The sequence below is a fragment of the Sphingobacterium sp. G1-14 genome (assembly GCF_002196555.1).
In the GTDB taxonomy this organism is placed as follows: domain Bacteria; phylum Bacteroidota; class Bacteroidia; order Sphingobacteriales; family Sphingobacteriaceae; genus Sphingobacterium; species Sphingobacterium siyangense.
Genome location: NZ_CP021381.1, coordinates 3,633,305 through 3,688,245, shown reverse-complemented (window position 1 = coordinate 3,688,245; position 54,941 = coordinate 3,633,305). Strand labels below are relative to the sequence as shown.

Here is a 54,941-nt window from a genome sequence, read left to right as displayed (position 1 = left end):
GTCGAAATAAAGGAACTATTTTGGCCACTTCATAAGTGGCTCCTTTGTAGGGGCTTATTGTTTTTTTGTCAATTTTTACCATCAACTCTCATCCTTTGCAGCATTTTCTTCGGCAAGCTTTCCTTTAAGTTATAGGACACCAGCTATCCCGATCACCCTTTGACTTTCTGATCCTGGCATAAAATTTTTTACGATCTTTAAAGAACCAATACGTCGCTATTATGATAAATATATTATTAAAAACGGTCACAGATGCAATAGACATTAATCAAGCAGATAGGGACCTGATTTCAAAACTTTTTAGGGAAAAGAAATACAGGAAGGGTGAATATTTTTTGCGTGAAGGGGACGTTTGCCGTTATGTTGGTTTTATTATCAGCGGTGTTATGCAGTATTATATCAACAATGATGGGGAGGAGAAAACATATGGATTTGGTAAAGAAATGGATTTTGTCTGCAATAACGAAAGTTTTATTCCCCAAAAGCCATCTAGGCAGATTATTCAAGCTCTTGAAGATTGTACACTATTGGTAATTTCTTATAATGATCTTCAAGTGTTTTATTCTGAGATCAAGAATGGCGAACGTTTCGGCAGGTTAGTGATAGAGCAGGTTTTTGTTCAAACCCTTCAAGGGCTTAATTCTTTTTATACTGATTCTCCCGAAATTCGTTATGAGAAATTTATAAAAGAATACCCTGAGCTAGTACAAAGAATTCCTCAATATTATATTGCTTCGTACGTCGGGGTGAAACCACAATCGTTAAGCCGTATCCGGAGCCGAAATACGAGGAGGGACTGAGTTATTAACTTAGGTGCATGAATAGTGAAATCGGTCCAGATAACTTTGTTGTCAATAAAATTATATATTATGGCAACAAGAATATGTTACATCATTTCATTTTTGACCGGAATAGGTTTACTATTTATAGGTCTAAGATTTTTGTTTTCACCGCTTAACGCTGAATTCGATTACGGTATCTCTACTAATACACATGCTGATTATTCCTTTCACTACATCAAAGGAATTCGCGATCTATTTTCTGGTATTCTTCTGGTGCTTTTAGTATTGGCAAATGAAAGGAAAGCACTGGCCATAGCGTTGCTAGCAGCGACCGTCGTGCCCTTAGGCGATTTCATGATTGTAATGGGCAAAAATGGCAGCGACTGGCAGCATGGCATAGCTCATATGATAGCTGTATTGATCTGCATTATAGTGGGGCCGGTGCTTTTAATGCAAAAAAAGAGAACCGACAATCCTTATAATCAAGTATCTTTTGATCTTATTCAGTCTGCGGCCAATGGTGGTTCTACTATAAGTGAATGTGATCTACTCCCCGGAGCAAAAACGCCATGGCATTATCATACACTATTTTCTGAAAGGTTTGAAGTCCTTGAAGGTGAATTGGAAGTGGGTAGAAGCGGTAAACGTTACCAACTCAAGTCGGGGGATAAGATCTTCATATCGGCTAATGAAACACATCTTTTTAATAATAGATCTAAAGGCGTGTGCCGGTTACGGACAACCATCGATCCAGGAAATATTGAATTTGAGAAGGCCGCACTGATTCTATTGGGGCTGGCAAAGGATGGTCTTACGGACGGGAACGGAATTCCAAAGAATTTTTCAGACCTGGCTCTGTTCATTTACCTGAATAACTCCAAGATGACAGGAGTAATGAAAATTGTAGAACCTCTTCTGAGTATTGTTGCGAAAATTGCAATAAAAAGCGGACGATTGAAAATTCTTGAGGAAGCCTATTGTAAGACAACTGGTCTACAAGGCTATGGTGATCTGAAATGATGAAGCTGGCCACCAGCGTTATCTAGGTCGTAAATTTTAGGTCATATATCATAGTTAGCGTATGTAGATAAGTCGATTCTAAATGAAGAATCGACTTTTTTTGATATTTCGCACGCCATTTTTTTGAATTTCTCCCGGGGAAATTCAACGTTTTATTTCAAAATTACTTTCCTTAGACGCTCCTGATGCTCATCACCCCAATTTCCTAGTGCAGAAATTACAGGGATTAAAGTCTTCCCAAATTCTGTAAGACTGTATTCCACTTTAGGTGGTACAACAGGGTAAATAACTTTTGCAACCAATTCGTGCTCTTCAAGTTCTTTTAGCTGAACATTTAGAACTCTTCGTGAAGCATCCGGTATTTTGCGCTGGAGTTCGCTTGGGCGTTTGTACCCTTCATTGATAAACCACAATAATCTTATTTTCCATTTACCATAGAGAACTTCACCAATCAGGTCTAAACCACAGTTGAGACTTAAAGGTATTTTCTTTTCGTACATATTCCAAAATTAAGTCAATGTTCGAAAATATACAATATGGGATAAATTTATCCCTATGCAATTCGTTTTTCCGTACTTGTGTAAACTGTTTATAGGTCGGAAATTTGTATAAAAATATTTCAATAATGAAACATATAGTTGATTTCAACAAGGAGTTATCGGGTAAATTTGCTTTGGTGACAGGTGGTACAAAAGGCGCGGGAAAGGCAATAGCTGAGCGCTTGTTAAATGCAGGCGCAACGGTTATTATTGCGGCAAGAAATACCCCTAAACAAGCCAACGACAAGTTACATTTTATTTCTGCTGATCTAAGCCAATCTGCCGGAACCAAAAAAATAGTTTCAGAAGTTCTTCAAAAATTTGGAAGGTTGGATATACTCGTCAATAATCTGGGCGGTTCAGATGCAGAAGGCGGAGGTTTTTCAGTATTGAGCGATGAAGATTGGGAAAAGGCTATTCATACCAATCTGCTTGCGCCGGTCCGTTTAGACCGAGGCTTTTTGCCTCATATGTTAGCAAGGGGAAATGGTGTCATTATTCATATCGCTTCCATACAAGCTAGGTTACCACTACATGATTCAACATTACCTTATGCGGCAGCAAAGGCAGGCTTGTTAAATTACAGTAAAAATCTATCAAATGAAGTATCACCGAAAGGAGTACGAGTTTTAACTGTTTCGCCGGGCTGGATTCAGACAGATGGTGCAACGGGAATGATGCAGGAAATTTCGGAGCGAAACGGTATTAGTGTTGAGGAAGCAATCCAACAGGTCATGAATAGCCTGGGAGGAATACCTTTTGGCAGGCCGGCAAAACCCGAAGAGGTTGCGGAATTGGTCGGTTTTTTAGTATCACCACGAGCAGGATATCTCACCGGAACCGAATTTGTAATCGATGGCGGGACAATACCAACCGTTTGAATTTAGTCATATGCCAGCATACATAATATTTACAAGAATCACAACTATTGATCAAAAAGAGCTAGAGAAATATTGGAGCCTGATCAGGGAGACTATGAAGGGGCACCCAATTGAAGTTCTTTCTCCTTATGGAGACTTTGAAGTTCTCGAAGGTGATCAGATAAAATAAGAAATCATGGAATTACCAAAAGTGTTAATAGATTTAGTGGCAGCACAAGCGAGCTACAATAGCGTTGCATATGCCAAGTGTTTCGCCGAAACAGCAGTAGTTTATGATGAGGGCAAAATGCACAATGGACGAAAAGAGATCGAAAAATGGATTTCAGATGCAAATAAAAACTATAAGTCAATTATGAAGCCTATCAGCTTTGAGAAGAATGAGGATCAAAGTATTTTGAAAGCGGAAGTCTCAGGTAATTTTCCTGGAAGCCCTATTGTCTTGAGTTACCGGCTCAATATTGTTGGTAATCAAATCCAATTTCTAAAAATTACAGGATAAGGAGAAATTTTATGGACCAAAGGGTATCGGTGGTATTTATCGAAGAGTGGGTTGATCTGGAGAAAGACTGCGGAATAGTGCTGCTGTAACTATGTTTCTATCGTCGAGAATAAAAGGTGCTGTATTGACGGAGGATTTTCCCCATCTGCCTCGAAGATATCAACCTTAGTTTGTAGCAACCTATCATCTTTAATTATCAGATGCGCGGGGAAAACATTTTGTACTTTCTTTTTTAGCTTTTCAAATACCTGAAAATCAGTGTCGCTTACAGAGGTAAATGATTTTTCCCGATTGGAAAGGCTCATTATCCTGATCGCAAAATAGGGTAAGATAACACTGACAAATAAAGAGTATAAAATGTCTTCATTCTGCTCAAGGCGGAAGGAAAAGTGATACGAAGGGCTTCCCCCTAAGAAGGAGTAGTCCCAGATTTCAGCAGACAGGTCGGTAAGGGATTCTTTTAATTGTTCCCATTGCCCGTGGTCTGACCAGGCTGATTCAATACATCGTTTCCGGTTACTGTAAGGTTCTGAAGAGGAATAAGCCATGATATCGTCGAGGGTAAGACCCTCCGGATAATACTCTTTTAACTGCTCCGTTATTTGTTCCTTTCGCATCTGAATTTATTTACAAATAGGATCCCAGTTTTTCACTCCCGTCCCAGGATTAGTTCCTACCATATTGGCTACTCTCGCAAGATTCGCTCCAAGCTGTGCATTGATATAAACCTGCATTTCAGTCTTTACAAATGCCGGAATTTTGGGCAGGCTACCTTAACCTTCTCTCAGTGATCACCCCCAGAATAGATCCACATCGGCTCTGTTTGACCTGCTCGTTCAAAGCCGTTCTTTTTATAAAAGTCGATCGCATTTCCATCAGCCGTAAGCATCTGCATGTGAAAACCCTTATAAATCTCTTGCATTTTATCCATAATCAAACGCCCAACACCTTTGCCTTGATAGGAGGGTAGCACCAGTAGATGTGGATAATAAACCACGAGATACCCATCGGAAATAGCATTTCCTAGACCTACCAATGTCGTACCATCCCATGCCGTCACTAAGGAATGCGAATTTAAGAGTGCTTTGATCAGTAGTTCTGGTTTATCGGCCGCACTCCATTTGTTAGCTTGATAAAGTTGTAGTATGTCGTTTGCGTTTAAATCTCTATTGACACTTAGCTGTATGTTCATCTATTATTCTGTAGTTTTAGTTGGTATTTTTAAGCAGATATTCTTCGTTCGTAAATATGCGAACAGGTGAAAATCGACGATTACAAACTGTAAAAAACAAATTAGATTTTATTCCTTGTCAAATTTTCCAATATATTTCATACCGAGCATATCGGCAATTTTTTCACCATGTATTTCAATTGAGCCTTTTACAACAAGTTCAAGTACGGAATGGGCGGTGATCATTCTCAGCTCTTCAGCTTTGAAAATCATCTTTTCGGCAATGTTGTAATCTTCTATTTGGAGAATCAGTATCTCGTCAAGTTTTTCGCTTTTTGAAGTATGGTAATAATTCAGTTTTATAATATCCTTTTTATTTAGTGCCGCTTGTTGGAGAATATTCTTTTTATCAATTTTATTGTCTCCTATCCATAAATAATGAACCTCATAATCAGATAAAGACTGGTCAGAAAACTGAGCCAATTTCCCAATGTACTTTATCGTTTCAGAACGTGAAGCATCTTTTTCATCTAGGTCATTGTCTTCAAAAGCTACAACAGCGTTAAAACCAATGAAACTATGTCCTCTTAATAATGTTTCTAACTCATTTTTATCTACACCAATATCATTTGCAATGGTTTTGATATTTAGAGAGTTCTTATAATATTTCATTATCATGAGATCTTCATCATAGTTATCCAAATGAACTTCCTTGCAAAAATCACAGCGTAACTCCGTATTTGGTTCTTTATCGTCCTCTTCGTTTCCGGTTGGCGGTTCGTTGTCATAAACAGACCATGCTTCCAGATAGTCATTTTGATCCAGATATTTTTTTAATTCTTTCTCCGTTTTAAACTTTCCGAACCATACATGTATTTTTTTCATCCTGTGATGTAATTTAAGAATCAGAATTAGCAATGGTAAAGATAAAGCAATGCTCCGGCTTTATGGCATTGCGATTAGTATGACGCAGCGTGGTAGCCTTATGATAACGCGCTAGCTGAACGTGTTAATGGTATTCTTAAAAATGAATTCTATCCCAAGCGAGTATACCAAAATCATAAGGACGCAGCCAAAAGCATCGATAAAATTATTAAAGTTTATAATTTGCAGCGACCACACAGCAGTTTGGATTTCCAAACTCCCCACAAATGCACTGTATCGTCCGTTTATGGTTTTACACGTTCCTAACGTGGGAAAATAAAAACCTATTTCCAGTGATTTAAAGAGTTACTGGAAATAGGATAAACTAACTTTGTTTCAATATATAATAGGGTTCCTTTTCTAAACTGTAGGATCCATCTTTAAGAATATTATATTTAAAGAAATTCATTGTTTTAATAAGTTCGTCAAAGATGACAACAAATGATTCCTTTTGCTTAACACCTGAGGTTTGAAGGACTATAAACGCATGGGGACTGTTTACCCGAGGTTTTATCTTTCCCGCAGCTCTAGTCACATTCCATTTTGAAAAGCTATTAATCCCCTTTAAATTTCCGTCCATATCAAATGAGACCTCATCATTAGAATCGCCTAATCTATAAGTACCGTTTATCAAATGTGCAAAGTAAATTTCCGATACGTCTTTATTCATCATGAAATCTGTAGGTCTTATAAATTTGATAGAATCTACAGTGTTTCCACTTTTATCATTAACAGTTAAAAGCATTTCATTTGCCCTTTTTGTTAATAAGAAATCCTTTCCATCTGATGAATAATCATACATATGATTACTTGTCATTGTTTCGCCGATATTCAGATATAATTTATCCGAGCCTTTCACAGGTGTTAAAGAAACGGGAATCAGGTCGTCACCTATTGCCGGTTGATAGTATAATCTATCTTTCTGTATTAAAAATGCCTGTATAGGAAAGCCTTGGCTTGGATCGGGTGTTTTCTTTTCCGAGAGGCTGTCTGATAATCTATCAGAAAACCAATACTCTTTGGCTGTATTTACATTTATTTTTTTCTGTGCAAAACCAACAGAAAAATCAATAAAGAGAAAGAGTAAAACTAATATTTTAGTAAACTTCATAATAAAAAATTTTATTGACATGCTGAATTATCTATAGGAATGAAGATCACTTTGTCAACATTTCCTGATAACCAAAGAGATCCTACTTCGTTTTTTCCTTCATCGCCTTTAAATACATCAATGTGATTTACTCCACCACGTTGCATATAAACTATACCATTTAACTTTGAAGATGCCGAATCAAGGAATGCATTTGTCGAATTATATGTTTTTATTTGGCTCTCCATACCTTTTGATTTATAGTCATCAACTAGATAATTTTTTAAGTTAGCCGCCCGAATAGGATAACCTTCTGATGATAAAGGGTCGTCAAATTCTGTACCATAACTACCGAAGTCAACATCATATACTTCTTTTAATGCCGCTCCCACGCGAATAGCACATTGGTTTGCGTAATCATCTTGGCTTGGATGTTGGGTTTGACCATTTACATTATGTGGATAAGCATCCCAAATAGCATCAAAACATAATTCAGGTAGTTCATCTGCATCGGGATCATTATCAGGATTGTTATCGATTCCGCCATCGCCTAAGTCATCATAATCCTCAAAATCTTCGTCATTTCCATCATCCCAAGGATCTTCCCAATCGTCATCTCCTCCATCATCCCAATTGTCATCGTCACCGCTACCCTCAGGAGGATAAACGTCAATTTCTGGACCTTCTGTTTCCCATGCGATATCACTATCGCCTCCTTTTAATTTAAAAAGCTCGTTTTCTGGTAATTGATCAATTTCGCTTGCGATATCGAAAAAGTTTAAGATTGGTTTTCTTTTCATAATTTTTAATTATTTGTAATTTGTAAATCTTCCTAATTTATCGGTTATAATAGGCACGGTGGTCTGTTTTTATACTATGCTTCTTATACTTATGCTACCAAGAAAATAACCTTATTTCTTCGCGCCAGGCTTTATATTTCAGATCTAAGATGTCATACGGCAGTATTTATCTCTTCAAAGCTTTCTCCTTTTCCATTTCTTTAAGCATCCAGTTTCGGAGTTTTTCCTCTCTTTCAGGACTGATGCGTTTTAGAACGATTACTCCTTGAAGATTCTGAGTTCGGTTTTCTGTAAACCTATCGAATTCGACTGTAATATCATATGCTAGATGATTCCATTTTGGTGAAGTGAGACTGTCAAATGGAACTCTGAATATGGAGTCTTCCTGCTGAACATAAACCAGTTTAGCCCAATTGACTGATGTCTTACTTGGAACACCAGACATCATTGCAACATCACGGAGATCCAAATGTATTTTTTCAACCAAAGTCTGAAGTATCGATAACTCCTTTTCTTTTTTTTGACCAAAAGCAGATGTTAAAAGGCAAATTCCTACAATTGTTAAAATGTTATTCTTCATTTGTTATCTATTAATTGGGGTTAGAGGATACGCCGTGGATCGGACAGTTTTTTCCATCACCTAAGTTTGCGTATGGTTTGATCGTTTGAGGTTGACCATCGGCACCAGTTACTGTGATCGTCTGGTTTTTTACCCAAGTTTCATTTATTTCAACAGGCGGATTACCAAAAGTTGCATAATTATTTGCAAATGCGAAAGCTTCAACTTCATCCTCGATGCCGTATTTTAGTTTTATTTCATTATCAAACATGTTAAAACCGATCCTGCCATCTAAAAATTGCTCAACATGCTTTAATTCATGAGCTAATACTTCATTAAAAGCGGCATAGTTTAAATCACCCTTCTTATGAAGGAGGATTTCGGTGCCGGCAAGATATATATCCTTTTTATAAACCAATTCGGACTGATCCATTGTAATTTTAACATCTTTATTTCCGCTGAGTGATGTATACGCTGCGCTGCCATCGGCATCACCAAAGTTGATCACCAGATTAAAATTAGAACTCTCGATCCTGTTAAAAATCTGATTCAGTCCATTTAACGTGTCTTTGAATGCCTGGTTTGTATTTGGGTTATTTAAATCAGCAGTTATTGCACTTCTAAAAGTACCCAAATGATTAGAATAGTCAACAATCCCTCCAGAGCCAAGTCCCACAATTCCTTTTGTATAGGTACATTTCGGTTGTTCCTCCTCATCATTATCGGTTCCGCCATCGCCGTGATCATCACCATCCCAGTCTTCATCCCATTCATCATCCCATGGCTCTTCAGGACCGTCATCACCACCATCGTCCCAATTGTCATCGTCACCACCACCATCCGGGGGATATACATCAATTTCAGGGCCTTCGGTTTCCCATGCGATATCACTGTCACCACCTTTTAATTTAAATAGCTCATTCTCGGGTAACAGGTCGACATCGCTTGCAATGTCGAAAAAATTTAAAATAGGCTTTCTTTTCATATTTTCATTCATTTATAATTTGTAAATCTTCCTTTCTTGTCTGTGGTGATGGGAACGCTGATCTGTTTGACGCTGTGCTTTTTAAATTTATGCGACCACGAAAATATCTTGATTTCATTTCTCCAGCCTTTATACATTGTGTCCAGTATATCTGTTGCCACGGCGGGATGATAGAATTTAGCATTTTCAAATTCGATAGGCTGCAATGGAAAGTAGCTCTGTTTCTCAAAAACATACCCGTCATTGGTATGGATTTTATTCCCGATTTCTTCAGTCCACCAGATGTCGACAAAGGGAAAAGTGTATTCATAGCCTTCTGTTTTATAACCGCCCTCTTTCCAGATCTTATAATATGTTTTTCCTGTTTTTGACCATGTCCATTCGGTCACATTATATATACCATCCTGCCGGATAGCGGGGATCAATTTGATGAGATCTTCTTTTTTTACCATGAGATCGATGTCATCGTCCCAAGGCATAATTTTTCCGCTATGCCTGATCGATCCGAGTAAGGTACCAGCGTGCAGAAATATCTTTACATCCAGTGATGCGGCGGTTTCCGAAAGGTAGGTTAAGATTCCCCGAACTTGACTTATTTCGTCCTTCTCCCAGGCACTGTACGACCTAATGTATTCGATCATACTGTTTTTTCTTGCCAGGTAAGAAGGGGCCTTTCGGTCGGAGAACATAGTCCAGTCGGTATCAACGGCAATCATCTTGATTTTACGGTCAATTCCCAGTTCTAGAAATTGTTCTGCTAAGGGCCACCTTATTTCCGAACATTTCTCTATGAGTTCCTTTATGGACTTTCTCGAGATAATATAGGACGAAGTACCCCAATAAAATCCAAATCTGCTGAATGCGATTGGCATTTTAAGACGTGTGTCTGAGTTAATGAGGTCAAAGGGAAATAAGACGTGGAAATTTAGATCTTGTTCCAGCAATACCGATTTTATTTCCGTTAGATCCTTCAAAATTGCGGTACCATGCTCCTGGATCAGGCAATAGTCTTTTGTGGAGTTTTCCAAAAAGTCTTTCCAGATCGCATGATGGACCTGAAATAAATTGACTTCGTAATCAGGAATCTTTGCTCCATACCTGCTCTGATAATCTTCTCCCAGAGCTAGTTGATCCGATCCCTCTTTTGCCGACTTTTTGTAGTCGTTCTTATAATATTTTAGTGTAGGAGTTACCGTATATTTTTCCATTTGTTTCAATTGAACTGCTAGCGAGCAATCTGTCAAGTCCTTCTGCGATGTAAAGGTCTTGTGGATGTGTTATCTTTATATTTTCGTAATTGCCCTGGCAGAGCTGTATTTTGTAGCCCGCCTTTTCGACGATAGTTCCATCATCCAGCATGTCGGGCGTATAGTTTTGGCAGTATGCGGTTTTTATAATCTTGGAACGGAATACCTGCGGGTTTTGGACAATCTTGACGTACTGCCTATCAAGTGCGTTATTCTGGTTCTCTTTTGCTATCCGAATAGTGTTGACCGCATTAAAGACAGGCACGGCGGTACCGTACTGAGAAGCGGTGGTGTAAGCATGATCGATGGTTTCTAAGGTAACAAAAGGGCGTACGCCATCATGTATTCCTATCAGGTCGTTGTCACTGGAGTCAATAGATGCTAATCCATTTTTTACCGAATGAAATCTTTGTTCGCCACCGTCAATTAATGTTATTTCACGGATAATCGGATAGTCAAGTTTAAGCTTGTTCCAGTGCGCAATGTGGTCAGGGTTGACCACGATTCTTATCTTTTGCGGTTCAAAACGTTGTAAGAATTTACAGATGGTCTTAATAATCACCGGAACACCGTTTATGGCTTGAAACTGCTTGCTCATAACGCCTCCATATCTTTCCCCAAGACCTCCTGCAAGTATCACTATATAATTTTGGTGCATTGATTATTTATCTTTTAAGAGCTATAAAATTTCTTTAATCTTCTTTTTGTGTCGATGAAATTTAGTAATTTTCATTTTTATTTACAAAAAGTAGTATAAAATTAATATGTTGTTAACATTAAGTGTACGTAAATTTAATAGCCTAAGATTTTATGAAGGTGTTTTTTAAGCGTTTCCCATTTGAAATCCAGATGGATAAGATGGATTGTGGCCCGACCTGCTTGAGATTGATTGCAAAATATTATGGACGGTTCTATCCAATAAATTTTTTAAGAGAATTATGTGGTACCACCAAAGAGGGGATCTCTATTATTAACCTGATCCATGCAGCTGAAAAAATAGGGCTCAAAAGCAGGGGTGTTAAGTGTACGCTCGCACAGTTGCAACACGATGTTCCGCTTCCTGTTGTTGTTCATTGGAAAGATTCCCATTTTTTGATCGTATATAAAGTAGATAGAAAGTATTTTTACGTTTCTGACCCCAGTGCCGGACTAGTGAAACACCCCATAAAAACGTTTGTTAAAAACTGGTATAAATCGACAACAAAGAAAGGGGTGGTGATCGGATTTGAGCCTGACGGTAATTTTTTTGATCTTCACCAGGAAGAGAATTTCAGACGGAAGAAGAGCTTTAATACTATATTCCAATATTTTAAGCCATACCGGCTGAGTATTATTAACCTTTTTATTGTGATGCTTTTTGTCACAGGGCTTCAGGCCATCATCCCTTTTATTGCGCGGTCAATAATTGACATAGGTATAAGCACCCAGGATATGAATTTTGTCAATATTATGCTCTTTGCAAATATTGCCATACTTTTAGCCACAACACTTTCCAATGCAGTAAGGGACTGGATTGTTCTCCATCTCACAAGCCGCATCAATATTTCTTTGATTTCTGATTATCTGGTCAAGCTTATGAAACTTCCCATTGGCTTTTTTGAAAACAAAATGATAGGTGATATTCTTCAGCGGGCACAAGATCATCAGCGTATCAAGGACTTCATTATGGGTAATTCACTTAACCTGATCTTCTCAGGCTTAACCTTCATTGTTTTTGCAGTTATACTTGTGACTTTCAATACCTTTATATTTTGGGTGTTTGTGTCTGGTAGTGTGATCTATTTCCTTTGGATATTTGGGTTTCTGGCCATTCGGCGGCGGCTGGATACCAACTATTTTGGTCTTATGGCAAAAGATCAGAGTTACTGGGTAGAGACGATAACGGGAATGCAGGATATTAAGGTAAATAATTATGAAACGCAAAAACGGTGGAAGTGGGAAAACTTACAGGCAAGGCTCTATAAGGTAAATCTAAAACTTCTGTCTATAACCAATTATCAGAACCTTGGTGGACAGTTTATTGAAAACCTTAAGAATGTTGCCATTACAATTGTTTGCGCAAAAGCGGTGATTCAGGGAGAGATGAGTTTTGGGATCATGATGTCCACCCAGATTATAATCGGCATGCTCAATGCTCCCATACAACAATTTATACAGTTTATCATTTCGGCCCAATTTGCGAAAATTTCATTTGCCCGTATCAACGAAATACATGGTTTGGAAGACGAGGAGCAGGTTGGCTCTTTTAATGAGACGATTTTGCCTCAAGGGAAAGACATTGTTTTAAAAAGTCTTTATTTTCAATACGCACCAAAAAATCCGTATATCGTAAACGGGGTTAACCTTGTCATACCGCACGGGAAAGTAACGGCTATTGTAGGAGATAGTGGAAGTGGTAAAACAACACTGATGAAGCTGATACTAAGACTTTACAGTCAGAATCACGGAGAGATCTATCTGGGAAATTTAAACGTCAATAATATCCCGCTGCATTATTGGCGCTCCAAATGTGGTGTCGTATTACAGGACGGTAAGATATTCAATGATACGGTTATCAACAATATTGTTCTTGGAGATGATAATATAGATATTGAAAGATTGGAAAAGGCTCTGGAGGCTGCCAATATCAGGGAAGAGATAGAAGATATGCCCAAAGGTTATAAAACAATGATGGGTGAGCAGGGGAGGGGGCTGAGCGGTGGACAGAAACAGCGGATATTAATCGCGCGCGCCCTTTATAAAAATCCTGACTACCTGTTTTTGGATGAAGCCACCAATTCACTTGATTCACGTAACGAGAAAAGAATTGTGGAAGCTTTGGACAAGATCTTTAGGGAGAAAACGGTGGTCGTCATCGCACATCGGCTAAGCACCATTCAGAAAGCCCATCAGATCGTCGTCATGAGGGATGGAAAAGTCGCAGAAATTGGCAGTCACGATCTGCTCATGGAAAGAAAAGGACACTATTATCAACTCATCAATTCACAGATAAGCTTAAATTAATGGAAGATTTACATAAGGTCAAAAAAACAGAGGAACTCGACCATATTGTGAACAGGATGCCAAAGAAGTTCGGTGTCCAGATAACCATCATCGTAATGGTAAGTATATTTTTACTGCTTATTTTCGGTTATCTGATTACTTATCCTGATGTGCAGTCGGGGACTGTGTCAATCAACACCGAAAATCCTGCTGTAAAAGTTGTGAGTCCGGCATCGGGTAAACTAATTTTACAGAAAGAAAATCAACAGGAGGTATTAAAGGGTGATATCATCGGCTACCTAGAAAATCCTGCGAATATGGGTGATATCCTGCTCGTAAATAAACTAGTTGAAGGCATTGATATCAACGATAGATTTTCGCTGATTAATCTATCGCTTCCCGGCAAAGTTTACTTGGGGGCAATAAATAATAAATACTATGCTTTACTCGATGCACTTCAACAATATAAAAATTATTATAATAATAAGACACTGGACCACCAGTTGCGGACGTATAATGAACTGCTCAATGAGCAAAAAAATATTTTGAGCACATCAAGAAAAAAGGCGGAGCTTTCGCACAACAGTACTTCATACATTGAGAATTTTGCCAAAAGAGATTCTATACTCCTGGAAAAGAAAGTTATCAGTGTTGCAGAATTTGAACGAAACAAAATAAACCATATTAATGCGGCCTACACAGAAGTCAATACCAAGGCAGAGGCGTCTCAGGTTATGCTTGAACTTTTCAGGACGCAGAATGCAATTACGGAGACGCAGATTAAAAAAGATGAAGTTGAAAAGTCTCTGACGTTACAGCTGACATCTTCCTATCATGAGCTATCGATGGCCCTGAAATCGTTTGAAGAGAATTACATATTTAGGTCTCCCCGAGACGGGATTCTGCAATATTTAAATTTCTGGAACGATGATTATTTTATTAGGTCTGGAGAGGCCGTATTTTCTATCGTTCCGGCTGACAGTAAAATTGTTGCCCATGTGCGTCTTCCCAATTCAGGTGCTGGCAAGGTCTTAAAAGGACAAGAAGTTATTATTAAGCTCGATAATTTCCCCTATAATGAATATGGCTCTTTAAGGGGCGTTGTTCAGGAGATATCATTAATGACCAATATCCAGCAGACTAGTCAGGGAGATCTGGAACAGTATCTTATATATGTAGAGTTGCCCGATGGACTAAAAACAAATTACGCTCAGCGATTACAATTTAAATATGAGCTGAAAGGGGTTGCAGAGATTATTACCAGGGATAGACGGCTGATAGAGCGCATATTTGATAACCTGAAGTATATGCTCTCGAAAAAAAATAATGGATATTCAACCTGAATAAAGATCATTATTTCAATAGTTATTTATGACGGATTTTCTTAAAATAGTTGCTACAGTTACCTGTATATTGACAAGTAGCATATGTTTCGAGATAAAGACATTTTACCATAGTGAAAAAAGACCATATGCATCGAATGCTGACATGAGCTATACGCTTGTTGGCGATAAAAACAACAAATATTATGGAATCAAACATACGGCTTCTTTTAATGGTAATATATTAAAGGTAAATTATATTGATACAATTCGAGATATTTTAATAAGGTATATGGATGAGTCAAAACTGAGTGATTTTGACAAAGAGGCAGAAATTTTTGTCTCGATATATTTTGATCCACATACCTTAAGGGTTAACGAGGTATACTTTGGATTTACCGGCATTTCTCCTTTTAAAGTTATGACATTAAAACAGTTTCAAAAAATAGATGAACAAATTAAAGACAGTATCATAGGAGAGAAAAATGTAAAATGGTTTAGTGAGCAGGAAATAGATGAAACACTTTCTAAACTTGATTATCTTGATGGTCATGGCGTCGGATTCTATTTAAAGCAACTAATGTTGTATAAAAACGGTAAGATTCCGAAGGAAAAATTGATATACTTCCGTTGATTTCATTTTGGCTCAATATAATTTTTCGCAGTATTTAGCCTCTAATTTAAATAAATTAGTTCTGCTTTTCACCGATAATAGACCTGAGTTTTTCTTCAGAATAATTTTCTATAATACCGTGTTTGGTCTTCAGATAATCAAAGATGGCAGGATTGTCCAGCCAATGTGATTCCCGAAGTCCATCAATAATTGTTTTTAAATAATCATTGCTAGGTTTAGTCGAGGACTGTGAATCTTGTTCATTTGTTATCGTAAAAATAGGAAACCCGTTGTGCTCACCTAAGTATAATAGATTGCCATACCAAGATGGCTGTTTAAAAATATGAAAGCCATTTTTAACTGCCTTTTCAAAGTCAATTTCCAAGCTGGTACTTGTATTTGTCTTTTGTCTAGCAATATCTATCAGTTGGCCTTTTGTTATCAAATTTATTCGTCCATAAGTAGACGCAGTAGGATTAAATGTAGTTCTAATAAAGGCAATACCTCCGTTCCAATTTTTCGAGACCTTCGCGAAATATAGCTCTGAGGAAATATACATTTCTTCACTGTCGATCGGCGACGTCTTATCCTCACATCCAATATAGGATGTGTTTGCACCGGCGGGCTGGCCACCTTGTATATAACAAAGAAACCTCTCTTGCAGCAGATTGGAACCATAACATGCATACCAAACTTTTTCGTCCAAATTTTTCATTTCTTTAATGTTTTCTGACTTCTTTCAGATGCCAGCGCAATTCCTCGGGAACTAATTCAAAGGCGAAGCTGGAGATTCCAAAATCTTTTGAGAATAGTTCCCTATCATTTTGCCAAACAGTTATTTGATCCCAATAAGCCAGGAAGAAATCCCCTTCCTGAATAAAGTCCATCCAGCCATCGGCTTTAATTGATGCTTGCTTGTCGGTCAATATAATACCCGAGTAATTCTCCAGGCTACCATCCAGAAACATTCCATCATGCCCTTCTATACAGGATTCTGACCAGTCAAAGTCAAATTTAAAACTCATACCTAACAAATTATTTAATTCGTTAGCAAGCTGGATTTGCACTAGTTTCCTTAATTTTGGCCCCATAGAACTTGAAAATCCATATTTACTCCAATTATCTTCCATAGATTCCTATTTACGTGTTGAGCGTACTCTTTTCAATTTAAATATAGTATATCCGATCGAGGGAGATATGGCTGAGAGAATAATATAAATGCATTTCGCTTGAAATTGCCAATTTATATTCAATGGTAGCGGGATTTCCTTGATGAGATAAGCTATTAAAACATCATATGTTATGTAATAGGCCTCAGGAATCAGCCATAAAATCGTGATATTTATATGGGTATTAAACTGATAATTTCCCGTGATGAGTACACACGATATAAGTATGATCAACCCAATCAATGCTGGCCAGAATATGGAGAATATCTTTCTATTTCTTTGCGCCTGTAGGTATCCTGCATAAATAAGTCCTGCAACTTGCAATCCAAAAATAATTAGATTAAAATTTAAACTCCCCGTAAAATACCTCAGCCAATCACCGTCTGTTAATGCTACATAAAATGTCAAAGCCATAAAACTGAGGTGTACAAATAGGGGAGCGTTAATTCTCTTCATTATCTATATTACGTTTATGGAATCTCAATGTTTTTATCGCTTTGACAAGATCCTCTTCTGTTTGCGTTTTTAGATCTGTTCCATGGAGATTAAACCGGACTTTTGAAGAGTCTCCCCATAGGCTGCCGATATACACTCCGGTGATTCCTTTTCCGGATATTCTCGGAAATACGATTTTCGCTCTTCTGTTATCAATGGTATCCCAGGATACATTTTGTTTTCTGTACAGATCTGCATCAATATTCATCGACATGATATCTTTAACAACAATGAAATCGGAGGAGTCCAAGTTATTTTCCTCCATCATTTGCCTTGTAATTACCTGAATATTTGGTTCTGTCAAACTATTTGAATACATGCCCAGATCAAAGTAAAGGGTATCCGTGTTGTCTATAGCCATCGCGCCAACATAACTGTCTATACCGTCTTGTTTGACCTGTTGCCACTTATAAGGAACTTCAAGCGTAAATAGACCAAAATCCATTGTCTTTGTGCGAGAAGGATCCTTGCATCCAACAACGAGGATAATAAGGGCAGAAATGTGGGATAGTTTTATGAACTGTTTCATCCTATGGCTTATGCGTTTAATTTACAAAATTAGGCTGGACTATCCATCTATGGCTAATATTTTTTATTAATAAATCGCAAACGGGTGGAGTGGAAGTGCTAAGTAATTTCCCATTAATAGTTGTCGTATTGATTATAGACTCAATCGCATAAAAATTGAAAAGCTGGATAGTTTTTCAACTTGATATAATCAAATCTGTAGTAACAATTCCAATAGCTTACTATTCTATTTCGAATTGTCCTTTCATATGATAAGTTTTCAGTAAAGAAGTCATTTATCCAAAGTTTTTGCTGTGGGATGATCTGTCCGATAATGGTTAAATGAATTTCCATAACATATTCACCTAATAGCTGCACTAGATATGGAATGCTTGCCGAGGGAAAAAGCTTCATTAATTTCACGATAGCTACCTCACGAATGTACCCATCGTGATGACGCGTCATTAGACTTAGTTTCTCAAAATCCTTCATCGTTTCGACGTCGTTTTTCGTTGCGGATGTATATATCCGATATGGAAATTTATTAACTTTTCCCTGCCATAGGACTTCGATTTGTTCCATACTCATTTTTTGTTCATATCTCAATAATAAGATCTTTATTAAATCCGTTGTACGGTTCATTGATATAGCCGTGTGGATTGCATATAATATCGGTGTTGCCGATTTTATAATTTGCAGGAGTATGTATATGGCCATGGATCCAATAGGAAGGCTGATGCTTTATTATAAAGTCTTCCATATCCGAGGCGTAGGCAGCGCTGATCGGATCGTCCAAATACTTCATTGGTAAGGATCGAATGCTCGGCGCATGATGCGTCACTACGATATTATGCTTCGCTTGATTGACACTAAGACTATGCTCCAGCCATTGCCTTGAAGTTTGGTGGATTCTAAACGTATCGATGCTTCTTAATTTGGCATAATTGTCACCTAGTCTGATCTTCTTATAATCATTCATACGGCTTTGGCATAGCGCCCCATATGCAGCTGGATTGCCCTTTAAGGAAAAATCAGTCCAAAGTGTGCAGCCATGGAAACAAACGTGGTCGATCTCCAAAGATTCATTTTCCAGCACATGAATATTTGAATTGCTTGCAGCGTCCATGATTTTATGGAGTGTTTTCGGATACGCTCCCTTATAATATTCGTGATTGCCCAGCACATAGATGATCGGTATATCCAAAGAAAGTGATTTGAGCCAGCCGATCCCTTTTACTCCTAGATCAGTATCTCCCGCTAGTATAAGCACATCTGCTATATTCAGATTGATATCGTTGTATCCAAATTCTCTATGCAGGTCGCTAACGATGTGGATTTTCATTGTAGATTATGTTAGTCAATTCAATGCCAGTCGCAATAACAAAAACGACATTGTTTTGCTGTTGGAGTTCTGGCTAGCGTCCCACAATTGGGGCAGTAATTAAAAAAAATTTCAGAAGCATGATCATGCATAATACGCGTTGCTGTATCTTCATTAAATTTCTCTAGTCCATTATTCAATAAACTTAGTGCATTTTCGTCTATGGTTAGCCATCCAGCTTTAAAGTAAACTCTCTTTATTTTATCAATATCCGCCTTTTGATCTATCTTTAAAAGTGAATGCGCATGTTTATAAGCAAGCTTTTCTTTTGGGGACATCAAATGAAGGTAATAGTTTATGATGTAATCTTGTTTATCTTTTTCCATAACTATAATGGTAAAGTTTCCTTCTTCCAACTTGAAAAAATACAATTGACAACTGTTAATAGGGTGGTTAACAACCAAATGATTAATGAGTAAAATAGCACACCTAACGATGCTCCACCCTGAAAATTAGCGGGGTCTATATATAGAAAAATATTAGATACAACGCTAATGAACACAATGAATATCAGTCGAACTTTTTCACCTCTGCTACCAATTACCAACCTATAGCTGATATAGCAGAATAGCAGTATGTACAGTGCGTATACCATTTTGAATTCATGATCTATGGGAAACATATTAGTTATTATTTAGCTTTTCTTGTACTATTTTCTAATGCTAGATTACCAGAATCAAACGACAGCGGGTACATATAAATGATAACTCACGAACCGAGAAAATCCACATTTTATTAATATATAACTCAGTAGCTAATTTACATATCTATTTTGTATCTTGATACAAAATGATTAATCTAATTATCAGGAAGGTATTGAATGATTATGTTGCTTTCATTAATGACTTCAAACATCAGTTTTCTCCAAACATGGAAGAATTTGAAAAAAAGAGCAGCGGGAATCGTTCGGGGCATATTGATGAGCTCAAATATCAGTTTCACGGCGCGGGTTGCCGTTTAGAGAAAGACGGTGTTATATGTGAATTTGATTTTATGCCTACAAATGAATATTCCATAAAGTTCTGCCTATGGAAAATGCGTGAATTTATTTTGACCAATAAAGCATATGGAATAGTGAAAATGGAGGAGCTGGAATTACATGAGGTGCTACATACACTGGTTGAAGATGGCACTCTTGTCAAATTGGTATTGGGTGGCGTGGTTTGGGAAATATACCAGATTTAACACAAAATTTTATTTTCGAATATACTCCTTAGGTATAGGATGCTTTTTCAGAAATTCAATAGCATCTTCGTTTTTTTTCTTAAAAAATGAAGATATATTATAAATATTTTGACGATCTTGAACCGTCATATCCGCGTTATTTTTATCTTTTTTATTCGTATTTGTGCTCATGTTTTAAACCTCCTGATACAAAGTTCGTTATTATTTTTTAAATATAAAAAACGCATCATAATTTTTACCTCTCTCAAAGGATTCCCACCTGTCTTTATAATAGGCTTTCACTTCAAATATTTCTTGAATATCTTCCCAAAATTCCGCTATTCCCATTTGATACAATCTCGTTCTAGATGCCGTACTACCTTTTGCCATTACGATGACTTGAGGATGTTTATGAATAAAGTCAATCAAAGCAATAACCTGCAGATATAAGCGTCGAGCAGAAACAGTCCATTTTTTTATGTAATTTGGTTTCATGGAAGAATATTAAGCAAGTACAATCCTAACAGGCCGAAAGATTAAATACCAAACTGACAATTTTAATGACAAACAAACAGACAACACTAAATAAATTAAATGCCTTTATACTGCGGGACAAGTTTTCTATTTCTGCTTGGGAAGAACGGGGACTAAACCCATCTGATAGTGAAACCTGCGACCGACTTCAAAGTTTATTCAACGATTGTGCTAATAATTTAATTGAAGCTGTAAATTCCGATTATAAACCAATACAACTCAAAAGCGTATTAAAAAAATCGTTGGGCAGCATTGATCGTTCAGATTATGATACAGAAGAGCGTGAATTTATCTGCGATTATTTCGACAAACTTTCAAAAATTGTTTCAGTTGACTTTAAAGACAACTTAAATGGATGGCTTTATGGAAAAGTGCTTAATACACTATTTAAATTGACTTCATTTTTCAAAGGACAAGACAATATAGTTGAAATTTTATCTCAAGACTGTACTCAATGTGGTTCAAAACTTGAGACATTCATTATAAAAAAAGAAGAAGGTATTCCGGACTATAGTTGGAATATTATTCAATGTAACAATTGCAATGAATTTAATTTACTTTCGACAGGTCCAAATATTAAAGTAATGCGTTTTGGTAATTATAAATCAATTGAGCAATTGCCGAAAGCGGAATATACAGAGGAGCAAGCCAACGTGAGACTTGAACAAATAAAATTCTTTAGAAAAAAATGACAGAGCGAAGAAGGGCGGCACATAATAGATGAGGACAACCGTTGTAGCCAAATTGGTAAATGAACCAAGATGATAAGCTCAAAATATTATAAAAATTGCCACAAATTAAAGATACACAACGTTGAAAATAGATTACGAACAGTTTGCCGGTAAAAAATGTCGGGAACTTATGCAGATCCAGGAGAGGTTTATGGAACAGTTGAGTATCGGCAGCTATCAGCATTGGTATTATGATGCTGAACTTGCACTCTTGCGCTTATACAATGACGGTACAGATCAATTGTATCTAAAATATATTCCCGTTGGTACCTTTTCACTTACGTCAGAAACATGGATGTGGAGTTGGTTCAATGATCATAGTTGCGAGCCTAATAAGGACAGCACATTTGCTGTTAGGGAATTTGGCCTCGAACACGATTACCCGAAATTGACAGCAGGCACTTTCTCGGCCGATGAATATGATTGTTGGGAGTTTGCTGCGATATCATTTGCCATTCTGGAGGGGATAGGAGTTTATAGAGCTCCCACCGAAAAACTTCAAAGCTATCTTCTAATTACCGCTGTTTTGGAAGAAGATTCGCGGGAAGTTGTCCATTTTAACCAGGCAAAAGTTGAATGCAAAATCCATGGGCGGTCAAGGCCAGCGTTTGTTTGTCGGCATCTTAACGTGGAGCATCCGAAAGGTTTTGAGGAGGCTTTTGAAACATATAAGGGGATGGAACTTAGTGAAGATGACGATTTTCAAGCATGGTGTGATGAATGTGAAAAGGTCAGGATCAGAAATAACGGTTGGAACGAATACGCTGAAGAGTTTGCAAAGATCAAACTGGTCTGTGAATATTGCTACTTTGAACTAAAATCCTTTAATTGTCTTTAAACAGACGATTATTTTCTTGAGCTTAACTCTCTAGCATTGCAAAATTATTAGATGTATGAATAAGCTTTTAATTATTTCTATTCTGCTTTGTTTGTCTTGCGCGAGACAATTTCGAGATACAGAGGAGATCGTATTGTCTGTTTTATCCAAAAACGTTGTAGGGAAGACATTCAAGTTTAATCTGAGTGATAAGAAGGATTACCTGAATGAAGTCGATGTAGCCTATCTAGGTGAGATAGAGACGAAAGCCAAGGAAAAATTCATGACTCTACAGGATGACCTATCTCCTTAAAAAACTGTCTAAGCATTTCATATGTGCTACTATCGGCTTTAACCTGATTGGAACTATCTAGCGCCATTGATTCACAACTTAAACAGATATTCAAAACAGATACGATTTCGCCATAGCTTTTGTAGAACACAATAGCATCCCTGTAAACGGGGGCACATATCCAATTGTTGACGTTCGTTGTTTTTTTAAGTAAAATATTCTTTAGTAGACTGATTGTCTCATTACCATGCTGGAAAGTATTGATTCTTTGACTAGAAAAATGAAATCGACCTGTACTATCAATTAAGTACTGTGTTAAACCTAATGGCGCGTCAAGTTCGCTCAGTCGAATTTCTTCGGTGTCGGTCAGATTATTGCTTTTCTCCTTTCTTACTTTTAAATTATGTCGTTCCGGTTTTAGAATTTGGATCACTGCATTGTATTCCTCTCCGCGCTGGAGGGAATATGTTTCGATGTAGTCAAATGGCAAGCCTTTTATATAATCAGCAGAGTTTACTGAATTGCCTTTTACGCTATCTTTGGACATGTATTAATTCAAGTCTATAGTTATCTGCTAGACACTCTAGCGTAACAAAATTGTACCATATATCATGACTTTTTCTAAAATGAATCAATTTATCGCAGTCATGAGTTGTCATCGGAATTGTACCTCTTATAATGTATACCCAATGCAACTCCAAATCCAACAAGTGAGCACCATATCGTGATGATATTTTCACGCCCATTTAGCGCAGCTAATTTAAATGTTGGATGGGCGTGCATATAATCTGCTATCGGCCATACTGGTAAAGACAATACGAATATAACCACCATTGACAGCCAGAACTTTGGAAAAGTCAAGTTTATATTTGTAATAAATGCAAATAGTATGGCAGCTAAAGCCGAACCAATATACATCGCATGCATTCCCATCGGAGAAAGAATAAATACAGTGATGCCAATCGTGATGATAAAGATAACAATACTCAAAAACCAATGTAGGAGTATGCCTATCAATTTCTTGGGAAAACTGATCCTATCAAAATTGCTTAATGATACGGCTAATGATATTAATGTCGGAATAAGGATAAATGACCAATCCCATTTTATGAAAACTGAAGAAATAAAGCCCGCCAAAATGCAGCAGAGTGAAGTCGTGGTTATTCTAATAATTTGCATTTTCCTGTTTTTAGATTTTACTTCATGAACCCCGATCGTTATTATAATCATCTATGTCGGAAAATCTTGATTCCTCCAATATCTTTTGTCGATTTGTCTGACATTCCGTACATTCTTTAATTGTTTTAGGTAAGAAGCCAATAGGAGTAACTCATCATCGTTGGCGTTCCCTGTAAATTCAGCTATTTGGATTGCATTGCCATAGTTCAGCATTGATTTTTCAGCGGTGTCGTCTATTATAAGCGTTCTTTCCAATAAGAAGCCTTTGCGTTTTACTTTGGATAACCTTTTTACGTAATAATATTCATCAGTCACACTGATCCGTTTTTTTGTTGTGCGAGATCTTCCCCAGATAAATTCAAAATCGACAGCGTCTGGTTTTATTTTATCAACGAGCTCATGCACGTAAGCATCATCCGCAGAGCTCCAAATTGCAAGTTTAAAATCTCCAGCCATTTCTGATAAAAAATAGTCTAAATTTGGACGAACATATACATAATAAGGCCCTACAACAAAGTCTTCCCGCTGTCCCAGCTTATCTTTTGTAGCGTACAGCAATGTTTCGTCCAAATCCAATACCAAAAGAGTTTCCTTCATATGATTTATACCGGTTCATTTCCGGTGTTCTGACTTTAATATCCAAATTCTTCAAAGTTCGCCCGGCCCATTGCTATCCAGCTTTCCCAATATGATTGACCCGTAGACCCAGCACCGTTTGGGTCGATAGTATAAAAGTCAGCGATCACTTCAAAATTTTTTCTTGTATTAGTTTCGTTTAAAAAATGGGTTAAGCATGCCAACATCTTGTTGAATGACGAAAAGATAATTTCGCTCAGTCCGTCGAGATCACCATCATATTCATGGTCGTAGACTCTGATCGGATAATCATTTGTTTCTCTGGCGGAATTTGTCCTGTCGGCAGTCGTTTGGCTAATTCGTCAATCTGTTGGTTGGTCAAACCTTCTTTTAGTTCTACTTTATATTCGTCGCCATCTTCTGAAATATATTGTTCTGTCAAAATGGATGTCAGTTTTTCTGTCGGTGTCATAAATGCAATTGTGTTTTCTTGATGTGTCGTGTTATGCTTGTAGGTAATTGGCGCGGCGACTTGTCGTAGCTGTATCGAAGATACGAAAGTGGAGCTGTTTTGCCAAGTCACTTGTTATAATTTAGTGGATGCGCCATTAAATGAGGAATCTGAAGCTATCGGAATTTTTATGGAGATACCACTAGATATTGACAAGGAATAGAGATTTTTTGAAGTTGAGAAAGCCTTGAATACAATTGCTTATTGACTTATGATCACGTGCAAAAGTATATAGCCCTGATACAACGTGGGGAATTAAAGTGGATAAAGGACGATATTCGATGAAAAAGGATAGAAAGTTCGAATGTGACGTGTGTGGTCAAAAGTTACCCCAAATTACGAAGCATGGTGGTGCATTGAAAACTTTATCGATTTACCACAGGGACGGAATAGCGCTTTAGATTTCGGGGTACATGCAGGCGAAGTCAAAGTCCGACTGAAATTTTTGCCAAGGAATAGATGGTCTATCTAAAAGCAGTGAAGCATGAAACCACTCGGTATGATATATCAGAGATTTATATGCAGTGGTAAGGCTATTTTAATCAAGAGACAGAAGAGAAACTCCAGGTAATAAATATACGCGTTAAGGAATTAAAGATTTTTTGGCGTATAGCCGGGGGCCTAGTTAAATAGTTTACAGAAGAAACTATTTTGGTAAATTTATAAGTAGTTCCTTTGCAGGTACTTCTTGAATTTTACCATCAACTTTTACCACCAAACTCTCACCCTTTGCAGCACTTTCTTCGGCTAGTTTTCGTAAAGCCTTTTGCACTCCTAAACGAATTCGTTCAGCAAGATTAATATTTTCAATATTTACCTTATCGTTCATTATAGTATTTCGATTTTAGTGTTGACCAAATTTCGCTATTTGAAACGAATTCTCCAAATTTATCACCCTGAGCAATAATTTCGGGGATTAAATCCATGTTATCAAAAACCAACCAGCGATCACATATTGGAATATAAATGTTAAACAAATTTTCTAAACCACGATGATAACGTCTTTCTATCACATCAGATGGAATATTGTGTCCTCCGTTTTCTACTCTTTTCTTTACACGTTGTATGGCTAGTGCAGGGGAGTCGAGCCAAAAATAGAGTACAGTTACTGAATAGCCTATTTTTTGAGCTTCGATTACTAAATTTTTATAGCTTCGAGTCGAAAGCGTTGTTTCAAATGCAAAATCAGCTCTAGTCTTCATTAACTCCGTGATACGCTCTAACATAATTCGACCAGCTGATACAGCTACGCTCTGTGGATTGAAAGGAGAAATACCTGCTGCTATATTGTCGGCATTTACAAACTCTCTGCAATCTAATATCTCAGGTAACACAGTGTAACTAGCGGTTGTTTTTCCGGCTCCATTGCACCCAGAGATAATGTAGATATTTGGCATATGCGTTTTTTTTGTCAAATTAGGGAAAATTGACCGAATTTTAATTTCTTATTTTAAATTGGTTATTTCGGTGTGGTTCTTCTGTATTTATTGTTTTCCAAATCTTTTTAAGAAAGATTTTGTAGACGGAAATTACCTTTTAAGATTATTTTGCGCTTATTTGCTCTTTTCTAAAGGGAAAGTGGCACAAAGCGGAAGTAATCACACTTTCTATTTCCTGTTCCAAAGAATTCGATATCTTGAAGGTCAATGCTGCGAAAATAAAATATTGCGGGCTTTTATAAAGTTACTAGATTTTGCCAAATGGATGTTATCTGCTGTTTTTTTAATAAAAGTCACAGTAGAAATTCCATTCTTCTGTTTTCGCATTTTTAGCAAAATACATCGTTCCGCTATCAACTATATTCAAATTTGCTTTGTCGTCGGATGCAATTTGAAATACAAATTCAAAGTCGTTACCAAAATAAACACCCGGTTGACAAAAGCTTGGGTAACCTCCAAGTTTGTGTCCATATTGATTGTCAGCTATATCATAATAACCTTCAATTACTCCCGAATTTTCAAGTTTTAATATTTCATCTTCCATTTCACTTGTTAAACCACCTCCATCCCACACAGGATAATCTTCTTCTATTTTTGAAGGTTTTAGGGGAAATGGTTTTAGTCCTGAATCAGGATTGTTTAATTCTTTAATTATTAATTTGTCTGATTTTTTATATTCTCGCAAAAGCCATTCATTTCCGTTGGCAGTTATATCCATTGGAAGTTCTTCTGCTATAAAAACAGTAATCACCATTGTATCAGCTAAAATATCAGGTCTAATTTCAATATCTTCTAAGCAAAGTTGGAACAGAGGAAACGTCCAAAACGATAAGATAATTCGTATAAAAAAGTGGCGGATAGTGTTTTCAGTCAGTTTCTATCCTTGATAGACCGGGATAGGAATCTGTCCAATCTTGTGAGCTTTATACGTATGAACATATTTCGCTAAGATTGCCTCCTTTGGTGGTTAACGAGAGGAGCTTTTATTGCTTAATTTGTTTGTCTCATTAAAGTTACTGAATAAATAGATTGGCTACGGATTCCCGCAATCGGGTAATGTACGCTCAAATTACCGTGCATGATAAAAGCATGGGCATGAAAGATTATCATCTTTACAACAAAAATGGTCTTGCTTTTTATGTTTTCAGGAAATCTCAGGGAGAGTGGGAATTGGCATTCGGTCTACTCGCCGATGACATCAAGGAAGCGTGCATTGACGCTCTTATACTTCGCTTTGATACGGATGTTCCTGAGTTGTTTTATCATCATGGAAAACGCCAGGTAGTGGAAGTTCGGGCCAAGAAGTACAGCCTTTGGCATATTTATCTCAATAATGCTTATGTAGGAAGTATTCAGTATGACACCTTCACTAAGCAGTTCAATTACCACCTTGAAGAAAATTGCTTATTGACCGATGATCACGTGGGACTCAAATATAGGCGTTGCTGTGGGCAGGATCTGTTTTTGGGGTACCATAGCAATGGGTGTGACTGCATTAATAGGTCATCTTTTTGGAGTAAATATCGCTTAGTTCATTAGCTATAAATTCTTTCAGTACTTGTTGCAGTTTCGATTACAGCATTTTTTGTGTTCAGTCTTTCATATGCCGGTATAAAGTACCGAGACTTTATAGTGTGTTTTTACACAAAAAAAGCTTTACTTGCTTTTTCGGATTTTTATAGAACCCGTGTGAAAAATTTGCGTGTATTTTTGAACTACTTTGATCTTTAGATTGTTTGTCTAATCAAAAAATTGAAAATTATAATTATGAAAGACAAAAAAATATTAGTTTCGGGTGCTAGCATCGCCGGTCCTACATTGGCTTACTGGCTGGATAGGTACGGCTTCGAGGTTACCGTGATAGAGCGTGCAGCAGCCTTGAGACTGGGTGGACAGAATATAGACGTGAAAGGACCAGCAAAAGAAATTGCGCTTAAGATGGGTATTTTAGAAGAGATCCGCGCACATAATACCACCGAGATTGGGCTACGTTTCGTTAATTCCGACAATCATACAATAGCAGAATTTCCATCTGATAGTTCAATGAGCATGACTCAGGAACTTGAGATCCTACGTGGCGATCTGGTTAAGATACTGTACGATCTCACCGCGAAGCGTGTAGAATATATTTTTGGTGATCACATCATTGATTTGATAGAAAGTGAAAATGAGGTAAAGGTGGATTTTGCAAGTGGAAAGAAGGGTGTCTTTGATATTGTGGTTATAGCTGAAGGTATCGGTTCTGCAACGCGTGATCTTGCCTTTGGCGGTAGTCCTCGTTTTAACTATTTAGGTTTATATACCGCTTATCTTACTATCCTTCGAAATAATACCGACAGTCGGTGGGCACGTTGGTATAATGCGCCAAAGGGCATTGTATTTATGTTGAGGCCTGATAATTATGGAAAGACAAGGGCTTCGGTAACTTTTCTGGCAAAAGAGAACGCGTATAAATACCTAAGTGAAGCAGATCAGAAAAGAGCGCTTATTGATCGTATACAAGGTGCAGGCTGGGAATCTGAACGATTAGTTAATGAGATAAAAGAGAGTGAAGATCTTTATTTTGAGAGGGTCAGCCAAGTCAAGACTGATAAATGGACTAGGGGAAGGGTTGTCATTACAGGTGATGCCGCTTGGTGTGCTACACCAATAGCAGGAAAAGGTACAGACCTTGCCGTGGCAGGAGCCTATATCCTTGCTGGAGAGCTTTATAGAGCAGGTAATTATGAAGAGGCTTTCCGTAACTACGAAAAAATAATGAAACCCTACGTTCAAGAGTGTCAAAAGCTGCCTCCGGGTATTCCTCGTGTAGTATATCCGGAGTCGAGAGTCGGAGTTGCACTCCTAAATCAATTGATAGCCATTGTTGGAAGCAAACCTGTAAAATGGTTGATGCGCGTTTTTTCAGGAGATAAAAAAGACAATAAGAAGAATAGAGAGAAAGAAATTATACTACCAGATTACGAATAGGTAACACTTAGCCGCGAAACAAAAAAAGAGTTTTTGTTAGTTTCTATTGTCACTAAAATATATGATCGGAATAAAAATATGATTCAAGAAAAAACTGACAATTTTGATGGCAATATATCAGGGGTTGTTGATATCAGATATGACAATTCAAATAAACCAATCGAGCTAAATTCTTCTTATTTTAAAGAAACAAAAAATTATAAATACAATTCACATGGCGAAATAGAAGAAGAAAAAAGCAGATCTGAAGAAAGCCCTACCATACAATCATCAACCTATTCATATATTTATGATCATTATGAAAATTGGGTTGAACAAAAGCAGATTATTAAAAGAAATCCTAAAGACGAATTTGAAGGTGGAATTTTAATAAAAAGAAAGATCGAATATTATGAATAAAACGACCACTAAAAAGTGGTATTTGGTTGTTTTTAATGGTTTGATGATTACTTTGTTTTTACAATAATTGATCAACATTGGGGTGGAAGGATACGAATATCGAACATTTGGGACAGGTTAAGGAAGGGATTCTAGAAGTTGATGGAACGCTAAGCGTTTTATTTTATGCTGATAGTGATGTGAGGTATGGGCTGCCATTATTCCCGTCATCTTTCAAAAAGGTTGATGTATTCAGTGCTGAAGGGCTATTCGCATGCATGTATTGCGGCCATGTCGTATTTAGTTTTGAGAATGATTCCAAGGCATGTCCAAGATGCAATAAAACACAATGGAGCAAAGCCTTGAATTCAAAAAGAGTTTAAAAGAAATAATACCATGTATTAATTAAACAAATCATAGGGTGATACAGCTCGTGGCCGTTTTTATTCGAAGCCATTCTTTGAATAGAAAAACTTAAGATTGGGCAGCAGCATAATGAATTCAACGTCCCATCGAGGAAGGGAAAAAAGCAAATGGCCACGAATCGTTATTTATACCCAGCGAATCGTAATCCGTTCATTTAGCTCTAAAATTTACAGCTAAATTTGTTTGGTAAATGAAGCTGAAATCTTAAACAATAATATCAACATTTTAGCATCCTGACAAATGAATAAAGTAATATTAATTCCATCGATTTTAATTTTAAAGCTATCTGCTTTAAGGAAGATGCTTGCCGGCATCTTTTTTTTATTTTTCTTTTTAATTCCAATCAGTAATGGTTTTGCACAGACATGGATCAATATTGAACTTGAGCAAACCGAATACGATGATGCTACTGATAAAACCTGTTTAAAGGAAACGGGAGAGCCTTTAAACGGGAATTATGCGATAAAATTTAATGGTTTCCAAACCAATTTCGAGCCATTTATAGATGGTTTTAAAAATGGGGAGGCCAAAGTTTATAGACATAAGAAGCTGGCAGAGAGGGGCACATATCTAAACAACCTTAAGGAAGGTGTATGGTTTTACTATAAAGAAGATGGAACAATTCGTAAACGGGTTATTTATAAAAAAGGGAAAACAGAACCTTTTGGTGATCGGAGATTAAGGTGGGAAAGATCCAGTAAAAAGTAGTGTTTTGCCTGTTATTAAAAAAGAATAAGAATCATGAAGATATTATTATTACTAGCTATTTTACCCTTTGTTATCTCTTGTAGGGGTCAAGAAAAAATAGATTTAGCAAACTTGAACTTAAATGAGCCGATTGACCAAATCAGTAAATATGATGATCGATTATTAATTGGTGTGGAGACAGTAGAGTATCCCTTCAGTCTGTTGCTGGAGGTTGAAAAATCACAAAGGTATAGTTTCGATGGAATTGATTTAGCAGGGCAGCGGATTATTTTTCAAATCAATTCGGAAACATTAAAAACAGATAGTATTACACGTCTTGGCGGTGGACATATTGATCTCAAACAAGCCAAAACCGCAAGTGAATTAGAAGAATCTTTAAAACGATACGCTGCTGATGATAAAATATATGGCGTAAGAATTGAGCTCAAGACGCAACAGCTAAAGGCGAGTATTTTAAAGAAACTAGAGGTAAAATATGGCAAAGGGACAAAAAATCCAAATACCGACAATGGTTTATACTGGAATTTAAAGCCCCAAAATAAATTTATTTTATACGCGCCAGACTACGATAGGTTAATCATTTTGAACAACACAAACTTGTCTAAAACGTGTTACTGGGATATCATGAATGGTTTAATTGATTTTGGCGGATGCAACAATGAAAAATATATGGCGGACTTGCTAAAAAATGCGACCAAACCGGAAGATGTTAGAGACAAACCCACGCTGAAAATTGATAAGAACTGGAATATAAACAATTTGATTGTTGGCAAAACAACGGAAGAAGAATTTACGAAATCTCCTATAAATAAGCGTTTTGAACGAGTGACAGAAATTGATGGCACTACCGGAAAAACCAACGAGATCTATTATCAGAATACTTATCATGATTTCAATCTTTTTTTTGCTGTCAGTAAAAGTGATCCGGAGAACCAAAAGGAAAACACTATCAATGGTTACGCCATCAACGACTTTAGAAAGGTCAACATCTCATTTGAAAATAACTTAAAACCAGGCTTACAATTTGAAGAAGTGCTTAAGTTGTTAGATAAGCTTAAAATAATTTATCATCCGGTGGATTTTGCCAATTATATTGAAATCAAAACGCCCCCTTATACAGTAACCCTGAATTTTAACGAAAGTATGTTGCTTTCCGGAATGTTTGTTAAATAACTTTCTCATATAACATTTGGCCGATTGCTTGGGTATTGACTTTGCCCGATTGAACAATAGAACGCTATGATAGCAACCCCAACCAATTCCAACATTCCAATAGCTACCTATGTTGTCATCCGCACCACTGTCTTTAGTTATAAGGAGCGAGCCATGTAGATTTCTTTGGTGGTCGTTCTACGAGCTATGAGAAGAAGATGCAGGAAATGTATAATCGTCTCATAGAGACGCTCAAGTAACATGTCAGGCAATTTGTGTAACGCTATTTTCGGGCTATGAGAGGCTTCATCCATCCAATTGCATATTAAAAATGGGAAACCCTAAATATCTTTACTGCATACAATATTACTAATATTATTAGTAATATTGTGGAATGAAACCGCTAGAGATCTTTTGCCGAAATCGGGTAATGTACGCTCAAATTACCGTGCATGATAAAAGCATGGGCATGGAAGATTCTCATCTTTACAACAAAAATGGTCTTGCTTTTTATGTTTTCAGGAAATGGATGTAGATTTTCGCAATGGCGTAAAGGAGGTTAAATGACTATTCGATCAAGTTTTTATGAACTTATTGCGCTTTTAGCTTTATTTATTAATGTTGGTTTTGTCTGTTTGGAAAGATTTTGTCTGCAGCTTCTAAACTTCTTTTTTATGTCCTGTGGGAAAGTGAGCGATTCGAATTGATCCTCATTTTTCATTTGAAAAATTTGAGCTGTGCAATAATTAAATTAATGAAATAAATTTTGTGTTAATAGAAAATTCATCGTTTTGATGAACTTTCTATTACTAATTGCTATTTTGATTCGACAATATCCTGCAATGCTCTGAACAAATTTAATGGATATTCAGCTAATCGGTTGCAGAGATAAAGGTACCATTCCTGACCGTAAACGAAATAGAGTTTTGTTGGATAGCCTTCATCTTTCAATTGGGCCAACTGATCGGTTTGGATTCCGAAAAGACTTTCAAACTCGTAGAGTTCTTTATTTGGTTTTAGCGTATCTATAAGTTTTTTTACTTCCTGTTGTATTTCATGATGATGGGTTGCGATGGAACAGGGGTGGCCTTTTGAAAGTAGCTGTTCGACAAAATAAATATAGCGGTCATTGAGTTCCTGTCCACGTGGTAGGGACAGTCCTTTAGCAGTTTCAAATGCTCCTTTTACGATACGGATACGTCCCCTTTCATTACACATTGCTTCAAAATCATCAGTTGCCCGATGGAGGTAGGCTTGTAAGGTAATGGACAGGTTGGCATACTTCTTTGAACCATTTTGATAGAGTTTCAAAATGCGGTCAGTTCTGTCTGTTCCTTCAGCACTAATAATAACTTCCCTGTCCTTTGCTGTTTCACATATTTTAGATAAGTGCTCATAACAAAGACTTTCAGAGACTTCTAGTCCAATGTGCGAAAGGTCCAGTGAAATCGTGGAATTGAGATTTTTTTGCTCGATTGCTTTGCAGATATCCAAAAATTCATCCGTCGCTTTTGCCGCTTCCTTAATAGATCGAGTGCTTTCACCCATATACTCGATCGAACACTTAAAACCGGTATCATTTGAATCTTGTACTTTTATTAAAGTTTCCGAAAGATTTTCACCGCCAATGTATCGGTCAGCGGCTTTCTTCATTAGCTTGTAGAGTGCTTCGTTATTTAAAACATAAGCTTTTGCATCTTCATTTAATGCAGCTTTCCTTAATGCTTCAGCACCGATTGATAGTAATTGTTCCATCTAATAATATTAAAATTAATGTATAAGCTTCAAAGCATTTAACTTATCCAATATGATCTTTACAACCGCTGATGTTCGATCCCTATCCTGATAGGTTATCCATTCCAATGATGCTATTTCATTTGTCGGTTCAGGATTTCCGGAATAATCAGCAAAATAACATGTCATCCTTACTGATATACCATCAGTTTTACCATCGGCAAGAGCCTCGAAAGTTTCAAAATATTGCACTGAATCTTCTTTGATTTGGACATTAAGTTCCTCATGAATTTCTCTTTTTAAGCATTCTAAATCTGTTTCACCAATTTCTCTCTTGCCACCAGGCAGATATAGCTTTGATTTTGAATGGGAAAGAGCTGTTAATACTTTCTTTTCAACTATACAGATTAAAGCAACTTTGTCAATAATGTTATCTTTCATCTTATAAAATTAATAAATTTAAAATGCGCTGTCCGCCAGCCTTTGTGTATGTGCCTTCAGATTGATTTTAAACTGTTTTTATTGACAATGAAATTAAATCCAAAAGCGTCCAACAGAATATGTTCTTGCCTTACCAGCAATAATTACGCGATCAGGCTTGTTTTCACAATACAACTTTCCACCTCTTTCTGATAATTGCAGGGCTAAAAGCTTATCCTTTGTTAATCTTTTTGCCCAGAATGGTATAAGCGAACAATGCGCTGAGCCAGTAACTGGATCTTCAAGAATGGAAGACTGTGGGGTGAAAAATCTTGAAACAAAATCGCTGTCTGTCCCTGCTGCTGTTACTACTACGCCTCCCGGATCAAGATTTATAAGGTCAAAAATGGATCTGTCAATTCTGATATTTGTTATATCCTGCTCAGATTCATACAGTAGTACATAGTCTCTAGATTTGAATACCTCTTTTGGCTTGATATTTAATGATCTCTCAATGATATCGGGCAGGGCAGTAGGTTCTGGCATTCTGGAAGGAAAATCCATATAATAAACACCATCTTCTACATTTACTTTTAACGGTCCCACCTGCGTATCAAAAATAATTCTATTTTTTTGATAATTCAGGTGTGCAACTAGACAGTGCGCTGTTGCAAGGGTTGCGTGCCCGCATAGATCCATTTCAATCTCGGGCGTAAACCATCTCAGGTGTATAAAATCACCTTTATCGATAAAAAAAGCAGTTTCGGCAACCGCATTTTCACGAGCTATTTTTAAAAGTGTTTCGTCGGGTAACCAGTTTTTTAATGGAACAACGCATGCGGGATTACCATGAAAAACCTGTTCTGTAAAAGAATCGACTTGATATATTTCTAACTCCATAAAGTATATTTTTTGTTAGTAAAACATTTTGTTAAAGAAGCTCCGATGCTGGAATTTCTTCTACGGAATGATAAATTTTCAATCCTCTTTCCTGGGCTAACCGTACATCTTGATCAGCTCCTTTTGATTCTCCTTTGATTCGCAATACGGCATCGCATTTTTCGAGCATCCGATGTGCTATGGGATATTGGATTTCATTCCAGTGCTGATCTCCAACATGTTTTGATCCTGCTAATTTTATCAATGGAAGTGCCATCCATTCACCAATGAACGGTATATGCCCTTTTCTAAAGATTTCTAAAGCAAATGATTCAAGGTTGTCCAGGTTCTTTTTCATTAAAACCGGATCGTCGTTAGTGCCACCTCGATAAGGGCCCGCAATTAATATTAGCATCATATTTACATTCTTTAATTACTGCAAATTAAAGGTGTCCAAACTTGAAAAAAAATAAACTACTTTAAGACTTCCGCTTTTTTCGCTTGATCATACTTAAAAACTCAGGTGTGATTCCTAAATAGGAAGCAATTTGTTTTTGCTTCACTTTATTGGCAACATCAGGATATTTGTTCAGGAATATGTCAAAGCGTTCTTCGGCGGTTAGCGAGAGATTTTGAATCACACGCAATTGTTCCCTTATATAGGCATTTTGCATCAAGATCCTAAAAAAACGTTCAAATTTTGGTACTGTTAAATAGAGTTTTTCCAGATCATTTTTTTGCAGCTGATAGATGACGCTTTCTTCAATAGTGTCAATGGTAAGCATGGCGGGAAGTGCATTTATAAAGCAGTACATATCTGTTATCCACCAGTCTTTTATGGCAAACATAATAGTCGATTCTCTGCCGGACACATCAAGGTAGAATGCCCGTAATGCTCCAGTATCAACAAAATAAATGGAATTACATAATTGTCCCTGAGTTAATATCATACTTCTACGCGGTATTTTTGCTTTTTTTAATAACTTAAGAAATTGTGCAACTTCATTATCGTCTAATGTTATGTGCTTAGCAATATTCTCCAAAATTAACCCATGTTCCATTCTTATTCTATCTTAATCAAATGTAGTGATTTTTGTTTTTTTGTTCAGCTTATTATATTGGAGATTTCGATACCATTGACCATCCAGATTCGACATCCGGTTACCATTCAATACGGATAATTTTGACCATTTGAATATTACGCTGATAGGTCACAAATCCATTTTTATTTAACTTTGGACCAGCTATTACGATATACTGTTGCTAATTGTGGTCAAGCTGTTGATAGAACTGTAAACAGCTTTGGAATTGAGCCCTTTGATCGAGACATTTATAAATATGGAGGAAGTTTTGGAACACCAATATTTTATAATATTATACCTAATTTAATGTATGAAACAATCAAAAAAGTGAATAAGAATTTACCGCGATCTTTAATATTCAGGAAAAATGATAAATAGATATTTTTTGTTAATATTTATTATACTATTGCATAATAAATGCGATGTTGAAACTAATACAGTTGATTCAATTAATCTTACCGCACTTAATAATCAAGATTCTACGAAAATAGAATTAGGTACGTTTGTTTTTGAGAAAGGAAAATAACAGGTGTCAATAAAGCGTTCTGAAAACTTTATGCGCTATGTGTTTAGATTTGACCTTTATGAATCGACGATTTCCCGAATTAGTAGTTCGCTGAATTCCAAATTAGTTGCCGATAGAGCAAGCAGTCAACAAGCATATGTTACTTGTCTACTTATGTTTTTTACTAATTATTTTAGTAGTATTCAGTTTATTGTTGTATATTTGGCTGATAACCAATTAATAAATATTATGGCTAGATCAAAAAAACATTTGGGTAGGTATGTAGATCCACGTACCGATTTCGGTTGGAAATTTTACTTTGGTAGGGAGGACAACAAAATCTTACTGATTGAGTTTCTCAATAGTCTATTTCATGGAGAGAAGATAATTTCCGATCTAAGATATAAGCCTGTAGAACATGATGGTGATTATGAGGAAATGCGTCGTGTTGTATTTGATTTACATTGTATCGGCAGCGATGGTGAGGTTTTCATCATTGAGATGCAGCAGCTCTTTCAAGAATTTTTTAAGGACCGTGCAGTGTACTATACCTCACGTCTCATCAATAAACAATTAGCGCGAGGTAAGAAGGGTAGTGATTATTACCTACCGGAGGTTTACTTTATTGGTATTTTGGAGTTTGACATGGATAGAAATGGAAGTTCTGGTATATCCCGTGTCACAGAGCGGCCTTATTTCTATGATGTTGCGCTGTGTGACAAATTGACCAAAGAAATATTCTATGATAAATTGGGATATAAAATGATTTCGCTTCCATTATTTAATAAACAGCCAGAAGAACTAAAGACAGTTATGGATCAGTGGTTGTACTTACTTAAACATTTGAGTACCATGGATAGATTGCCATCATTTTTGGATAAAAGAATATTTGGTCTTATCTTTGAGATAGGAGAGATAGGTAAATTAACGGAGGAGGAGCTAATGTCATACGAAGCAAGTTTAAAACATAAGCGTGATGCTGAGAGCGTATTTAATTCGGCCAAGAAATCCGGAGAAGCTTTAGGTCACGCTAAAGGCCTAGCAGAAGGTCTAGCAGAAGGTAAAGCCAAAGGACTAGCAGAAGGAGAGCGTAAAAAAGCTCTTGAGACTGCTAAAGCATTTAAGGAAATGGGGCTACCTATAGCTGATATTGCTAAGGGCACTGGACTTTCTGTCGAAGAGGTCGAAAAACTCTAAGTTTCTTTATTTTGGATGACTGCTCCACCAATAGATGAATGCCAACCACCATATCCAGTTGGGGTTTCATAAAGGGTTGCTATACTGTTATAAGGTCTTTTTATTGTTAATTTGTATTAATCGTTATCTTAAATCTTTAATAACATTTTTCAATTTTTCAGGATTATTCTCGAAAGCTTTTATTTGACCTATGTTGTCAGCCGTAAATGAAAGGAGCGGACCGTTTGGATCGCTGATCCTGTTTTCTCCCTTTACCTTTAAATTTCTATAGATGTACACGGGGGTTTTCAGTATCCCCCAGGGAATTCCCCACCAACCAAGAAGTGAGCAAGACACAATGGCTTTTCGATTTTGCTTGTCCAAACAATCCGGGCAGGCAATGACCCATCTAGTTTCGGTGATACTCATAACTATGATACTTTTGATACTGTGGTAGATTGTCCCATTTAACTTGTCCCGAGTATTGTTGCAGATAGGGCAGGGACAATTCCGCAGCAGTTCCGCATAATGATAAATATCTTCAATAGAATGCTGTTCATTTTGGGCTATTAAGCTATTTAAAAGATCAGGGTCGAGGTTGCGCTTCTTAATTTCATTTTCTATGATACTAACTACTTCCGGCTGAATTCCCTGCGCATTTGTGGTAATAACCTCAATGAGCCTGTTATCCGACATTCTTTCATAGTTTTTTTCTATCTCCCTTAGTTCCATGATAATGTGATGAATGCTCTAAAATTAATTGCTATGATATTTAGGTATTAAATTGGCTTCCTAATAATTGAATTTACAAAACAGTATTTGTATTGGCAAAATATAAAATCAGTCTTCACAAATTCCTTAATTGGGATTAATGATTAATCAGCTACAATTTACCGTAACCAATCCTCCATTCAACCGATATCTTGGCCTTAAATTGTATGTAAGGCTATTTTAAACGTTACTTTTGGATGATCAGAAGTCATGTTCGACGGTAAAATTAACTTTTTAATTTGGCAAATTGCGTATATTTAAGAGTTATGTGACATAGTTGTAAATCAAGTACTAAATGGAACAAAGAGAATTTTCGAAATTAATACTTAAATTCCTGGAAGGAAATTATCCACAGTTTGCTCAGACAATAAAGTTTCAAGATGACGGATCTTTTGATTGTGATTTGAAAAGTGAATCCGGAATATTTTCAATTTGGATTGCAACATATAATACCGAAATAACTATTGGAATCGAAGATCCAAATGGAAAAACAGATATTCATAGTCATATTCCATGTTATGTGTTAGATGATTTAGAAGCTTGTGTTGCAGAATTATCATCATTTATTGAAAATATTAAAGCTGACAATTTAGTTTTATATCAAGATGAGGATGGAAAATATGATTGGATAGAATCATTTGAATTTGAAAACCTTGATAACTGTAAAAAGTTTTCCTGGAAGATTAATCACGACGTCACATCATAGTTTTTTTTCCCCTTCCACCCGAATATACACATATGAAAAAGTATTAACCTTCTCTCAGTGATCATTACCTTTATAGATCCACATAGGCTCTGTTTGACCTGCTCGTTCAAAGCCGTTCTTTTTATAAAAGTCGATAGCATTTCCATCAGCAGTAAGCATCTGCATGTGAAAACCCTTATACATCTCTTGCATTTTATCCATAATCAAACGCCCAACACCTTTGCCTTGATAAGAGGGTAGCACCAGTAGATGTGGATAATAAACCACGAGGTATCCATCGGAAATAGCATTTCCTAGACCTACCAATGTCGTACCATCCCATGCCGTAACTAAGGAATGCGAATTTAAGAGTGCTTTGATCAGTAGTTCTGGTTTATTGGCTGCACTCCATTTGTTAGCTTGATAAAGTTGTAGTATGTCGTTTGCGTTTAAATCTCTATTGACACTTAGCTGTATGTTCATATATTATTCTGTAGTTTTCGTTGGTATTTTAAGCAAATATTCTTCGCTGGTAAATATGCGAATATGTGAAAGAAATGCTTACTATTACTCGTAAACTTTAGCTCCCTTGAAAATATCAGCAAATGTTGACCACGCAGCTTTCTCAGCATCTACATTTGCGTCTGTATTATCATAATACCCTTGAATATCTTCTGCGTATGAGGCCAAAGCCTCCAGAAAGTCGGGTAATGGCGCGGAGGCTTAAGGCAAGCGAATTAAGTCGCCACCGTTATATGCTGTGCTTCCTGTCATTCTGTTGTCGGTAATAGTTTGTCAGCTAAATATTGTTTCCATTTTGCCCCGTTAAACTCGCAATTTCCGCTTTTGATTTGAGCATTAGGAAAGTCTGCAAGAATTGCTGTTAAGTCGTTCCAAACATCTTTCAATTCATCGTCCTAGTTTTCAGAATTCAAACTAAATTTTCCGTTTTCTACTTTTATATGCTTGAGAAAAATACCTTCTTGTGTCGAGCTAATTCTCTCCGCAAGTTGTATATAGTAACCTTGATAGTCTGGGTAAGGAACTTGCTCTGGTTGTCTTTCTTCACCTGAATAATAACGAAACAGAATGTCGTGTCCGTATTTGTTTAATTTTTCTTTCCAAAATAAAGGTCTCGGAATTTCAGAAAGGTCAGCGGTCAAATACATTTCTTTTTCGCTTGTCCAAGGCTTAAATGTTGTTTTTATTAGCTCTTGTTCTTCAATTTCAAGGCTGTTTGTAACAAGTCGAAAAGTCGCAAGTGTAGAGAACTCTAAGCAAATTCCATTTTCAACTTCTTGTGCTTCAATATATTCAATATAGTTGTCGTCACCAACATTTGCTAGATCTTTGTCAAAAGTCCATTCGTAAATTTTTGATGGAATGATTTTGAAAGGCAAAATGTGTCTTTCTGAATTTGCCTTGTAATTTGCTTTCACATTATAACCAACAATAATTTCAAGCGGATTTTCTTTTATTGCCAAAACGTGTCCGTCTTCAAAATAAAAGTTGTCGGACAACCATTTATCAAGGTCGTTGAATGTATGTATCGTAGTTTTCAGCATAGTATATAATGGTGCGGCGACTTCGCGAAGTAACATAGCCATATCGAATATACGAAAGTGGAGCTGTTTTTCCAAGTTGCTTCTTGTAAGTTGTCCGTGTAATGACGGCTTATGTCAATTCTAATCTTAATGTACTATGGTTTCCCATATCCAATCCTACTTCCAAACCAATACCTTACTGAAGTACAAGGGATCTTGAGCGAATTGCGGGACTTAAAAGCGAAGCTAAGGGCTGCAGGCATATTGGCAAAATAATTAAATAACATATAACAAAAACCTAAAGTGCGGTATTCCAAAAAATATCGCATTTTTCTTTTAAAATAACGGATAGGAACCGTAATCATTTCAACTTTTCGGTATCGTCCAACTACCGCTTACAAAGCCCTATTTTCTCTCAGATCGACCTGGCAGCAAACATACTTTTGCCTATATCATTTAAATCAAAGAAATATGGCAAATCAATTTTTAGTTAAGGAAACTTTGGCAGCTATGCAAGGCATATCAGCCATTGAAATCACAGCATTGCAAAACGGTACCTACGAAGGAGTGGAGCTATTAGGCTATTACGAAAAAGGGGATACCCCAGCACCGATCAAGTACTATCTGGCTGCGGCTACTCCGGGGCCTGGGGCAGACGATGGTGGCAGTCTAATTGTAGTTAGTGGAATCGGGCTTATCCATGAATTTTGTGATCGGGTTGATGTGAGTTATTTTGGTGCCATAGGTGGCGTTGTCGATTGTCTTGAAAGAATCAACCGTGCCATTGTGTATGCGCAAAACAATAACGTAAAAATAGTTGAAGTCAGCCAAGATGTGCTTTTAAGTTTGCCAGCGAGCTATTATGGACCAGGTATATTGATGAAGTCACATGTTTATTTGGAGCTCAATGCGACGATCGCTATTCGAACCAATAACAATGACCGGTATGCAATTATATTATTTTCGGAGGTCGTCGATAGCGGTGTGTTTGGTAGGGGGCGTATAACCGGCGATAATGCAACACATATTGAAACTTCGAGTGAGTGGGGGCACGGTATAAATATTGTCGATGGCTGTAGCGATATCAGCATTCAGGATATCACGATTGAGAATTGTTGTGGCGATGGCATATGTATAGGCGGTGCAGAAACTGCCGACGGGGGGAGCATTAATATTTCTGTAGAACATGTAATCGTGGACAATAATGGACGTCAGGGTATTACGGTAACGAAAGGAAGCAACATCAGTATTTCAAAGTCGAGGATCAGCAATACAGGAGTGATTAAGGGCAAATTCCCCATGGATGGAATAGACATTGAGCCGAATAAAAATAATAGCGTTTTGAACGTCAATATTTATGATAATACTTTCCTGAATAATGTCGGGCATGATTTCGAAAGCAATTGCATGCGGACAAATACGATGATCGAGAACGTTAATTTTTACAATAATACCATTCAGGTAACTAAACAAAAATCTGCGACGGTAAGCGCACTGATCAAGGTGAATGCCGAAAGGCTTAAGGATGATATGATTACCAAGAATATCTCCATTAAAAATAATCAGTTAGTTTATGAATTTGATGGAGTACCTCAGATTACAGCATTTATCTATTGTTACGGTTCTGCAAAGGTGATTGATATAAGCAGCAATACATTTAAAACCAATCTTGACATCACTTCGATCAAACTCGATACCGTCTTTGATGTTGTGGTTGGCTCTAACTTCTCCTGGCGATCGTTCCACTTTGTGCTATGCCAAACAGAAGTACAGGGGCTAACCGTGCATGCCAATACTGTTGATACCTTAATGCATGCCATGGTATCCGCTGGCAATAGCTCCAAGATTAAAGTTTATTCCAACACGATCAATAAGCAAATAGGAACTTCGGTGATGGCGTACAATTATATTAATTGTAGCGATCTGTTTATTTACAATAATAATAGTACCAACTTGAGCATGGGCTTCTTTTCCAATAGCGGGATGTTGTCCAATTGTATTATTAAGGGGAATGTCATTAACAATTTCAACACTTCGGGTAAGACGAATGGTCCTTGTATTTATGTCACGGGCGTTTCCGCCAGTGCCAATATCGTCGTTGAGGATAATACCATATTACAAACAGCGAATGCTTTGTCGATCGGTATTCGTGCATCCTTGTCGCTGTCTGAAACCTATATTAAAAATAACATGCTGATCGGACAGTTTGCGCCGCGCGTTTCCAATGAGGTTGGGGCAGCAGTAAAGGTGCTGGATCAGAATATTATATTAGAGGCCAATAATACGGTTCCAGGCTTAGTGAAAAAGTCGGCAGCAGTAGGAGGTTCAGCAAGCCCATTGCCAAATGCAGTTACAGATTCGGTAGCGGATACACTACCAAAAATTGTCACTGACCTAAATACATTGATCGGAAAATACAATGAGCTTCGCAGTCTGACTAGTGAGGTACGCGGTTCGCTGAATGCCAAATTGGTTGCTGATAGAGCGAGTGGCCAACAGGCATAATTTTTTTGAAAGGCTTATTGCTTCGGTCTCCCTTAACGACCGTTAAGGGAGACTTTTCGATCTATTTTATACCTTTATAGCAGCTTACGTTTTGCATCCTCAAATTCTGCTTTTGTAATCATTCCTTTTTCCATCAATCCATGTAATCGCTCTATTTCAGTCGCAGCATCCTTTTGGGGAATGGGTGAAGTGGGTATATAATTATGAATAATGGGCTGTGAAAAATATACACGGTTATATTTCATATCAAAACTCTCTTTATTCATGGAGAGAAAAACGATAAAATCAATCAAAGCGATAAATGCGGGTATAAGCGTCCAGCAAAAAAGGAGGTAAAGGACACCTAATCCGGTTTGCCCGAGGTAAAATCTATGTGCACCAAATCCTCCAAGGAAAAATGCCATTAAAGCTGCGGTTGTTTTATCTTTCATATGTTATTGATTAATGCGGTTTGTATTGTCTTTTCAAACCTACGGATTGCCTGTTAGGCATTCTTACGGTTTCCCGTAACCAATCCTCCATTCAACCGATATCTTGGCCTTAAATTGTATGTAAGGCTATTTTAATCGTTACTTTGGGGGCAAAATTCAAATAAACAAAAAATCTATAGTTGTAACACAGAAACCGACTCCTAAAATTTATTTAGGACACATGTGGTATGAATTTTTTTAAATCGAAGGTGCTTTCCGTATTCATAAAAAATTTAATCAAAAATTAGTGGTGGTCAGATAGCCCGACGCACGTAATGATTCCAAGATATGGTTTGCCTCAGCTTGATCCATATCATTTGCAAATTTTATGGTTTTAAAACCATATTCAAATCGAATAGTGCCTCTGTTTCTAAAAATACCTAAACTATTCCCCTGGTTCCAAAAAACAAACTCAAAATGTTCTTCCTCAACATGAAATTTCTTCGCTTCTTGTAGATCATAAATCTTATGCCTGAATAGAATATCGTTTTTTCTGGCAATACTTATTTGCTCGCGATCTATTGTAATAATTTCTTTTCCAATGAGGTACCACATCAACGTTTTCATTACAAATAAGCCCGCTGCCATCGAGAGCATCAACCAAACTATAAAAAATATTCCCTCGAAGCTTAAACCGCCAGTGGTATCGTAAAAGTTTTCAAGTGTCGGGGCAAAAAAAATAATTGATTGTATCCAACCAACTAGCCATAAACTAAAAATAATGATAATAGGTAAATGCTTTTTTGCCGGGACAATAATGGAATACCCCGTTGGAGTTTCGTAATGGGTTGCAATACCGCTATATGGCCTATCCATATTCAATTTGTTTTATAGGTGTACCAATTCAAATGGTCCAATTTTCGATGGCTAATATGCAATAAAAAAACGAATTTCAATATGATAAGGTTTAGAACAAACAGAATGCTGCGTTCTTTCCCTAAAATCATGCATGAAGATATTATAAATCTAAAATTTTTACATAAATTTAAAGCTTACTTGTATTTTATAAGATCTATTTAATCCTTTTTAATGGCAACAATACGGATGACTTCCAGTAATATACTGACGAGCCGAACTATAACCACAATAATCTGTTTTTTTATTTTTAGCCTTAGCAATTCTTTTGCGCAATCACATGACAATTTTTTAGTGGTTGGACAGCGCTATACGATAAACTCTAAAATACTTAATGAAAGCAGAAATTATTCTGTTTATTTACCGGCTTCCTATAAAAACAATGTCGACAAAAAATACATCGTTGCCTACGTTTTAGATGGAGATAGGAGTAAGTTTTTGGAAGTGTCTGGGATTGCACAATCAATGCATTCAGATGCAAATCTTAAGTTGCAAATCCCTGAACTCATTATTGTTTCAATAGAAAACACCGATAGAACAAAGAATTTTACTCCTACAAATTCATTGAATTATTTGGATAAAGAAGATATTTCTGCATTTAAAAGTAGCGGAAAAGCGGATGATTTCATGCGTTTTATGGAGAATGAATTAATGGTGGAAATAAATAAATCTTTCAGAACCGTTCCACAAAGCATGATTATCGGCCACTCATTGGGTGGACTATTTGCCTTACATTGCCTATTGGAAAAACCGCAGCTGTTTAGTTATTACTTACTTATCGACCCCTCTTGGTTTTGGGATCATAATTATATTGGGAAAAGAAGTAAAGAAGTATTGGCGAATCGAGTTGACCTAAAAGCTAGGATATACATTGCATTAGCCAATAATATGCAGGAGGATAAGAGGCATTATCAGTGGGGCAGTCAATTTTATAAATTGCTGAAAGAGAATAAATCTCCAGATCTGAAGGTAGACTTTAGATATTTTGAAGACGAAAAGCATTTAACAGTAACAATTCCTGCCACATATTATGGCCTTCGATATCTCTTCGAACCATATAATATTGATATAAATGAAGTAACAAAAGACCCCAATATATTGGTAAATTACAGTGCAAAAATAAAAAAGGAACTTTTCTTTGATACTAAACCTGACCAAAGTTTTGTAAATACAATTGGATATGTTGCCCTTTATGATAGGCAACTACCTGATATAGCAATTTCTGTTTTTGAGCTGAATACGGAAAATTATCCGCAATCAATCAATGTATGGGATAGCTTAGCCGAGGCCTACACAGTCAGGGGATATATGGATAAAGCAAAAAAGTGTTATGAAAAAATCTTGACACTTTCTCCAACTAATAATATCGCAAAAACTAAACTTGAAGAATTAAATAACAAAATAAAACAGAGAAACTAAATGCTGGACATCGGAAAGCGAAACCAGCATTTTGTACCACTTCGCCCGCAATATATAGTGTATATTGGGCTTAAGTATTAACATTTCCCGATTGAAAAGTAGCAGTTAATAATTCAATTAAAAGATTGGGAATACTATCCACCTATAGTCGGCGCTTTGCCAAATTTCTTCTTAAAGGCGTAAGAAAAATGGGACAGGGTCTCGAAACCAAGATCGAGATAGATAGCTGATGGTTTTTTGTTTTTTCTTTCAATTAAATGCCGTGCTTCATTCAGCCTTTTATCCTGTAACCACTTACGTGGCGGCATCCCGAAGGTTTTCTGAAAATCTCTTTTATATCCTGAAAGGCTTCTTCCGGTGAGTTGTGCAAACTTTTCAATAGGGACATTGAAATGAAAATTGCTCAGCATAAATTTTTCTAGATCCATCTTATAAGGCGCTGCGAAATCAAACAAAAAGTTACGCAGTGCCGGAACAGCTATCAGTATCAGCTTGATTCCCTCTTTCACCTTTAAAAGTCCCATCTCGTCAGTCATTTCATGACCAGCGCTTCGCGCATAGGGAATGACCGACTGGAAATAACCTTTGATAAACGCATTATTGGGGAGGCATATGTTCGGAAGGCCAGTGTATTTACCCTGAGCTTCCATTTTTTCCCCTAGTGCTATCTGACGCATCAGATCTTCTTGCAGTGATATGACGATAGTTTCATAGTGACCACTTGGCCCGGGGGTTTTAGTCAAGGTTCCCAGCTGATTTTTGTGAATGAGCAATACTTCCCCGGCAGATATGTTTACATGCTGCTCAGCTGTTTCCAGAACCATCTGGCCCGAGACCTGTAATACCAAGGTGTGGTGGTTCCAGACGCATGCTTTCTCTTTCTTCAGAGAAGAAAGGTAAGAATAGAATATCACGCCGGGAAGTATTTCTGCTGGACTTTCCATTTATCTTTGTAAATAAGTACCACCTTTGATAGTACCTATTGCAAATGTAGTGTTTAAAATATTCATCTCCTCTGGGGTAAATACAATTTCCATCGCAGCAATATTTTCGGGTAGTCTTGATCTGCGGCTCATACTCACCAATTGCATGATATTGTCGCCCTGTTCTTTTACCCATGCAATCGCAAGTTGTGTAGGGGTGACATTTTTACGTTGAGCAATTTCTTTTAATACTTCCACTTTCTCAAGATTATGGATCAGGTTATTGCCCTGAAAACGGGAAAAGTGATTTCGATGGTCATCCGCAGGAATTGGCGCTTGTAGGTTACCGGTTAACAGTCCTTCTGCCGTATTGGCAAATGCCACGACACCGATCCCTAATTCTTTAGCCGCAGGCAACAGCTCATTTTCGATCTGACGGTCAGCCAAAGAATAACCGATTTCTAGTGCACTGATGGGATAAATGCTGTTGGCTTTTCGGAGCTGATCGGCGGTTATTTCCGATACGCCGATATGACGTACTTTTCCTTGATCTATCAGGTCGGCAATCGTTCCGATGATGTCTTCTATTGGCACACTGCCATCCATTCTACAGGGTTGATATAAGTCGATAGTTTCAATGCCCAGACGGGTCAATGAATAGTTGACAAAATTCTTGATCGCTACAGGGCGGAGATCCAAACCGATCCACTGGCCGTTGTGGAAGATAGCACCAAATTTGACACTTATGAAAGCATCATCCCGTCTTCCCTTAATGGCTTTGCCAATAAGCATTTCGTTGTGGCCTGCACCATAAAAATCTCCCGTATTCAGGAAGTTGATCCCGCTGTCCAAAGCTTGATGGATGGTTGCAATACCTTCAGTTTCATCGGGAGTTGGGCCACCCCATATTGATGACATCCGCATACATCCCAGACCAAGCTTTGAAACGGTGGGGCCGTTTTGACCCAATTGAATTTTAGTGATTTTTGACATTTGATTGATTTAATTTTATTATCCAAAGGTCTTGATTTAATAACCATATTGCTTTCTTCTACGGCTCAATTTACTTGTCTGTATGGTTCATCTGTTCCTGAATTGAATGGTCATTGGTTTTCGAATCCGGACGGCCCATGTTAATCAAGATCACTGGTCAACAAATTGATCGTGTCAAAATTCCATTTAAAATTCTTCGTTTTTTGGCATATTTTCCCATCTCTGATTAACACCTTCAAAGTTTTCGGCGCTCGGCGCCATAATATAAAAATTAACTGAACTGTTTGCGAATTTGTAATGGTATGTGTACATGAGCAAATCACATAGACCTCTTAGTGGAGGTAAATTAGTTTGGCCAACTATTAGGAATACTGGAATTATTTACACGGCGACTATCGTACACGGACCAATTTTTTGCCTGCAATTAATGTAAACTTCGAAATTGCTTACTATTTTTACAGGAGGAGAGAGTGTGCGAAAGAGAGTAACCTTTTAAAAAAAGATTTTTTCATGGACAAATTTTTATTATTTTTCTGCATTTTCTTGTTTTCAGTTCACTCTTTTGCACAACAAAGTAATAGCCTCCGCAAAGAACTTCATCAAATCATTGCAACAAAGAATGCAACAGTCGGTATTTCAATGAAGGGAATTGAAACCAAAGACACATTAAGTATTAATGGACATTTAAATGCACCATTAATGAGTGTGTTTAAATTTCATATCGCCTTGGCGACCTTAAACTTGGTTGATCAGGGTAAACTTTCTTTATCACAGAAATTTTTTATTAAAAAAGAAGATCTGCACGCAAATACCTGGAGCCCAATTCGGGACGAATTTCCGAATGGAAATATGGATTTAACTTTGGACCAGCTATTACGATATACTGTTTCGCACAGCGATAACAATGGGTGTGATATTCTTTTAGACTTGATTGGTGGTCCGGAAACCGTCCAAAAGTTTATCAATAAACAAGGAATAAAGGATTTTACCATAAAAGTCAATGAACAAGAAATGCGAATTTGGGAGAATCTATATAGCAATACAACAACACCATTAGCGTCCACCGAATTATTGGAGAAATTTTATGCAAGACAGGTTCTTAAAAAGAACTCTACAAAATACCTCTATCAACTCATGGTAGAATGCTCGAGAGGCCTTACTTGGATGAAAGCAGGGCTTCCCGAAAGAACAGAATTGGCGCACAGAACTGGAATTTCAGATAGAAATGAGAATGATTTAAGAGCAGCGATGAACGATGTAGGTATTTTTAAACTTCCCAATGTAAATCACGTTGTTCTTTCTGTTTACTTAAAAGATATCACCGAAGAACGAGAGGTCACTGAAAAAATTATTGCCGACATAACCAAAGCTATCTGGAATTATTACACGAAAAAATGAATATTTATCCAATGAGGAAATAAGGGTAAACAGTGAATGGTTGAAAAAAGAAACCATAAATATCTTTTCATCCCACAATATCGCTAATATTATTAGTAGTATTGTGAAATGAAACCGCTAGAAATCTTTTGCCGAAATCGGGTAATGTACGCTCAAATTACCGTGCATGATAAAAGCATGGGCATGAAAGATTATCATCTTTACAACAAAAATGGTCTTGCTTTTTATGTTTTCAGGAAATCTCAGGGCGTGTGGCAATTGGCATTCGGTGTACTTGCCGATGACATCAAGGAAGCGTGCATTGACGCTCTTATACTTCGCTTTGATACGGAGGTGCCTGAGTTGTTTTATTATCATGGAAAACGCCAGGTATTGGATGTTCGGGCCAAGAAATACAGCCTTTGGCATATTTATCTCAATAATGCCTATGTTGGAAGTATTCAATATTACACCTTCACTAAGCAGTTCAATTACCACCTTGAAGACAATGGCTTATTGACCGATGATCAGGTGCAAAAGTATATAACCCTGATACAACGTGGAGAATTAAAGTGGATAAAGGACGATATTCGATGAAAAACGATATAAAAGCAATAAGAAAACCTTGAGTCTGGGAGGATCGAATGCTGTTTGGTTTTAAAAAATATTATTTCTGATGTTGAGCACGGAGTACTAGCTGTCAGAAAGGTTTCTGTTACCGGATTTTTGACTATAGAGATTCTAAGCACCAAAAAATATTTTAAGTTGACAGATCAGCTGTAGATGCTCATGGAAGAACTTTTTGATAAACGATGGTTGTCATTATCGAAGAGTGGGTTGATTTGGAGCGTTCGTGAAACTGATCATATATTTGATGAAGTGAAATAGCCTTTTGGAATTGAATTATTATTAGCATATAATTTTTGAACAACATTTTTTAAGAAATGAACAACAATTATCTCAACTAATCTCGCGATCTTTACAGTAGATGAATGCCCAAAGCCGGTTTAAATTAGGTGACAAAATTATCCAAGTGGCGCCGCTAGCTTATTTCCCCACTTTATGTGCTTTAGGATAACCGATGGCGTTCATGATTTTGTCTAAAATCTGAGCATTTTTATTGTTTATGATCTTCATTTCTTCATTATACCCAACACTTAGTTTACCCTCATTAATAAGCTTATCCCTTAAAGCTAAGTCTGCATTTTTCAGATCAATTATTATTTTCGCAATGTCTTTATATTGTATCATAAGTGCTTTTTCGTAAAGGAATGTTGTGATTGAAAATTGGAAGCATATTAATCATAGTAATATACAAATCATTCACTCGGCAACACTTTTTACTATAATTAGATGTGAATTACCGACGGCCGTAATCCTTTGTCAAATTTAATATGTAATTTTCGTATTGTCAATAAACGTTGAAATTCTGATAATTAAGCTGTTTATAAAATTTCCAATTACATCATCTATGGATTCTTCGGAGCTCTACTGAATGAAGTATCCACTTTGGATTGGACTTTCAGTAAACATTTTGTTTTGTATTTTTACGGAAGCACCGCTGGTATCGCTTCAGCAATTCAGGATGTGTCGGTTTAATAATCACCAATGGATAAGATTATGATAAATATCAAGGTATGTGTTTTAATTTTCTGTTATGCGTATTTTTTCACTCACAGCAATTGTAGTGCTCAGCGTAAGAAGAAAAATCATGAGGCAAGTAGTCAAAGTATCGAAGGTAATTGGTTCGACAAAAAGAATAAAAGACATCTATCGATCTATCATGAACAGGGACAAGATTATTTTACCATTAACGATTGGTATGACATCGGCCGGGGTAGGGAACCAATGATGGATGCCTATAAAGCATGGCCGAGAGGGAATAAATTGATCATGCTGCAAAGTACTACAGATCTGAGAGCCCCCTATGCAGAGATCCTGCCTTCCGGGAAGTTTCTTTTGTACCGTACAAAGAAGATGAATGATAAAAACGGACCTTTTATAGACAGCGCTTTCTTTTCTAGGTACAAATAAGGGATTTTCCACTGTTGTATTGATGTCATTAAAATGGAGAGAGCGATAAATTCATCGGTGTTTTGTCTAAATTTTTTAGTGGCAGCTGGTGAGGCAAAAATAGAAAAAAATAGCATACGTAATGGGCAAGTTAAGCGTCATTATCATAACTATAAATGTCCCTATTTGGAGAAGAAATATTAGATTTTAATATGGGGCCAAAACGGATTGAAACAATAGATGGAAAAAGATATGAAGTACAAAGCGTACCATCTTATAGTTTACGACTGGCTGTCCGAAGTCGAGATCACTCACTTAAAGACAATTTTGATACGAAGACAATTTCAAAAGAAGAATTTAATAGATAGATTATCTGCAATAGTATAGGAAAGGTTGATTTACTCGATGAAATAAGGCCGAAGTTAGATCAAAGCAGCAATTACAGGCATATAAGTTGTGAACCATTCAGGTAATTCATCTTTTTCCACCGAATACTCTATTTTACCGTCGGATAATTTCAATAAAATGGTATGTTTAAGATCTGAAGTGTCAACAATAGTTAATTCATCGATGAAGTGAAAGTGATCGTTTAGCTTCTCAAGATTTCCAAAAAAATTATTTTCCAATGTTTGAGGATCTACATAATGTCCACCGTCAGTAACTCTTTCCGTTACACGGAACTGAGAAAGTTCGGTATTTTCTAAACCAAAAAACAATAAATATATTCTATAACCCGACTCCTTGAACAGCTTGGGCGTTTCCCAAGTTTCGTCATTTGTAAAATGTCCTTCATAGACGTAATCTAACCGATTTTCTAATGCATGTTTTGTCTGTTCTTCAAATTGCTGTACTACATAATCCAAAGCCTCTTTTCGAGCGTATTTTGCTGAAGGAACAATTTTTGGGAATATCCGAGATAGTTCCTTCGTATAGAGTAAATCACCATCAAAAATAATATTATTACTCTTTATATGCTCTGGAAGATATTCTGCACCTAATGTAGATTTCCCGGCACCGTTAGAACCCGTTATTATGTAAAGATCAGGCATTAGTAAATATTGAGTTCTCTCAAGATATCTTTTGATTGACGAATATTAAATTCCTGTACTACATCAAAAGATCGTTTATCAGAAGAAACAATCACAATTTTAACTAAATGATTTGGGTATTCGATGTAGCTTTGATTTTTGGGTAATTTGCTAGATCTTATTAAAAATGGTTGCCCTTTATCAAGCTTTTGTTTGCGCAACTTGAGAACAATGCTGTTGCTAACTTCTTTTAAGTGCTCTAAATTTCTCATAATACCACATTAATACTATTCAAAAATAGTGATTTTTAAGGAGAAAAGCAATTGTTCAACCAGTAGAAAATGACTCTTTTTGTGTTATTGCTAGCTATATTAAAGAATTAAAATGCGATGAAAGGCAGAAATATCCGATTTGAGCAGTAAGTGTCATTTCACTGTCGAATTCAATCCTAAGATACTACAAGAAAATATGCTTTATGAATTTCGTGGTACACAAAAAAATGGTGGATATTTTATTTTAGAAAACTAGTATGCAAGAAAGTCAGTCAAAGAGAATGAAATTGACTAAACTTACGGTTTCCCGTAACCAACCTTACTTTCAACCCAATACCTTAGCCTTAAATGTTTGTAATCATCTTGAAAGTTGATATCTGTAAGCCTATTAATTCAGCATAAATAATGTATATTAGGCTTGGGTATTAACCTTGCCCGATTGAAAAGTATAATGCCATGATAATAATCACGACCAATTCCAGCAGTCCAATAGCTGCCAATGTAGTCATCGGTACTACTGTCTTTAGCGATATAGGAGAGAGCTATGTAGACTTCTTTAGAGGTCGCTCTATTATTGAGAGAAATTCGGATGGATTAAATTTGTCACTGCTTTTCCAGTTGTTCAAGTAATTGGAAAGTATTAGCTCAGTTCGTAGAAATCGTGTCTGTCATATATACTCCGCATCTCGTTAAACAACGCATATCTGTTTTTATGGGTTTAATCTATCGTATTCAAGAAGTTTCTATCAATCGGACTACAAGTCTCCAGAAAGGAGTAGAAAGTTGTTAAAAGTCCAAGTTGACGCGTTGCAACTTGAACTTTTAATTTAATAGTTTTTTTGGGGGTACTTCCTTATTTGCCTAAATCATTAGAATTTGGCTATCACGTCAATTCGCTAAGCTGAGACGATTTTATTTTCCAAAATCACAATTTAATATGGCACCACTGTTAGCATTGCCAACAAGCTGCCGATATTGACTCAACCATTTAGAATTTAGTTTTTTTCTGATCGGAATAAAGTCTTTTCTTCGCAATTGCATCTCATCTTCGCTAATGTCAGCTGAAAGCATATGTTGGTCGATATCAATAACGATATGGTCTCCGTTTTTTAGTAATCCAATCAATCCACCTTCAGCAGCCTCAGGTGAGACATGTCCAATAGCTATTCCCCGAGTAGCTCCGCTGAATCGGCCATCTGTTACCAACGCTACAGAACTACCCAATCCCATCCCCATGATCAGGCTAGTAGGTGTCAACATTTCCTGCATCCCCGGGCCACCTTTGGGACCTTCGTAACGGATCACCACAACATCTCCAGCTTTGATCTCACCGGCAAGGATGCCTACTATGGCATCATTTTGACTATCATAGCAAACTGCAGTCCCGCTAAATTTCTTTTCGCCTGTGATTCCTGCGGATTTTACCACAGCTCCCTGCTCTGCAAGATTTCCAAATAGAATCGCCAATCCTCCAACAGGACTGTATGGATTGTTTATTGTATGTATGATTGTTGGATCTTTGATCGCTGCATTGGCAATCTTTTCGAATAGCATTTCGCCACCGACCGTCATATTATCCAGGAGAACATGGTTGCTGCGCTTGGTCATTTCGTTCATTACAGCGTTAACACCTCCGGCGCGATGGACATCTTCCATGTGAACGGTGCTTAAACTGGGCGATATTTTTGCGATGTGCGCTACTTGATCTGATATTGAGTTAATGTCCCTAAGCTGAAAATCTATATCTGCTTCGTGAGCTACAGCAAGCATATGAAGGACAGTATTGGTACTACCGCCCATGGCCATATCCACTGCAAAAGCATTCTGGATGGCGTTTGCATTGATGATGTTTTTAAGTTTGAATTGTTTGGAAAGCTGATCGTCTTTAGCGATTTCACAGATCCTTCTGGCTGATTCCCGATATAGATTTTCACGCTCGGGTGTTAATGCCAATATGGTTCCATTTCCAGGTAATGCAATACCCATAGCTTCCATCAGCGTGTTCATGGAATTTGCTGTAAACATACCCGAGCAACTACCACCACTGGGACATGCATTACACTCGATATCTTTGAGCTCTTCGTCACTGATTAAGCCCGCTTCGTGTTTGCCCACAGCCTCAAAAGCTGTAGACAGGTCAATGGCAGTACCATCTTTGGTATATCCTTTTCGCATGGGGCCTCCACTTACAAAAATTGTAGGCACATCTACACGTAGCGCACCCATAATCATTCCGGGTACAATCTTATCGCAGTTAGGGATTGCTATCATCGCATCCAATTTGTGTGCATTCATGACGCTTTCAATTGAGTTAGCAATTAATTCTCGGCTGGGGAGCGAGTAAAGCATACCATCGTGTCCCATAGCAATACCATCGTCAATACCGATCGTATTGAATTCAAAAGGAATACATCCGTTTGCCTTGATTTCTTCTTTAATGATCTCAG

At 37.1% G+C, this 54,941-nt stretch carries 68 protein-coding genes and 1 pseudogene (1 of these 69 cut by a window edge); 27 read left to right on the top strand and 42 right to left on the bottom strand.

The window, feature by feature from the left end; genetic code table 11:
- Positions 1-221: 221 nt before the first annotated feature.
- Complete coding sequence (locus tag CBM24_RS15855) at positions 222-800, top strand: Crp/Fnr family transcriptional regulator (RefSeq protein WP_075993096.1); 579 nt, start codon at positions 222-224, stop codon at positions 798-800.
- A gap of 69 nt (positions 801-869) precedes the next feature.
- Positions 870-1,802: a DUF4267 domain-containing protein gene (locus CBM24_RS27350; RefSeq protein WP_075993095.1), complete on the top strand. Its 933-nt coding sequence runs from the start codon at positions 870-872 to the stop codon at positions 1,800-1,802.
- 152 nt (positions 1,803-1,954) lie between these two features.
- Here CBM24_RS27350 and CBM24_RS15845 read toward each other — a convergent pair whose 3' ends face one another.
- Positions 1,955-2,302 carry a winged helix-turn-helix transcriptional regulator gene (locus tag CBM24_RS15845; RefSeq protein ID WP_075993094.1) on the bottom strand — a complete coding sequence of 116 codons (348 nt, stop codon included), beginning with the start codon at positions 2,300-2,302 and terminating at the stop codon, positions 1,955-1,957.
- 125 nt (positions 2,303-2,427) lie between these two features.
- Between CBM24_RS15845 and CBM24_RS15840 the strand changes: the two genes are divergently transcribed.
- Genes CBM24_RS15840 through CBM24_RS15830 form a run of 3 tightly spaced genes read left to right on the top strand, consistent with a single transcriptional unit; the run spans position 2,428 to position 3,721 of the window.
- A complete protein-coding gene (locus CBM24_RS15840; RefSeq protein ID WP_075993093.1) occupies positions 2,428-3,222 on the top strand; it encodes an SDR family oxidoreductase in 795 nt (264 codons plus the stop codon).
- Complete coding sequence (locus CBM24_RS28100; protein ID WP_088161915.1) at positions 3,197-3,391, top strand: DUF1330 domain-containing protein; 195 nt, start codon at positions 3,197-3,199, stop codon at positions 3,389-3,391. The genes CBM24_RS15840 and CBM24_RS28100 overlap by 26 nt, the downstream gene beginning before the upstream one ends.
- Positions 3,392-3,397: 6 nt before the next feature.
- Positions 3,398-3,721 (top strand): hypothetical protein, encoded by a 324-nt coding sequence (locus tag CBM24_RS15830; RefSeq protein WP_088161914.1) that lies wholly within the window; start codon positions 3,398-3,400, stop codon positions 3,719-3,721.
- A gap of 89 nt (positions 3,722-3,810) precedes the next feature.
- Here CBM24_RS15830 and CBM24_RS15825 read toward each other — a convergent pair whose 3' ends face one another.
- The 3 genes from CBM24_RS15825 to CBM24_RS15815 all read right to left on the bottom strand — a co-directional run bounded on the left by CBM24_RS15825 (position 3,811) and on the right by CBM24_RS15815 (position 5,777).
- Positions 3,811-4,338, bottom strand: coding sequence for a hypothetical protein (locus CBM24_RS15825; RefSeq protein WP_088161913.1), 528 nt, complete (start codon positions 4,336-4,338; stop codon positions 3,811-3,813).
- A 167-nt stretch (positions 4,339-4,505) separates the two neighbouring features.
- Positions 4,506-4,913, bottom strand: a complete 408-nt coding sequence (locus CBM24_RS15820) for a GNAT family N-acetyltransferase (RefSeq protein ID WP_088161912.1) — start codon at positions 4,911-4,913, stop codon at positions 4,506-4,508.
- 108 nt (positions 4,914-5,021) lie between these two features.
- Entirely contained in the window at positions 5,022-5,777 is a 756-nt protein-coding gene (locus tag CBM24_RS15815; protein ID WP_088161911.1) for an immunity 22 family protein, read from the bottom strand.
- Between the two features lie 108 nt (positions 5,778-5,885).
- Here CBM24_RS15815 and CBM24_RS28095 point away from each other — a divergent pair.
- Positions 5,886-6,083, top strand: a pseudogene (locus CBM24_RS28095) (integrase core domain-containing protein); the annotation flags it as partial.
- A gap of 58 nt (positions 6,084-6,141) precedes the next feature.
- Here CBM24_RS28095 and CBM24_RS15805 read toward each other — a convergent pair.
- The 6 genes from CBM24_RS15805 to CBM24_RS15780 form a co-directional block, all read right to left on the bottom strand.
- Positions 6,142-6,927, bottom strand: coding sequence for a hypothetical protein (locus CBM24_RS15805; protein ID WP_145330703.1), 786 nt, complete (start codon positions 6,925-6,927; stop codon positions 6,142-6,144).
- Between the two features lie 11 nt (positions 6,928-6,938).
- Positions 6,939-7,706 (bottom strand): T6SS effector amidase Tae4 family protein, encoded by a 768-nt coding sequence (locus tag CBM24_RS15800; RefSeq protein WP_075993067.1) that lies wholly within the window; start codon positions 7,704-7,706, stop codon positions 6,939-6,941.
- 166 nt (positions 7,707-7,872) lie between these two features.
- Entirely contained in the window at positions 7,873-8,286 is a 414-nt protein-coding gene (locus CBM24_RS15795) for a hypothetical protein (RefSeq protein ID WP_075993066.1), read from the bottom strand.
- 10 nt (positions 8,287-8,296) lie between these two features.
- Positions 8,297-9,250, bottom strand: coding sequence for a hypothetical protein (locus tag CBM24_RS15790; RefSeq protein ID WP_157698492.1), 954 nt, complete (start codon positions 9,248-9,250; stop codon positions 8,297-8,299).
- Positions 9,251-9,258: 8 nt separating this feature from the next.
- Complete coding sequence (locus CBM24_RS15785) at positions 9,259-10,458, bottom strand: LicD family protein (RefSeq protein WP_088161908.1); 1,200 nt, start codon at positions 10,456-10,458, stop codon at positions 9,259-9,261.
- Entirely contained in the window at positions 10,418-11,155 is a 738-nt protein-coding gene (locus tag CBM24_RS15780) for a 2-C-methyl-D-erythritol 4-phosphate cytidylyltransferase (RefSeq protein WP_088161907.1), read from the bottom strand. Before CBM24_RS15780 ends, CBM24_RS15785 begins: the two co-directional genes overlap by 41 nt.
- A 152-nt stretch (positions 11,156-11,307) precedes the next feature.
- On the opposite strand from CBM24_RS15780, the gene CBM24_RS15775 reads away from it, so the two are divergent.
- Genes CBM24_RS15775 through CBM24_RS15765 form a run of 3 tightly spaced genes read left to right on the top strand, consistent with a single transcriptional unit; the run spans position 11,308 to position 15,435 of the window.
- Entirely contained in the window at positions 11,308-13,500 is a 2,193-nt protein-coding gene (locus CBM24_RS15775; protein ID WP_198385923.1) for a peptidase domain-containing ABC transporter, read from the top strand.
- Positions 13,500-14,822 (top strand): HlyD family secretion protein, encoded by a 1,323-nt coding sequence (locus CBM24_RS15770; RefSeq protein ID WP_088161906.1) that lies wholly within the window; start codon positions 13,500-13,502, stop codon positions 14,820-14,822. The genes CBM24_RS15775 and CBM24_RS15770 overlap by 1 nt, the downstream gene beginning before the upstream one ends.
- Positions 14,823-14,850: 28 nt before the next feature.
- The gene (locus CBM24_RS15765) at positions 14,851-15,435 is read left to right on the top strand and encodes a hypothetical protein (RefSeq protein WP_088161905.1); all 585 of its coding nucleotides are present in this window, start codon (positions 14,851-14,853) and stop codon (positions 15,433-15,435) included.
- Positions 15,436-15,490: 55 nt separating this feature from the next.
- On the opposite strand, the gene CBM24_RS15760 is transcribed toward CBM24_RS15765, so the two are convergent.
- From CBM24_RS15760 to CBM24_RS15730, 7 genes are all read right to left on the bottom strand, one after another.
- Positions 15,491-16,129 (bottom strand): hypothetical protein, encoded by a 639-nt coding sequence (locus CBM24_RS15760; protein ID WP_088161904.1) that lies wholly within the window; start codon positions 16,127-16,129, stop codon positions 15,491-15,493.
- A 4-nt stretch (positions 16,130-16,133) separates the two neighbouring features.
- Positions 16,134-16,439 (bottom strand): hypothetical protein, encoded by a 306-nt coding sequence (locus tag CBM24_RS15755; RefSeq protein WP_157698489.1) that lies wholly within the window; start codon positions 16,437-16,439, stop codon positions 16,134-16,136.
- A 111-nt stretch (positions 16,440-16,550) separates the two neighbouring features.
- Positions 16,551-17,039, bottom strand: a complete 489-nt coding sequence (locus CBM24_RS15750) for a hypothetical protein (protein ID WP_157698487.1) — start codon at positions 17,037-17,039, stop codon at positions 16,551-16,553.
- Positions 17,026-17,607 (bottom strand): hypothetical protein, encoded by a 582-nt coding sequence (locus tag CBM24_RS15745; RefSeq protein ID WP_088161901.1) that lies wholly within the window; start codon positions 17,605-17,607, stop codon positions 17,026-17,028. Before CBM24_RS15745 ends, CBM24_RS15750 begins: the two co-directional genes overlap by 14 nt.
- A gap of 140 nt (positions 17,608-17,747) precedes the next feature.
- Positions 17,748-18,167, bottom strand: coding sequence for a hypothetical protein (locus CBM24_RS15740; protein ID WP_157698486.1), 420 nt, complete (start codon positions 18,165-18,167; stop codon positions 17,748-17,750).
- A 13-nt stretch (positions 18,168-18,180) separates the two neighbouring features.
- Complete coding sequence (locus tag CBM24_RS15735; protein WP_088161899.1) at positions 18,181-18,927, bottom strand: metallophosphoesterase; 747 nt, start codon at positions 18,925-18,927, stop codon at positions 18,181-18,183.
- 20 nt (positions 18,928-18,947) lie between these two features.
- Positions 18,948-19,292, bottom strand: coding sequence for a hypothetical protein (locus CBM24_RS15730; RefSeq protein ID WP_157698485.1), 345 nt, complete (start codon positions 19,290-19,292; stop codon positions 18,948-18,950).
- 463 nt (positions 19,293-19,755) lie between these two features.
- Between CBM24_RS15730 and CBM24_RS15725 the strand changes: the two genes are divergently transcribed.
- The gene (locus CBM24_RS15725) at positions 19,756-20,151 is read left to right on the top strand and encodes a DUF6896 domain-containing protein (protein ID WP_088161897.1); all 396 of its coding nucleotides are present in this window, start codon (positions 19,756-19,758) and stop codon (positions 20,149-20,151) included.
- 9 nt (positions 20,152-20,160) lie between these two features.
- On the opposite strand, the gene CBM24_RS27345 is transcribed toward CBM24_RS15725, so the two are convergent.
- Together CBM24_RS27345 and CBM24_RS15720 are read right to left on the bottom strand one after the other, a co-directional pair.
- Positions 20,161-20,322 carry a hypothetical protein gene (locus tag CBM24_RS27345; protein ID WP_157698484.1) on the bottom strand — a complete coding sequence of 54 codons (162 nt, stop codon included), beginning with the start codon at positions 20,320-20,322 and terminating at the stop codon, positions 20,161-20,163.
- Positions 20,323-20,352: 30 nt separating this feature from the next.
- A complete protein-coding gene (locus tag CBM24_RS15720) occupies positions 20,353-20,625 on the bottom strand; it encodes a DUF6934 family protein (RefSeq protein ID WP_088161896.1) in 273 nt (90 codons plus the stop codon).
- 65 nt (positions 20,626-20,690) lie between these two features.
- On the opposite strand from CBM24_RS15720, the gene CBM24_RS15715 reads away from it, so the two are divergent.
- The 3 genes from CBM24_RS15715 (at position 20,691) to CBM24_RS15705 (ending at position 22,525) form a co-directional block, all read left to right on the top strand.
- Complete coding sequence (locus CBM24_RS15715) at positions 20,691-21,356, top strand: DUF4844 domain-containing protein (protein ID WP_088161895.1); 666 nt, start codon at positions 20,691-20,693, stop codon at positions 21,354-21,356.
- A gap of 121 nt (positions 21,357-21,477) precedes the next feature.
- Positions 21,478-22,233 (top strand): DUF6882 domain-containing protein, encoded by a 756-nt coding sequence (locus CBM24_RS15710; protein WP_198385922.1) that lies wholly within the window; start codon positions 21,478-21,480, stop codon positions 22,231-22,233.
- Between the two features lie 55 nt (positions 22,234-22,288).
- Entirely contained in the window at positions 22,289-22,525 is a 237-nt protein-coding gene (locus CBM24_RS15705; protein WP_088161894.1) for a hypothetical protein, read from the top strand.
- Here the strand turns inward: CBM24_RS15705 and CBM24_RS15700 are convergent.
- From CBM24_RS15700 to CBM24_RS15670, 7 genes are all read right to left on the bottom strand, one after another.
- Complete coding sequence (locus tag CBM24_RS15700; protein WP_088161893.1) at positions 22,494-23,051, bottom strand: hypothetical protein; 558 nt, start codon at positions 23,049-23,051, stop codon at positions 22,494-22,496. The genes CBM24_RS15705 and CBM24_RS15700 overlap by 32 nt on opposite strands.
- 98 nt (positions 23,052-23,149) lie before the next feature.
- Entirely contained in the window at positions 23,150-23,683 is a 534-nt protein-coding gene (locus CBM24_RS27340) for a hypothetical protein (protein ID WP_157698483.1), read from the bottom strand.
- A gap of 51 nt (positions 23,684-23,734) precedes the next feature.
- Complete coding sequence (locus CBM24_RS15690; RefSeq protein WP_088161891.1) at positions 23,735-24,280, bottom strand: HAD family hydrolase; 546 nt, start codon at positions 24,278-24,280, stop codon at positions 23,735-23,737.
- 235 nt (positions 24,281-24,515) lie between these two features.
- Complete coding sequence (locus tag CBM24_RS15685; protein ID WP_157698482.1) at positions 24,516-24,842, bottom strand: hypothetical protein; 327 nt, start codon at positions 24,840-24,842, stop codon at positions 24,516-24,518.
- Between the two features lie 574 nt (positions 24,843-25,416).
- Positions 25,417-25,599, bottom strand: coding sequence for a hypothetical protein (locus CBM24_RS15680; protein ID WP_088161889.1), 183 nt, complete (start codon positions 25,597-25,599; stop codon positions 25,417-25,419).
- Positions 25,589-26,167, bottom strand: a complete 579-nt coding sequence (locus CBM24_RS15675) for a zeta toxin family protein (protein ID WP_075993057.1) — start codon at positions 26,165-26,167, stop codon at positions 25,589-25,591. Before CBM24_RS15675 ends, CBM24_RS15680 begins: the two co-directional genes overlap by 11 nt.
- A 325-nt stretch (positions 26,168-26,492) precedes the next feature.
- Entirely contained in the window at positions 26,493-26,963 is a 471-nt protein-coding gene (locus CBM24_RS15670; RefSeq protein WP_075993056.1) for a DUF1963 domain-containing protein, read from the bottom strand.
- A 341-nt stretch (positions 26,964-27,304) separates the two neighbouring features.
- On the opposite strand from CBM24_RS15670, the gene CBM24_RS27580 reads away from it, so the two are divergent.
- From CBM24_RS27580 to CBM24_RS15640, 5 genes are all read left to right on the top strand, one after another.
- The gene (locus CBM24_RS27580; protein WP_198385921.1) at positions 27,305-27,748 is read left to right on the top strand and encodes a hypothetical protein; all 444 of its coding nucleotides are present in this window, start codon (positions 27,305-27,307) and stop codon (positions 27,746-27,748) included.
- Between the two features lie 228 nt (positions 27,749-27,976).
- On the top strand, positions 27,977-29,179 hold the full coding sequence (locus CBM24_RS15660) for an FAD-dependent monooxygenase (protein WP_088161887.1): 1,203 nt from the start codon (positions 27,977-27,979) through the stop codon (positions 29,177-29,179).
- 78 nt (positions 29,180-29,257) lie between these two features.
- Positions 29,258-29,578, top strand: coding sequence for a hypothetical protein (locus tag CBM24_RS15655; protein ID WP_075993053.1), 321 nt, complete (start codon positions 29,258-29,260; stop codon positions 29,576-29,578).
- 645 nt (positions 29,579-30,223) lie between these two features.
- Positions 30,224-30,691: a hypothetical protein gene (locus CBM24_RS15645; protein ID WP_088161886.1), complete on the top strand. Its 468-nt coding sequence runs from the start codon at positions 30,224-30,226 to the stop codon at positions 30,689-30,691.
- Between the two features lie 33 nt (positions 30,692-30,724).
- Complete coding sequence (locus CBM24_RS15640) at positions 30,725-31,864, top strand: hypothetical protein (protein WP_088161885.1); 1,140 nt, start codon at positions 30,725-30,727, stop codon at positions 31,862-31,864.
- A 795-nt stretch (positions 31,865-32,659) separates the two neighbouring features.
- Here CBM24_RS15640 and CBM24_RS15635 read toward each other — a convergent pair.
- The 5 genes from CBM24_RS15635 to CBM24_RS15615 all read right to left on the bottom strand — a co-directional run bounded on the left by CBM24_RS15635 (position 32,660) and on the right by CBM24_RS15615 (position 35,919).
- Complete coding sequence (locus CBM24_RS15635) at positions 32,660-33,598, bottom strand: proline dehydrogenase family protein (RefSeq protein ID WP_088161884.1); 939 nt, start codon at positions 33,596-33,598, stop codon at positions 32,660-32,662.
- Positions 33,599-33,613: 15 nt separating this feature from the next.
- On the bottom strand, positions 33,614-34,018 hold the full coding sequence (locus tag CBM24_RS15630; protein ID WP_075993047.1) for an NUDIX hydrolase: 405 nt from the start codon (positions 34,016-34,018) through the stop codon (positions 33,614-33,616).
- Between the two features lie 93 nt (positions 34,019-34,111).
- The gene (locus CBM24_RS15625) at positions 34,112-34,897 is read right to left on the bottom strand and encodes a PhzF family phenazine biosynthesis protein (RefSeq protein WP_075993046.1); all 786 of its coding nucleotides are present in this window, start codon (positions 34,895-34,897) and stop codon (positions 34,112-34,114) included.
- A gap of 31 nt (positions 34,898-34,928) precedes the next feature.
- Complete coding sequence (locus CBM24_RS15620) at positions 34,929-35,294, bottom strand: DUF4406 domain-containing protein (protein ID WP_232475547.1); 366 nt, start codon at positions 35,292-35,294, stop codon at positions 34,929-34,931.
- Between the two features lie 61 nt (positions 35,295-35,355).
- Positions 35,356-35,919 (bottom strand): Crp/Fnr family transcriptional regulator, encoded by a 564-nt coding sequence (locus CBM24_RS15615; protein WP_232475546.1) that lies wholly within the window; start codon positions 35,917-35,919, stop codon positions 35,356-35,358.
- A gap of 793 nt (positions 35,920-36,712) precedes the next feature.
- Here CBM24_RS15615 and CBM24_RS15605 point away from each other — a divergent pair.
- Complete coding sequence (locus CBM24_RS15605) at positions 36,713-37,660, top strand: Rpn family recombination-promoting nuclease/putative transposase (protein WP_075993043.1); 948 nt, start codon at positions 36,713-36,715, stop codon at positions 37,658-37,660.
- A gap of 123 nt (positions 37,661-37,783) precedes the next feature.
- On the opposite strand, the gene CBM24_RS15600 is transcribed toward CBM24_RS15605, so the two are convergent.
- Complete coding sequence (locus CBM24_RS15600; RefSeq protein WP_157626127.1) at positions 37,784-38,335, bottom strand: hypothetical protein; 552 nt, start codon at positions 38,333-38,335, stop codon at positions 37,784-37,786.
- A 370-nt stretch (positions 38,336-38,705) separates the two neighbouring features.
- On the opposite strand from CBM24_RS15600, the gene CBM24_RS15595 reads away from it, so the two are divergent.
- Positions 38,706-39,116 (top strand): hypothetical protein, encoded by a 411-nt coding sequence (locus CBM24_RS15595; protein ID WP_075993041.1) that lies wholly within the window; start codon positions 38,706-38,708, stop codon positions 39,114-39,116.
- A 54-nt stretch (positions 39,117-39,170) separates the two neighbouring features.
- On the opposite strand, the gene CBM24_RS15590 is transcribed toward CBM24_RS15595, so the two are convergent.
- Both CBM24_RS15590 and CBM24_RS15585 read right to left on the bottom strand, forming a co-directional pair.
- Positions 39,171-39,578 carry a GNAT family N-acetyltransferase gene (locus tag CBM24_RS15590; protein ID WP_075993040.1) on the bottom strand — a complete coding sequence of 136 codons (408 nt, stop codon included), beginning with the start codon at positions 39,576-39,578 and terminating at the stop codon, positions 39,171-39,173.
- Between the two features lie 434 nt (positions 39,579-40,012).
- Positions 40,013-40,735 (bottom strand): metallophosphoesterase, encoded by a 723-nt coding sequence (locus CBM24_RS15585; protein ID WP_157698481.1) that lies wholly within the window; start codon positions 40,733-40,735, stop codon positions 40,013-40,015.
- A gap of 36 nt (positions 40,736-40,771) precedes the next feature.
- Here CBM24_RS15585 and CBM24_RS27330 point away from each other — a divergent pair, with 36 nt between their 5' ends.
- Positions 40,772-40,915 (top strand): hypothetical protein, encoded by a 144-nt coding sequence (locus CBM24_RS27330; RefSeq protein WP_157626126.1) that lies wholly within the window; start codon positions 40,772-40,774, stop codon positions 40,913-40,915.
- Between the two features lie 195 nt (positions 40,916-41,110).
- Entirely contained in the window at positions 41,111-43,144 is a 2,034-nt protein-coding gene (locus tag CBM24_RS15575; protein ID WP_088161883.1) for a right-handed parallel beta-helix repeat-containing protein, read from the top strand.
- A gap of 74 nt (positions 43,145-43,218) precedes the next feature.
- Here the strand turns inward: CBM24_RS15575 and CBM24_RS15570 are convergent, their stop codons facing one another.
- Positions 43,219-43,575: an NINE protein gene (locus CBM24_RS15570; RefSeq protein WP_075993037.1), complete on the bottom strand. Its 357-nt coding sequence runs from the start codon at positions 43,573-43,575 to the stop codon at positions 43,219-43,221.
- Between the two features lie 276 nt (positions 43,576-43,851).
- Positions 43,852-44,430 (bottom strand): hypothetical protein, encoded by a 579-nt coding sequence (locus CBM24_RS15565; RefSeq protein ID WP_088161882.1) that lies wholly within the window; start codon positions 44,428-44,430, stop codon positions 43,852-43,854.
- A 333-nt stretch (positions 44,431-44,763) separates the two neighbouring features.
- On the opposite strand from CBM24_RS15565, the gene CBM24_RS15560 reads away from it, so the two are divergent.
- Entirely contained in the window at positions 44,764-45,888 is a 1,125-nt protein-coding gene (locus tag CBM24_RS15560) for an alpha/beta hydrolase-fold protein (RefSeq protein WP_198385920.1), read from the top strand.
- Positions 45,889-46,022: 134 nt separating this feature from the next.
- Here CBM24_RS15560 and CBM24_RS15555 read toward each other — a convergent pair whose 3' ends face one another.
- Together CBM24_RS15555 and CBM24_RS15550 are read right to left on the bottom strand one after the other, a co-directional pair.
- A complete protein-coding gene (locus CBM24_RS15555; protein WP_088161880.1) occupies positions 46,023-46,832 on the bottom strand; it encodes a helix-turn-helix domain-containing protein in 810 nt (269 codons plus the stop codon).
- Positions 46,833-47,804 carry an aldo/keto reductase gene (locus CBM24_RS15550; protein WP_088161879.1) on the bottom strand — a complete coding sequence of 324 codons (972 nt, stop codon included), beginning with the start codon at positions 47,802-47,804 and terminating at the stop codon, positions 46,833-46,835.
- A gap of 510 nt (positions 47,805-48,314) precedes the next feature.
- Between CBM24_RS15550 and bla the strand changes: the two genes are divergently transcribed.
- Both bla and CBM24_RS15540 read left to right on the top strand, forming a co-directional pair.
- Positions 48,315-49,202, top strand: coding sequence for a class A beta-lactamase, subclass A2 (bla, locus tag CBM24_RS15545; RefSeq protein ID WP_088161878.1), 888 nt, complete (start codon positions 48,315-48,317; stop codon positions 49,200-49,202).
- Positions 49,203-49,310: 108 nt separating this feature from the next.
- Entirely contained in the window at positions 49,311-49,778 is a 468-nt protein-coding gene (locus CBM24_RS15540) for a hypothetical protein (protein ID WP_157698480.1), read from the top strand.
- Between the two features lie 450 nt (positions 49,779-50,228).
- On the opposite strand, the gene CBM24_RS15535 is transcribed toward CBM24_RS15540, so the two are convergent.
- Positions 50,229-50,432, bottom strand: a complete 204-nt coding sequence (locus tag CBM24_RS15535) for a hypothetical protein (RefSeq protein WP_088161876.1) — start codon at positions 50,430-50,432, stop codon at positions 50,229-50,231.
- 357 nt (positions 50,433-50,789) lie between these two features.
- On the opposite strand from CBM24_RS15535, the gene CBM24_RS15530 reads away from it, so the two are divergent.
- On the top strand, positions 50,790-51,215 hold the full coding sequence (locus CBM24_RS15530; RefSeq protein WP_088161875.1) for a hypothetical protein: 426 nt from the start codon (positions 50,790-50,792) through the stop codon (positions 51,213-51,215).
- A gap of 401 nt (positions 51,216-51,616) precedes the next feature.
- On the opposite strand, the gene CBM24_RS15520 is transcribed toward CBM24_RS15530, so the two are convergent.
- Both CBM24_RS15520 and CBM24_RS15515 read right to left on the bottom strand, forming a co-directional pair.
- Complete coding sequence (locus CBM24_RS15520) at positions 51,617-52,243, bottom strand: zeta toxin family protein (RefSeq protein WP_088161873.1); 627 nt, start codon at positions 52,241-52,243, stop codon at positions 51,617-51,619.
- The gene (locus tag CBM24_RS15515) at positions 52,243-52,494 is read right to left on the bottom strand and encodes a hypothetical protein (protein WP_088161872.1); all 252 of its coding nucleotides are present in this window, start codon (positions 52,492-52,494) and stop codon (positions 52,243-52,245) included. Before CBM24_RS15515 ends, CBM24_RS15520 begins: the two co-directional genes overlap by 1 nt.
- Positions 52,495-52,950: 456 nt before the next feature.
- On the opposite strand from CBM24_RS15515, the gene CBM24_RS27325 reads away from it, so the two are divergent.
- Positions 52,951-53,124, top strand: coding sequence for a hypothetical protein (locus CBM24_RS27325; RefSeq protein WP_157698479.1), 174 nt, complete (start codon positions 52,951-52,953; stop codon positions 53,122-53,124).
- A 282-nt stretch (positions 53,125-53,406) separates the two neighbouring features.
- Here CBM24_RS27325 and ilvD read toward each other — a convergent pair whose 3' ends face one another.
- Positions 53,407-54,941: the 3' portion of a dihydroxy-acid dehydratase gene (ilvD, locus tag CBM24_RS15510; protein WP_088161871.1), read on the bottom strand. 160 nt of this gene lie beyond the right edge of the window; 1,535 of the gene's 1,695 nt are visible here — the last part of the coding sequence; its start codon lies beyond the right edge, outside the window; its stop codon occupies positions 53,407-53,409.

Excerpts from the sequence above, each read along its gene's own strand:
- CBM24_RS15855 (WP_075993096.1), top strand. The coding sequence starts at position 222 with ATGATAAATATATTATTAAAAACGGTCACAGATGCAATAGACATTAAT.
- CBM24_RS27350 (WP_075993095.1), top strand. The coding sequence starts at position 870 with ATGGCAACAAGAATATGTTACATCATTTCATTTTTGACCGGAATAGGT.
- CBM24_RS15845 (WP_075993094.1), bottom strand. The coding sequence starts at position 2,302 with ATGTACGAAAAGAAAATACCTTTAAGTCTCAACTGTGGTTTAGACCTG.
- CBM24_RS15840 (WP_075993093.1), top strand. The coding sequence starts at position 2,428 with ATGAAACATATAGTTGATTTCAACAAGGAGTTATCGGGTAAATTTGCT.
- CBM24_RS28100 (WP_088161915.1), top strand. The coding sequence starts at position 3,197 with ATGGCGGGACAATACCAACCGTTTGAATTTAGTCATATGCCAGCATAC.
- CBM24_RS15830 (WP_088161914.1), top strand. The coding sequence starts at position 3,398 with ATGGAATTACCAAAAGTGTTAATAGATTTAGTGGCAGCACAAGCGAGC.
- CBM24_RS15825 (WP_088161913.1), bottom strand. The coding sequence starts at position 4,338 with ATGCGAAAGGAACAAATAACGGAGCAGTTAAAAGAGTATTATCCGGAG.
- CBM24_RS15820 (WP_088161912.1), bottom strand. The coding sequence starts at position 4,913 with ATGAACATACAGCTAAGTGTCAATAGAGATTTAAACGCAAACGACATA.
- CBM24_RS15815 (WP_088161911.1), bottom strand. The coding sequence starts at position 5,777 with ATGAAAAAAATACATGTATGGTTCGGAAAGTTTAAAACGGAGAAAGAA.
- CBM24_RS15805 (WP_145330703.1), bottom strand. The coding sequence starts at position 6,927 with ATGAAGTTTACTAAAATATTAGTTTTACTCTTTCTCTTTATTGATTTT.
- CBM24_RS15800 (WP_075993067.1), bottom strand. The coding sequence starts at position 7,706 with ATGAAAAGAAAACCAATCTTAAACTTTTTCGATATCGCAAGCGAAATT.
- CBM24_RS15795 (WP_075993066.1), bottom strand. The coding sequence starts at position 8,286 with ATGAAGAATAACATTTTAACAATTGTAGGAATTTGCCTTTTAACATCT.
- CBM24_RS15790 (WP_157698492.1), bottom strand. The coding sequence starts at position 9,250 with ATGAAAAGAAAGCCTATTTTAAATTTTTTCGACATTGCAAGCGATGTC.
- CBM24_RS15785 (WP_088161908.1), bottom strand. The coding sequence starts at position 10,458 with ATGGAAAAATATACGGTAACTCCTACACTAAAATATTATAAGAACGAC.
- CBM24_RS15780 (WP_088161907.1), bottom strand. The coding sequence starts at position 11,155 with ATGCACCAAAATTATATAGTGATACTTGCAGGAGGTCTTGGGGAAAGA.
- CBM24_RS15775 (WP_198385923.1), top strand. The coding sequence starts at position 11,308 with ATGAAGGTGTTTTTTAAGCGTTTCCCATTTGAAATCCAGATGGATAAG.
- CBM24_RS15770 (WP_088161906.1), top strand. The coding sequence starts at position 13,500 with ATGGAAGATTTACATAAGGTCAAAAAAACAGAGGAACTCGACCATATT.
- CBM24_RS15765 (WP_088161905.1), top strand. The coding sequence starts at position 14,851 with ATGACGGATTTTCTTAAAATAGTTGCTACAGTTACCTGTATATTGACA.
- CBM24_RS15760 (WP_088161904.1), bottom strand. The coding sequence starts at position 16,129 with ATGAAAAATTTGGACGAAAAAGTTTGGTATGCATGTTATGGTTCCAAT.
- CBM24_RS15755 (WP_157698489.1), bottom strand. The coding sequence starts at position 16,439 with ATGAGTTTTAAATTTGACTTTGACTGGTCAGAATCCTGTATAGAAGGG.
- CBM24_RS15750 (WP_157698487.1), bottom strand. The coding sequence starts at position 17,039 with ATGAAGAGAATTAACGCTCCCCTATTTGTACACCTCAGTTTTATGGCT.
- CBM24_RS15745 (WP_088161901.1), bottom strand. The coding sequence starts at position 17,607 with ATGAAACAGTTCATAAAACTATCCCACATTTCTGCCCTTATTATCCTC.
- CBM24_RS15740 (WP_157698486.1), bottom strand. The coding sequence starts at position 18,167 with ATGGAACAAATCGAAGTCCTATGGCAGGGAAAAGTTAATAAATTTCCA.
- CBM24_RS15735 (WP_088161899.1), bottom strand. The coding sequence starts at position 18,927 with ATGAAAATCCACATCGTTAGCGACCTGCATAGAGAATTTGGATACAAC.
- CBM24_RS15730 (WP_157698485.1), bottom strand. The coding sequence starts at position 19,292 with ATGGAAAAAGATAAACAAGATTACATCATAAACTATTACCTTCATTTG.
- CBM24_RS15725 (WP_088161897.1), top strand. The coding sequence starts at position 19,756 with ATGATTAATCTAATTATCAGGAAGGTATTGAATGATTATGTTGCTTTC.
- CBM24_RS27345 (WP_157698484.1), bottom strand. The coding sequence starts at position 20,322 with ATGAGCACAAATACGAATAAAAAAGATAAAAATAACGCGGATATGACG.
- CBM24_RS15720 (WP_088161896.1), bottom strand. The coding sequence starts at position 20,625 with ATGAAACCAAATTACATAAAAAAATGGACTGTTTCTGCTCGACGCTTA.
- CBM24_RS15715 (WP_088161895.1), top strand. The coding sequence starts at position 20,691 with ATGACAAACAAACAGACAACACTAAATAAATTAAATGCCTTTATACTG.
- CBM24_RS15705 (WP_088161894.1), top strand. The coding sequence starts at position 22,289 with ATGAATAAGCTTTTAATTATTTCTATTCTGCTTTGTTTGTCTTGCGCG.
- CBM24_RS15700 (WP_088161893.1), bottom strand. The coding sequence starts at position 23,051 with ATGTCCAAAGATAGCGTAAAAGGCAATTCAGTAAACTCTGCTGATTAT.
- CBM24_RS27340 (WP_157698483.1), bottom strand. The coding sequence starts at position 23,683 with ATGCAAATTATTAGAATAACCACGACTTCACTCTGCTGCATTTTGGCG.
- CBM24_RS15690 (WP_088161891.1), bottom strand. The coding sequence starts at position 24,280 with ATGAAGGAAACTCTTTTGGTATTGGATTTGGACGAAACATTGCTGTAC.
- CBM24_RS15680 (WP_088161889.1), bottom strand. The coding sequence starts at position 25,599 with ATGAACGATAAGGTAAATATTGAAAATATTAATCTTGCTGAACGAATT.
- CBM24_RS15675 (WP_075993057.1), bottom strand. The coding sequence starts at position 26,167 with ATGCCAAATATCTACATTATCTCTGGGTGCAATGGAGCCGGAAAAACA.
- CBM24_RS15670 (WP_075993056.1), bottom strand. The coding sequence starts at position 26,963 with ATGGTGATTACTGTTTTTATAGCAGAAGAACTTCCAATGGATATAACT.
- CBM24_RS27580 (WP_198385921.1), top strand. The coding sequence starts at position 27,305 with ATGAAAGATTATCATCTTTACAACAAAAATGGTCTTGCTTTTTATGTT.
- CBM24_RS15660 (WP_088161887.1), top strand. The coding sequence starts at position 27,977 with ATGAAAGACAAAAAAATATTAGTTTCGGGTGCTAGCATCGCCGGTCCT.
- CBM24_RS15655 (WP_075993053.1), top strand. The coding sequence starts at position 29,258 with ATGATTCAAGAAAAAACTGACAATTTTGATGGCAATATATCAGGGGTT.
- CBM24_RS15645 (WP_088161886.1), top strand. The coding sequence starts at position 30,224 with ATGAATAAAGTAATATTAATTCCATCGATTTTAATTTTAAAGCTATCT.
- CBM24_RS15640 (WP_088161885.1), top strand. The coding sequence starts at position 30,725 with ATGAAGATATTATTATTACTAGCTATTTTACCCTTTGTTATCTCTTGT.
- CBM24_RS15635 (WP_088161884.1), bottom strand. The coding sequence starts at position 33,598 with ATGGAACAATTACTATCAATCGGTGCTGAAGCATTAAGGAAAGCTGCA.
- CBM24_RS15630 (WP_075993047.1), bottom strand. The coding sequence starts at position 34,018 with ATGAAAGATAACATTATTGACAAAGTTGCTTTAATCTGTATAGTTGAA.
- CBM24_RS15625 (WP_075993046.1), bottom strand. The coding sequence starts at position 34,897 with ATGGAGTTAGAAATATATCAAGTCGATTCTTTTACAGAACAGGTTTTT.
- CBM24_RS15620 (WP_232475547.1), bottom strand. The coding sequence starts at position 35,294 with ATGATGCTAATATTAATTGCGGGCCCTTATCGAGGTGGCACTAACGAC.
- CBM24_RS15605 (WP_075993043.1), top strand. The coding sequence starts at position 36,713 with ATGGCTAGATCAAAAAAACATTTGGGTAGGTATGTAGATCCACGTACC.
- CBM24_RS15600 (WP_157626127.1), bottom strand. The coding sequence starts at position 38,335 with ATGTCGGATAACAGGCTCATTGAGGTTATTACCACAAATGCGCAGGGA.
- CBM24_RS15595 (WP_075993041.1), top strand. The coding sequence starts at position 38,706 with ATGGAACAAAGAGAATTTTCGAAATTAATACTTAAATTCCTGGAAGGA.
- CBM24_RS15590 (WP_075993040.1), bottom strand. The coding sequence starts at position 39,578 with ATGAACATACAGCTAAGTGTCAATAGAGATTTAAACGCAAACGACATA.
- CBM24_RS27330 (WP_157626126.1), top strand. The coding sequence starts at position 40,772 with ATGTCAATTCTAATCTTAATGTACTATGGTTTCCCATATCCAATCCTA.
- CBM24_RS15575 (WP_088161883.1), top strand. The coding sequence starts at position 41,111 with ATGGCAAATCAATTTTTAGTTAAGGAAACTTTGGCAGCTATGCAAGGC.
- CBM24_RS15570 (WP_075993037.1), bottom strand. The coding sequence starts at position 43,575 with ATGAAAGATAAAACAACCGCAGCTTTAATGGCATTTTTCCTTGGAGGA.
- CBM24_RS15565 (WP_088161882.1), bottom strand. The coding sequence starts at position 44,430 with ATGGATAGGCCATATAGCGGTATTGCAACCCATTACGAAACTCCAACG.
- CBM24_RS15555 (WP_088161880.1), bottom strand. The coding sequence starts at position 46,832 with ATGGAAAGTCCAGCAGAAATACTTCCCGGCGTGATATTCTATTCTTAC.
- CBM24_RS15550 (WP_088161879.1), bottom strand. The coding sequence starts at position 47,804 with ATGTCAAAAATCACTAAAATTCAATTGGGTCAAAACGGCCCCACCGTT.
- bla (WP_088161878.1), top strand. The coding sequence starts at position 48,315 with ATGGACAAATTTTTATTATTTTTCTGCATTTTCTTGTTTTCAGTTCAC.
- CBM24_RS15540 (WP_157698480.1), top strand. The coding sequence starts at position 49,311 with ATGAAACCGCTAGAAATCTTTTGCCGAAATCGGGTAATGTACGCTCAA.
- CBM24_RS15535 (WP_088161876.1), bottom strand. The coding sequence starts at position 50,432 with ATGATACAATATAAAGACATTGCGAAAATAATAATTGATCTGAAAAAT.
- CBM24_RS15530 (WP_088161875.1), top strand. The coding sequence starts at position 50,790 with ATGGATAAGATTATGATAAATATCAAGGTATGTGTTTTAATTTTCTGT.
- CBM24_RS15520 (WP_088161873.1), bottom strand. The coding sequence starts at position 52,243 with ATGCCTGATCTTTACATAATAACGGGTTCTAACGGTGCCGGGAAATCT.
- CBM24_RS15515 (WP_088161872.1), bottom strand. The coding sequence starts at position 52,494 with ATGAGAAATTTAGAGCACTTAAAAGAAGTTAGCAACAGCATTGTTCTC.
- CBM24_RS27325 (WP_157698479.1), top strand. The coding sequence starts at position 52,951 with ATGATAATAATCACGACCAATTCCAGCAGTCCAATAGCTGCCAATGTA.